This window comes from Hydrogenovibrio crunogenus (genome assembly GCF_004786015.1).
Taxonomy (GTDB): domain Bacteria; phylum Pseudomonadota; class Gammaproteobacteria; order Thiomicrospirales; family Thiomicrospiraceae; genus Hydrogenovibrio; species Hydrogenovibrio crunogenus.
In genome coordinates this window covers 922,745-980,415 of the sequence record NZ_CP032096.1, presented here as the reverse complement: position 1 = coordinate 980,415, position 57,671 = coordinate 922,745, and the positions used below count along the sequence as shown (strand labels likewise).

The 57,671-nt window shown below is 42.8% G+C and carries 58 protein-coding genes and 1 tRNA gene (2 of these 59 running past the window's edge); 7 read left to right on the top strand and 52 right to left on the bottom strand.

What is annotated here, in order from left to right; genetic code table 11:
- Both carB and carA read right to left on the bottom strand, forming a co-directional pair.
- A protein-coding gene (gene carB, locus GHNINEIG_RS04660; RefSeq protein ID WP_135795566.1) for a carbamoyl-phosphate synthase large subunit crosses the window boundary here: on the bottom strand, positions 1-2,767 show its 5' portion. 446 nt of this gene lie to the left of the window's left edge; the window shows 2,767 of its 3,213 coding nt (coding positions 1-2,767); its start codon is at positions 2,765-2,767; its stop codon lies off the left edge, out of view.
- A 17-nt stretch (positions 2,768-2,784) separates the two neighbouring features.
- The gene (carA, locus tag GHNINEIG_RS04655; RefSeq protein WP_135795565.1) at positions 2,785-3,921 is read right to left on the bottom strand and encodes a glutamine-hydrolyzing carbamoyl-phosphate synthase small subunit; all 1,137 of its coding nucleotides are present in this window, start codon (positions 3,919-3,921) and stop codon (positions 2,785-2,787) included.
- A 377-nt stretch (positions 3,922-4,298) separates the two neighbouring features.
- Between carA and GHNINEIG_RS04650 the strand changes: the two genes are divergently transcribed.
- Positions 4,299-4,523, top strand: coding sequence for a DUF2798 domain-containing protein (locus GHNINEIG_RS04650; RefSeq protein ID WP_135795564.1), 225 nt, complete (start codon positions 4,299-4,301; stop codon positions 4,521-4,523).
- A 95-nt stretch (positions 4,524-4,618) separates the two neighbouring features.
- Here the strand turns inward: GHNINEIG_RS04650 and arfB are convergent, their stop codons facing one another.
- The 8 genes from arfB to hrcA all read right to left on the bottom strand — a co-directional run bounded on the left by arfB (position 4,619) and on the right by hrcA (position 11,975).
- Positions 4,619-5,044, bottom strand: coding sequence for an alternative ribosome rescue aminoacyl-tRNA hydrolase ArfB (gene arfB / locus GHNINEIG_RS04645; RefSeq protein ID WP_223260938.1), 426 nt, complete (start codon positions 5,042-5,044; stop codon positions 4,619-4,621).
- 27 nt (positions 5,045-5,071) lie between these two features.
- Positions 5,072-5,587 carry a DsrE family protein gene (locus GHNINEIG_RS04640; protein WP_135795563.1) on the bottom strand — a complete coding sequence of 172 codons (516 nt, stop codon included), beginning with the start codon at positions 5,585-5,587 and terminating at the stop codon, positions 5,072-5,074.
- Positions 5,588-5,693: 106 nt separating this feature from the next.
- Positions 5,694-5,849 (bottom strand): DUF2986 domain-containing protein, encoded by a 156-nt coding sequence (locus GHNINEIG_RS04635; RefSeq protein WP_135795562.1) that lies wholly within the window; start codon positions 5,847-5,849, stop codon positions 5,694-5,696.
- A 137-nt stretch (positions 5,850-5,986) separates the two neighbouring features.
- Positions 5,987-6,787 (bottom strand): 4-hydroxy-tetrahydrodipicolinate reductase, encoded by an 801-nt coding sequence (gene dapB / locus GHNINEIG_RS04630; protein ID WP_135795561.1) that lies wholly within the window; start codon positions 6,785-6,787, stop codon positions 5,987-5,989.
- Positions 6,788-6,800: 13 nt separating this feature from the next.
- Positions 6,801-7,964, bottom strand: a complete 1,164-nt coding sequence (gene dnaJ / locus GHNINEIG_RS04625) for a molecular chaperone DnaJ (protein ID WP_135795560.1) — start codon at positions 7,962-7,964, stop codon at positions 6,801-6,803.
- 235 nt (positions 7,965-8,199) lie between these two features.
- Positions 8,200-10,116, bottom strand: coding sequence for a molecular chaperone DnaK (gene dnaK, locus GHNINEIG_RS04620; RefSeq protein WP_135795559.1), 1,917 nt, complete (start codon positions 10,114-10,116; stop codon positions 8,200-8,202).
- Between the two features lie 140 nt (positions 10,117-10,256).
- The gene (gene grpE / locus GHNINEIG_RS04615; RefSeq protein ID WP_135795558.1) at positions 10,257-10,817 is read right to left on the bottom strand and encodes a nucleotide exchange factor GrpE; all 561 of its coding nucleotides are present in this window, start codon (positions 10,815-10,817) and stop codon (positions 10,257-10,259) included.
- 129 nt (positions 10,818-10,946) lie between these two features.
- The gene (gene hrcA, locus GHNINEIG_RS04610) at positions 10,947-11,975 is read right to left on the bottom strand and encodes a heat-inducible transcriptional repressor HrcA (protein WP_135795557.1); all 1,029 of its coding nucleotides are present in this window, start codon (positions 11,973-11,975) and stop codon (positions 10,947-10,949) included.
- A gap of 187 nt (positions 11,976-12,162) precedes the next feature.
- Between hrcA and GHNINEIG_RS04605 the strand changes: the two genes are divergently transcribed.
- On the top strand, positions 12,163-13,038 hold the full coding sequence (locus tag GHNINEIG_RS04605; RefSeq protein WP_135795556.1) for an NAD(+) kinase: 876 nt from the start codon (positions 12,163-12,165) through the stop codon (positions 13,036-13,038).
- A 42-nt stretch (positions 13,039-13,080) separates the two neighbouring features.
- Positions 13,081-14,748, top strand: coding sequence for a DNA repair protein RecN (gene recN / locus GHNINEIG_RS04600; protein ID WP_135795555.1), 1,668 nt, complete (start codon positions 13,081-13,083; stop codon positions 14,746-14,748).
- A gap of 14 nt (positions 14,749-14,762) precedes the next feature.
- Here the strand turns inward: recN and GHNINEIG_RS04595 are convergent, their stop codons facing one another.
- From GHNINEIG_RS04595 to GHNINEIG_RS04585, 3 genes are all read right to left on the bottom strand, one after another.
- On the bottom strand, positions 14,763-16,472 hold the full coding sequence (locus GHNINEIG_RS04595; RefSeq protein ID WP_135795554.1) for a hypothetical protein: 1,710 nt from the start codon (positions 16,470-16,472) through the stop codon (positions 14,763-14,765).
- 121 nt (positions 16,473-16,593) lie between these two features.
- A complete protein-coding gene (locus tag GHNINEIG_RS04590; protein ID WP_135795553.1) occupies positions 16,594-18,486 on the bottom strand; it encodes an alkaline phosphatase PhoX in 1,893 nt (630 codons plus the stop codon).
- A gap of 182 nt (positions 18,487-18,668) precedes the next feature.
- Entirely contained in the window at positions 18,669-19,265 is a 597-nt protein-coding gene (locus GHNINEIG_RS04585; RefSeq protein WP_135795552.1) for a tRNA-uridine aminocarboxypropyltransferase, read from the bottom strand.
- A 42-nt stretch (positions 19,266-19,307) separates the two neighbouring features.
- On the opposite strand from GHNINEIG_RS04585, the gene GHNINEIG_RS04580 reads away from it, so the two are divergent.
- Complete coding sequence (locus tag GHNINEIG_RS04580; protein ID WP_135795551.1) at positions 19,308-19,778, top strand: GNAT family N-acetyltransferase; 471 nt, start codon at positions 19,308-19,310, stop codon at positions 19,776-19,778.
- Here the strand turns inward: GHNINEIG_RS04580 and GHNINEIG_RS04575 are convergent.
- From GHNINEIG_RS04575 to GHNINEIG_RS04565, 3 genes are all read right to left on the bottom strand, one after another.
- Positions 19,759-20,757: a diguanylate cyclase domain-containing protein gene (locus tag GHNINEIG_RS04575; protein ID WP_135795550.1), complete on the bottom strand. Its 999-nt coding sequence runs from the start codon at positions 20,755-20,757 to the stop codon at positions 19,759-19,761. The two genes, GHNINEIG_RS04580 and GHNINEIG_RS04575, sit on opposite strands and share 20 nt — an antisense overlap.
- Entirely contained in the window at positions 20,757-21,950 is a 1,194-nt protein-coding gene (locus tag GHNINEIG_RS04570; RefSeq protein WP_135795549.1) for an EAL and HDOD domain-containing protein, read from the bottom strand. Before GHNINEIG_RS04570 ends, GHNINEIG_RS04575 begins: the two co-directional genes overlap by 1 nt.
- A gap of 133 nt (positions 21,951-22,083) precedes the next feature.
- Positions 22,084-23,436: a Y-family DNA polymerase gene (locus GHNINEIG_RS04565; RefSeq protein WP_135795548.1), complete on the bottom strand. Its 1,353-nt coding sequence runs from the start codon at positions 23,434-23,436 to the stop codon at positions 22,084-22,086.
- A gap of 98 nt (positions 23,437-23,534) precedes the next feature.
- Here GHNINEIG_RS04565 and GHNINEIG_RS04560 point away from each other — a divergent pair, with 98 nt between their 5' ends.
- Entirely contained in the window at positions 23,535-24,155 is a 621-nt protein-coding gene (locus tag GHNINEIG_RS04560) for a LexA family protein (protein ID WP_135795547.1), read from the top strand.
- Positions 24,156-24,204: 49 nt separating this feature from the next.
- On the opposite strand, the gene GHNINEIG_RS04555 is transcribed toward GHNINEIG_RS04560, so the two are convergent.
- Positions 24,205-24,444 (bottom strand): (2Fe-2S)-binding protein, encoded by a 240-nt coding sequence (locus GHNINEIG_RS04555; protein WP_135795546.1) that lies wholly within the window; start codon positions 24,442-24,444, stop codon positions 24,205-24,207.
- A 25-nt stretch (positions 24,445-24,469) separates the two neighbouring features.
- A complete protein-coding gene (locus GHNINEIG_RS04550; RefSeq protein ID WP_135795545.1) occupies positions 24,470-25,312 on the bottom strand; it encodes an MYG1 family protein in 843 nt (280 codons plus the stop codon).
- Between the two features lie 175 nt (positions 25,313-25,487).
- Between GHNINEIG_RS04550 and GHNINEIG_RS04545 the strand changes: the two genes are divergently transcribed.
- A complete protein-coding gene (locus GHNINEIG_RS04545; RefSeq protein WP_135795544.1) occupies positions 25,488-26,408 on the top strand; it encodes a histone deacetylase family protein in 921 nt (306 codons plus the stop codon).
- Between the two features lie 164 nt (positions 26,409-26,572).
- Here the strand turns inward: GHNINEIG_RS04545 and GHNINEIG_RS04540 are convergent, their stop codons facing one another.
- The 18 genes from GHNINEIG_RS04540 to GHNINEIG_RS04455 all read right to left on the bottom strand — a co-directional run bounded on the left by GHNINEIG_RS04540 (position 26,573) and on the right by GHNINEIG_RS04455 (position 42,241).
- On the bottom strand, positions 26,573-29,041 hold the full coding sequence (locus GHNINEIG_RS04540) for a DUF2309 domain-containing protein (RefSeq protein WP_135795543.1): 2,469 nt from the start codon (positions 29,039-29,041) through the stop codon (positions 26,573-26,575).
- On the bottom strand, positions 29,038-30,594 hold the full coding sequence (locus GHNINEIG_RS04535) for an NADH-quinone oxidoreductase subunit L (RefSeq protein WP_135795542.1): 1,557 nt from the start codon (positions 30,592-30,594) through the stop codon (positions 29,038-29,040). The genes GHNINEIG_RS04540 and GHNINEIG_RS04535 overlap by 4 nt, the downstream gene beginning before the upstream one ends.
- Positions 30,595-31,004: 410 nt before the next feature.
- Positions 31,005-31,961 carry a LysR family transcriptional regulator gene (locus GHNINEIG_RS04530; RefSeq protein WP_135795541.1) on the bottom strand — a complete coding sequence of 319 codons (957 nt, stop codon included), beginning with the start codon at positions 31,959-31,961 and terminating at the stop codon, positions 31,005-31,007.
- Positions 31,962-32,035: 74 nt separating this feature from the next.
- Positions 32,036-32,653 carry a BMC domain-containing protein gene (locus GHNINEIG_RS04525; RefSeq protein WP_135795540.1) on the bottom strand — a complete coding sequence of 206 codons (618 nt, stop codon included), beginning with the start codon at positions 32,651-32,653 and terminating at the stop codon, positions 32,036-32,038.
- Positions 32,650-33,261 (bottom strand): RdgB/HAM1 family non-canonical purine NTP pyrophosphatase, encoded by a 612-nt coding sequence (gene rdgB, locus GHNINEIG_RS04520; protein ID WP_135795539.1) that lies wholly within the window; start codon positions 33,259-33,261, stop codon positions 32,650-32,652. The genes GHNINEIG_RS04525 and rdgB overlap by 4 nt, the downstream gene beginning before the upstream one ends.
- An 8-nt stretch (positions 33,262-33,269) precedes the next feature.
- Positions 33,270-33,656, bottom strand: a complete 387-nt coding sequence (locus tag GHNINEIG_RS04515; protein WP_135795538.1) for a hypothetical protein — start codon at positions 33,654-33,656, stop codon at positions 33,270-33,272.
- A gap of 373 nt (positions 33,657-34,029) precedes the next feature.
- Positions 34,030-34,392, bottom strand: a complete 363-nt coding sequence (locus GHNINEIG_RS04510; RefSeq protein ID WP_135795537.1) for a hypothetical protein — start codon at positions 34,390-34,392, stop codon at positions 34,030-34,032.
- Complete coding sequence (locus GHNINEIG_RS04505) at positions 34,389-34,664, bottom strand: 4a-hydroxytetrahydrobiopterin dehydratase (RefSeq protein WP_135795536.1); 276 nt, start codon at positions 34,662-34,664, stop codon at positions 34,389-34,391. The genes GHNINEIG_RS04510 and GHNINEIG_RS04505 overlap by 4 nt, the downstream gene beginning before the upstream one ends.
- Positions 34,661-35,209, bottom strand: a complete 549-nt coding sequence (locus GHNINEIG_RS04500) for a ferritin-like domain-containing protein (RefSeq protein WP_135795535.1) — start codon at positions 35,207-35,209, stop codon at positions 34,661-34,663. The genes GHNINEIG_RS04505 and GHNINEIG_RS04500 overlap by 4 nt, the downstream gene beginning before the upstream one ends.
- A 59-nt stretch (positions 35,210-35,268) precedes the next feature.
- On the bottom strand, positions 35,269-35,577 hold the full coding sequence (locus GHNINEIG_RS04495; protein WP_135795534.1) for a BMC domain-containing protein: 309 nt from the start codon (positions 35,575-35,577) through the stop codon (positions 35,269-35,271).
- Positions 35,578-35,603: 26 nt separating this feature from the next.
- Positions 35,604-35,897: a BMC domain-containing protein gene (locus GHNINEIG_RS04490; RefSeq protein WP_011370268.1), complete on the bottom strand. Its 294-nt coding sequence runs from the start codon at positions 35,895-35,897 to the stop codon at positions 35,604-35,606.
- Positions 35,898-35,923: 26 nt separating this feature from the next.
- On the bottom strand, positions 35,924-36,214 hold the full coding sequence (locus GHNINEIG_RS04485; RefSeq protein WP_011370267.1) for a BMC domain-containing protein: 291 nt from the start codon (positions 36,212-36,214) through the stop codon (positions 35,924-35,926).
- A 38-nt stretch (positions 36,215-36,252) separates the two neighbouring features.
- Positions 36,253-36,507, bottom strand: a complete 255-nt coding sequence (locus GHNINEIG_RS04480; protein WP_135795533.1) for a carboxysome peptide B — start codon at positions 36,505-36,507, stop codon at positions 36,253-36,255.
- Entirely contained in the window at positions 36,488-36,760 is a 273-nt protein-coding gene (locus GHNINEIG_RS04475; RefSeq protein ID WP_135795532.1) for a carboxysome peptide A, read from the bottom strand. Before GHNINEIG_RS04475 ends, GHNINEIG_RS04480 begins: the two co-directional genes overlap by 20 nt.
- A gap of 14 nt (positions 36,761-36,774) precedes the next feature.
- Positions 36,775-38,361 carry a carboxysome shell carbonic anhydrase gene (locus GHNINEIG_RS04470; RefSeq protein ID WP_135795531.1) on the bottom strand — a complete coding sequence of 529 codons (1,587 nt, stop codon included), beginning with the start codon at positions 38,359-38,361 and terminating at the stop codon, positions 36,775-36,777.
- 27 nt (positions 38,362-38,388) lie between these two features.
- The gene (gene csoS2, locus GHNINEIG_RS04465; protein WP_135795530.1) at positions 38,389-40,377 is read right to left on the bottom strand and encodes a carboxysome assembly protein CsoS2; all 1,989 of its coding nucleotides are present in this window, start codon (positions 40,375-40,377) and stop codon (positions 38,389-38,391) included.
- A gap of 58 nt (positions 40,378-40,435) precedes the next feature.
- Complete coding sequence (locus tag GHNINEIG_RS04460; protein ID WP_135795529.1) at positions 40,436-40,780, bottom strand: ribulose bisphosphate carboxylase small subunit; 345 nt, start codon at positions 40,778-40,780, stop codon at positions 40,436-40,438.
- A gap of 45 nt (positions 40,781-40,825) precedes the next feature.
- Positions 40,826-42,241, bottom strand: a complete 1,416-nt coding sequence (locus GHNINEIG_RS04455; RefSeq protein WP_135795528.1) for a form I ribulose bisphosphate carboxylase large subunit — start codon at positions 42,239-42,241, stop codon at positions 40,826-40,828.
- Between the two features lie 452 nt (positions 42,242-42,693).
- Here GHNINEIG_RS04455 and GHNINEIG_RS04450 point away from each other — a divergent pair, with 452 nt between their 5' ends.
- Entirely contained in the window at positions 42,694-42,996 is a 303-nt protein-coding gene (locus GHNINEIG_RS04450) for a DUF3175 domain-containing protein (RefSeq protein WP_135795527.1), read from the top strand.
- A gap of 153 nt (positions 42,997-43,149) precedes the next feature.
- Here the strand turns inward: GHNINEIG_RS04450 and GHNINEIG_RS04445 are convergent.
- The 16 genes from GHNINEIG_RS04445 to GHNINEIG_RS04370 form a co-directional block, all read right to left on the bottom strand.
- Positions 43,150-43,226: transfer RNA gene (locus tag GHNINEIG_RS04445), tRNA-Met, on the bottom strand.
- A gap of 82 nt (positions 43,227-43,308) precedes the next feature.
- On the bottom strand, positions 43,309-43,644 hold the full coding sequence (locus GHNINEIG_RS04440; RefSeq protein ID WP_135795526.1) for a DUF2818 family protein: 336 nt from the start codon (positions 43,642-43,644) through the stop codon (positions 43,309-43,311).
- 67 nt (positions 43,645-43,711) lie between these two features.
- Positions 43,712-45,148: an NADH-quinone oxidoreductase subunit NuoN gene (gene nuoN, locus GHNINEIG_RS04435; RefSeq protein ID WP_135795525.1), complete on the bottom strand. Its 1,437-nt coding sequence runs from the start codon at positions 45,146-45,148 to the stop codon at positions 43,712-43,714.
- A 23-nt stretch (positions 45,149-45,171) separates the two neighbouring features.
- Positions 45,172-46,686 carry an NADH-quinone oxidoreductase subunit M gene (locus GHNINEIG_RS04430; protein WP_135795524.1) on the bottom strand — a complete coding sequence of 505 codons (1,515 nt, stop codon included), beginning with the start codon at positions 46,684-46,686 and terminating at the stop codon, positions 45,172-45,174.
- 33 nt (positions 46,687-46,719) lie between these two features.
- The gene (gene nuoL, locus GHNINEIG_RS04425; RefSeq protein WP_135795523.1) at positions 46,720-48,696 is read right to left on the bottom strand and encodes an NADH-quinone oxidoreductase subunit L; all 1,977 of its coding nucleotides are present in this window, start codon (positions 48,694-48,696) and stop codon (positions 46,720-46,722) included.
- 8 nt (positions 48,697-48,704) lie between these two features.
- Positions 48,705-49,010, bottom strand: a complete 306-nt coding sequence (gene nuoK, locus GHNINEIG_RS04420; protein WP_135795522.1) for an NADH-quinone oxidoreductase subunit NuoK — start codon at positions 49,008-49,010, stop codon at positions 48,705-48,707.
- Positions 49,010-49,648, bottom strand: a complete 639-nt coding sequence (locus GHNINEIG_RS04415) for an NADH-quinone oxidoreductase subunit J (protein ID WP_135795521.1) — start codon at positions 49,646-49,648, stop codon at positions 49,010-49,012. Before GHNINEIG_RS04415 ends, nuoK begins: the two co-directional genes overlap by 1 nt.
- Positions 49,649-49,681: 33 nt before the next feature.
- Complete coding sequence (gene nuoI / locus GHNINEIG_RS04410) at positions 49,682-50,173, bottom strand: NADH-quinone oxidoreductase subunit NuoI (RefSeq protein ID WP_135795520.1); 492 nt, start codon at positions 50,171-50,173, stop codon at positions 49,682-49,684.
- Positions 50,174-50,183: 10 nt separating this feature from the next.
- A complete protein-coding gene (gene nuoH, locus GHNINEIG_RS04405; RefSeq protein WP_135795519.1) occupies positions 50,184-51,248 on the bottom strand; it encodes an NADH-quinone oxidoreductase subunit NuoH in 1,065 nt (354 codons plus the stop codon).
- Between the two features lie 19 nt (positions 51,249-51,267).
- Positions 51,268-53,370 (bottom strand): NADH-quinone oxidoreductase subunit NuoG, encoded by a 2,103-nt coding sequence (nuoG, locus tag GHNINEIG_RS04400; protein ID WP_135795518.1) that lies wholly within the window; start codon positions 53,368-53,370, stop codon positions 51,268-51,270.
- 53 nt (positions 53,371-53,423) lie between these two features.
- The gene (gene nuoF, locus GHNINEIG_RS04395; RefSeq protein WP_135795517.1) at positions 53,424-54,704 is read right to left on the bottom strand and encodes an NADH-quinone oxidoreductase subunit NuoF; all 1,281 of its coding nucleotides are present in this window, start codon (positions 54,702-54,704) and stop codon (positions 53,424-53,426) included.
- Positions 54,705-54,708: 4 nt separating this feature from the next.
- Positions 54,709-55,203 (bottom strand): NADH-quinone oxidoreductase subunit NuoE, encoded by a 495-nt coding sequence (nuoE, locus tag GHNINEIG_RS04390; RefSeq protein WP_135795516.1) that lies wholly within the window; start codon positions 55,201-55,203, stop codon positions 54,709-54,711.
- Complete coding sequence (locus tag GHNINEIG_RS04385; protein WP_135795515.1) at positions 55,200-56,453, bottom strand: NADH-quinone oxidoreductase subunit D; 1,254 nt, start codon at positions 56,451-56,453, stop codon at positions 55,200-55,202. Before GHNINEIG_RS04385 ends, nuoE begins: the two co-directional genes overlap by 4 nt.
- Positions 56,454-56,466: 13 nt before the next feature.
- Positions 56,467-57,138 (bottom strand): NADH-quinone oxidoreductase subunit C, encoded by a 672-nt coding sequence (locus tag GHNINEIG_RS04380; RefSeq protein WP_135795514.1) that lies wholly within the window; start codon positions 57,136-57,138, stop codon positions 56,467-56,469.
- 24 nt (positions 57,139-57,162) lie between these two features.
- Positions 57,163-57,639 carry a NuoB/complex I 20 kDa subunit family protein gene (locus GHNINEIG_RS04375; protein WP_011370241.1) on the bottom strand — a complete coding sequence of 159 codons (477 nt, stop codon included), beginning with the start codon at positions 57,637-57,639 and terminating at the stop codon, positions 57,163-57,165.
- Positions 57,630-57,671, bottom strand: the 3' end of a protein-coding gene (locus GHNINEIG_RS04370; protein ID WP_135795513.1) for an NADH-quinone oxidoreductase subunit A. 315 nt of this gene lie beyond the right edge of the window; 42 of the gene's 357 nt are visible here — the last part of the coding sequence; the start codon falls outside the window, past its right edge; it ends in the stop codon at positions 57,630-57,632. The genes GHNINEIG_RS04375 and GHNINEIG_RS04370 overlap by 10 nt, the downstream gene beginning before the upstream one ends.

Here is a 57,671-nt window from a genome sequence, read left to right as displayed (position 1 = left end):
CAACCCCCATCACTTCACCCGTCGACTTCATTTCTGGCCCTAAAATAGGATCAACTCCCAAGAACTTAATGAAAGGGAACACGGCTTCTTTAACAGAGAAGTAAGTTGGACGCACTTCCTTGGTAAAGTTCTGCGCGGTTAACTTTTGACCAACCATACAGCGGGCTGCAATCTTTGCAAGCGGACTGCCAATCGCTTTTGACACGAAAGGAACCGTTCTTGATGCTCGAGGATTCACTTCCAACACATAAATGTCTTCTCCCTTCACAGCAAATTGCGTATTCATCAAGCCGACCACATTCAAACCAAGCGCCATCTTTTCAACCTGGTTTCGAATTTCATCTTGGATATGCATAGGAATACTGTATGGCGGCAAGGAACAAGCCGAATCACCAGAGTGAATCCCTGCTTGCTCAATGTGTTCCATCACGCCGCCAATAACGACTTGTTCACCATCACAAACAGCATCGACGTCCAATTCAATCGCATCATCCAAGAAACGATCCAGTAATACAGGTGAGTCATTTGACACCTTAACCGCTTCCGTCATGTAACGCGTCAGGTCCGTATCGTTATAAACGATCTCCATCGCTCGACCACCTAGTACATAAGAAGGTCGAACCACCAATGGATAACCAATTTCATTTGCCAATGCCAACGCTTGATCTTCACTGCGTGCAGTTCTGTTTGGTGGTTGTTTTAATTCCAAACCATGTAGCAGTTGCTGGAAACGTTCTCTATCTTCTGCCAAGTCAATCGATTCAGGCGATGTACCGATAATCGGAACACCTGCTGCCTCTAGATCTTCTGCCAATTTCAAAGGCGTTTGTCCACCATATTGAACAATCACCCCTTTAGGCTTCTCTACTTCAACAATCTCAAGCACATCTTCCAAAGTCAATGGCTCAAAGTATAAGCGGTCTGAGGTGTCATAATCGGTTGAAACCGTTTCTGGGTTACAGTTCACCATAATGGTTTCGTAACCATCTTCACGCATCGCCATCGCTGCATGAACGCAACAATAATCAAACTCGATCCCTTGTCCGATACGGTTAGGACCTCCGCCCAATACCATAATCTTTTCACGATCAGAAGGGTTCGCTTCGCACTCTTCTTCATAAGTAGAGTACATATACGCTGTTGAGGTTTCAAACTCAGCCGCACAGGTATCAACCCGTTTATAAACGGGTCGAATATTTAACGTATGGCGGAACTTACGGATAAAAGCTGCGTCCGTATCAAGCAAATCAGCTAAACGATTATCAGAGAACCCTTTACGCTTCAAATTACGAAGCATCGTCTCATCCAACGCATCCAACCCACGTTGCTTGATATCGTCTTCCATGTCAATTAACTGCTTGATCTGTGACAGGAACCAAGGGTCAATTTTTGAAATATCAAAAACCGTCTCTAAGCTCCAGCCTGCACGGAACGCATCCGCAACATACCATAAACGATCTGGTCCTGGAGCACGTAGTTCTTGACGGAGGATGTCTTTCACTTCTTTTTCATCCATCGTCGCCAGTGGCATGATTTCATCAAAACCATTTTTACCGGTTTCCAAACCACGCATGGCTTTGTGAATCGACTCTTGGAAATTGCGACCCATTGCCATCACTTCACCGACTGATTTCATTTGCGTTGACAAGCGCTTATCAGCCAGTGGGAATTTTTCAAATGTGAAACGAGGAATCTTCGTGACCACATAGTCAATAGATGGTTCAAATGAAGCAGGCGTCGCACCATCAGTAATATCATTACTCAATTCATCCAGCGTATACCCTACCGCCAACTTGGCTGCCACTTTTGCAATCGGGAAACCGGTTGCTTTCGAAGCCAAAGCGGATGAACGGGAAACTCGTGGATTCATTTCGATGATAATCATTCGACCCGTTTCAGGGTTAATCGAGAACTGAACGTTGGACCCACCTGTTTCAACACCAATCTCACGCAAAACGGCTAATGAAGCATTTCGCATAATTTGATATTCTTTATCGGTTAATGTCTGGGCCGGAGCAACCGTAATAGAATCACCCGTATGAACCCCCATAGGATCCAAGTTTTCAATTGAACAGATAATGATCGCGTTATCGTTTTTATCGCGCACCACTTCCATTTCGTACTCTTTCCAGCCCAAAATGGATTCTTCAATCAATAATTCTTTCGTTGGAGACAAGTCCAAACCAAATTTACAGATTTGCTCAAACTCGGTTTTGTTATAAGCGATTCCACCGCCGGAGCCACCCAATGTAAAAGACGGGCGTATAATGGTTGGAAAACCGACTCTTTGCTGAATTTCCCATGCTTCTTCAAGATTATGCGCCACATCAGAAATAGGCATGTCTAACCCGATTCGAGTCATGGCTTGACGGAAACGGTCACGGTTTTCGGCTTTATCGATGGCATCGGCATTCGCACCAATCAGCTCAACACCAAATTCTTTTAACACACCATGATTGTCTAAATCTAAAGCACAATTTAGCGCTGTCTGCCCACCCATCGTGGGTAGAATTGCATCAGGGCGTTCTTTTGCAATAATGTTTCGAACTGTTTTCCACTCAATCGGCTCAATATAAGTGGCATCAGCCATCTCAGGGTCGGTCATAATCGTTGCTGGATTCGAGTTCACCAGAATAACGCGATACCCCTCTTCTTTCAAAGCTTTACAAGCCTGAACACCAGAGTAATCAAACTCACATGCCTGTCCAATAATGATAGGACCGGCACCAATAATCAGAATACTTTCTAAATCAGTTCTTTTTGGCATCTTTATCTTCCTATCACTTATGCTTGTTTATATTTTTTAATGTTTTCAATAAATTGGTCAAATAGAGGTGCCACATCGTGTGGACCCGGACTGGCTTCAGGGTGTCCCTGGAAACTAAAGGCCGCTTTATCCTTATGCTGTATACCCTGCGAAGAACCGTCAAATAAAGAACTGTGCGTGGCTTCCAAAGTGTCAGGCAAAGAGTCCGCATCCACTGCAAAACCATGGTTTTGCGCTGTAATCATGACTTTTTTCGTTTTCAAATCCTGAACAGGATGGTTACCACCATGATGGCCAAATTTCATTTTGACTGTTTTCGCCCCCGAAGCAAGCGCCAATAACTGGTGCCCTAAACAAATTCCAAAGACAGGAATATCGGTTGTTAATACTTCTTGAATGGCTTGAATCGCATAATCACAAGGCTCTGGATCTCCCGGACCATTAGATAAGAAAATTCCATCTGGCTTCATCGCCAATACTTCAGACGCTGGAGTTTTAGCTGGAACCACTGTCAGCTTACAGCCTCGGTCAGCTAACATACGAAGAATGTTACGCTTGATACCATAATCAAACGCAACCACATGGTATTCCGATTTAGACGCGCAATCAGTATGACCCTTTTCCAATGACCAGGTACCTTCCGTCCAAACATAAGTCTCAGATGTTGTGACTTCTTTCGCTAGATCCATTCCTTTCAGACCTGCAAATGTTTTCGCCTTAGCGATGGCGGCATCGGCATCAATATTTTCGCCGGCCACAATCACACCTGACTGAGCACCTTTATCACGAAGAATTCGTGTTAGCTTACGTGTATCAATATCTGAAATGGCGACAACGCCTTGCTCTTTTAAATATTCTGGCAATGACTTTTGCGCACGGAAGTTACTCATTAACGGAGGACAATCTCGAACGATCAACCCTTGCGCCATAATCGAAGGGGACTCTTCATCTTCTTCGTTTACCCCAACATTCCCAATATGAGGGTAAGTCAAAGTTACAAGTTGTTTGTAATAAGAAGGATCTGTCAGAATTTCTTGGTACCCGGTTAAAGAAGTATTAAAAACCACTTCTCCTACGGTTTCACCTTCTGCTCCCAGAGAAATACCCCAAAAAAGGGTCCCGTCTTCTAAAGCTAATAAAGCTGTTTGTGTCATTGATTTTTCCGCCCAACAGAAATGCAAAACTTTTAGGGAGGCACATATAAAAAAACGGAGCCAATTCCCTCTCAGGAACTCACTCCGTTTTTTTAGAAATTAGTGATTTTCACTAGCATTCCAGTACCGACCCCAATAAGCTAAAGTCATAAAAATAATATGACGTGAATTGTACTTTATTCAAGGATTTCTGTCTATATATAAAAGTCAATCATATATGAATTACTCGAAATAACATCATAAGTGTTTGCCCTCAAAATAATGACCGTTGATTTGGCATTTTCAACACACTTACCTATAAGACTTAAACAAAGGCTTCGCTTGTCTTAATAGATTTCAATCTATTACAATACTTTCTTTTTTAACTGGATAACATCATGCTGTCACAACAATATCATCGCCTCGTTTCTGCATTTATTATGTCTATCATGATGGTCTTCATTATGACTGGCGTTATTACAGCCGTTAATACCGGCATTGAAGGGGATTTTTTGTATCGCTGGTGGGAAGCAATGATTGTCGCTTGGCCAATCGCATTCATTGTCATTTTGCTTATCAGTAAACACGTACAAAAAACGGCGGCTAAAATTTGCTGCAAATAAACCTTCAGAAGCGCAATCAATTACAAACGTCTACATATAATAGTCGCCTAACCACCCAAAACAGCCAGGCCTGGCTGTTTCTTTAAAGAAAGAAACTAATCAAGCTGTACTTTTTGTCTTAAGGCCTTGATCCGCCCTTTTTTAGCTTTACTTTCCAAACGACGGCGCTGAGAGCCTTTGGTTGGTTTGGTCGCCACTCGCTTTTTTTTCACCACTGCGACCGATTTAATCAGCATTCTCAAACGTTCCAATGCACTTTCTCGATTAGCTTCTTGCGTACGAAACTGCTGGGCTTTAATGACCACAATACCTTGCTTTGTGATACGAGAATCACGCAATGTGAGTAGACGTTGTTTATAAAAATCGGGTAAGGACGAAGCCGCGATATCGAACCGCAAATGAATCGCGGAAGCGACTTTATTGACATTTTGCCCGCCAGCCCCCTGCGAGCGAATAGCAGTCAGTTCAATCTCACTATCTGGAATAGAAACCGTATTGGAAATAACTAACAAATCGAGCAACGTCCTCTTATGATACGTTAAATTTGGCTAGATAAACTTGATGTAAGCATAGCCTTGCTGTTGCAAATCAATCATTCGAGTATAAGCATCAAACACAATTTTGACTCCCGGCAATACATCATTTTCGGCCCAGCCATGCCCTTTCATTGTTACATGGCATAATTCAACGCTCACACCGTGATCCATCAATTCTTGCACAACCTTTTTGTTTGCATTCACATCAAAAGGATTACCGGTAAACTCTTGATACGGTTTGTCTTTTAACAGCCAATATCCTGCCGCACCATGCACCACAACGCTGATGTGAAGCTGTTTTTCTGAAACACCTTGTTTTTGGTAAGCTTCCAGTAACCCTCGGAGATAATACAACCCTTTCCCTATACCCGCTTCAATATTATTTTGGTTAATATCGTAAACAACTTTGATATCTTGTTTATCTTTAACCGTCACAATATTTGAATCTGCCGCAAAAGAAACGCTTGAGAACAGTAGCGCACTGAGTAACACAATCATTCTTTGAGTGTATCGAAGTGAAATCAACATAGACCTTCTCCTTGATAAAACAGATGCCAAACGCCATCTTCACAAAGTATATTACTTTTTTTCAGCTCTCTAAAAATGAATAAACCTTTAATTTAAAAAGAAAAACTTACTTTTCAGAGGGGTTTAAATGATCAGCTTCAAGTGCCATCGCCTCTCTCTCAGCTTTTGGAATATAACGCTCTTTCTTTTTAGGGCTTTTTTTGGCACTGGCATTCTTTAATCGCTTGGCGATTTTCTGAGAAATTTTTTTCTTGCGATTCATGACTGCTTACTCTTATGCAATGAAGTGGGAATGATGTCATTTTACTCTATCAATATTTTTTTATGCTTAATTTGACCCAAATAAAAAAGGCGCTCATTAATATGAACGCCTTTTTTGAAAGTTAACTGAAAAAACGATTAACGCAGATTCAATACATCCTGCATATCAAACAACCCTGTTTGTTTATCAGCCAACCAATTACAAGAACGAGCCGCCCCTTTTGCGAAGGTCATTCGACTAGAAGCTTTATGGGTGATTTCCACACGCTCACCTTCTGTCGCAAATAAAACAGTATGATCTCCCACAATGTCTCCGGCTCGTACGGTGGCGAACCCAATTGTACTCGGATCTCGCTCACCGGTAATGCCTTCTCGACCATACACAGCACATTCTTTTAAGTTTCGACCCAGGGTATCAGCTACCACTTCACCCATTCTCAAAGCAGTGCCTGAAGGCGCATCCACTTTATGGCGATGATGTCCTTCTATCACCTCAATGTCATACCCTTCATTTAAAACTTCTGCTGCTTGCTTAAGAAGTTTTAATGCCAGATTCACTCCAACACTAAAATTAGCTGCAAACACAATCGCAATACGCTGCGCCGCTTCTTTGATGACTTTTAAACCGGCCTCATCAAATCCGGTCGTTCCAATCACAATTTTTTTATCATGCGCTAAACAGACCTTAATATTATGAAGCGTGGTATCTGGCGTTGTAAAATCAATAAGTACATCAAAATCATCAGCGACCAACTCAATTTGGTCAACAATCTTCACACCTAATGTTCCCACACCAGCCAGTTCACCTGCATCAGCTCCCACAAGAGAGGAGCCAGGACGTTCAATCGCAGCGGATAATTTTAATCCATCTGTTTGATTGACCGCATCAATCAAATTTTTTCCCATTCGACCCGACGCACCAATAACGGCTACTCTCATACCACTCTCCTAATTAGTTCCAAGGCCCATCTTTTTTATCTTTGCTATCATCTTCGTCATCACCTTTAAAGAAGGCTTTAACCGAGTCGAAAAAGCTATGCGTTTTAGGACTATGCTGTTTATGATGCTTACCTTGCAAACTTTCGTCAAATGCTTTTAGCAGCTCTTTCTGCTCAGCCGTCAATTTCACTGGGGTTTCAATATGCACTTCAACAATCATATCGCCCACATGTGCTGAACGTACCGATTTCACGCCCTTACCAGCCAATTTAAAACGTTGACCTGATTGCGTTCCTGCAGGAATTTTCAGATTCGCTTTGCCACTCAATGTCGGAACATCCATCGTGCCCCCCAGAGTTGCCGTTGCAAACGAAAGCGGCATATCGCAGAACAGCGTATTACCATCACGCTGAAAGATCTCATGCTCTTTCACACGAATACGAACGTACAAATCTCCGTGTGGAGCGCCTGGCTCTCCTGCTTCCCCTTCTCCTTGCAAGCGAATACGGTCGCCATTATCGACACCCGCCGGAATCTTAACAGAAAGGGTTTTGCTGCTGTGCTTATATCCCTCTCCTCGACAGGCTTTACAAGGTGTTTTAATCAGTTTCCCCGTACCATGACAGTTTGGACAGGTACGAGAAACCGCAAAGAATCCTTGTTGAACGCGAACTTGCCCAATACCTTGACAAGTAGGACAAGTTTGAACGTCAGATCCAGGTTCTGCACCACTGCCATCACAACTTTCACACAACTCTTTGGTTGGAATACGAACATCGACCGTCGTGCCGGCCACCGCATCTTCTAACGAAACTTCAAGTTCATACTGTAAATCATTTCCTGGTTGCGGCCCACGATGACCGCCTCCAAAACCACCACCGAAGATATCACCAAAGATATCACCGAAATCCGCGAAACCTCCGCCACCGAAGCCACCTTGTCCAGCGCTGCCATCCACGCCGGCATGACCAAATTGATCATAAGCCTGACGTTTCTGTGCATCGGATAATACTTCATAAGCTTCAGAGGCTTCTTTGAACTTATCTTCCGCTTCTTTATTGTCTGGGTTGCGATCTGGGTGATAGCGCATCGCCAATTTACGATAGGCTTTTTTGATTTCCCCTTCTGACGCAGTGGCAGAAACTTCTAGAATTTCGTAATAATCTCTTTTGCTCATAACGGTTTATTTCTTTTGATCTTTTTTAAAATTAGTATTCAAAACAATATGATCACGAAAGGTTATGCGTCATAAAAAAGCCAGGCCTGGTCATTTTTTAAACGTTAACAAGGTCACAATACTCTTTTGAATCGTAATTCATTCATTGATGGAACATATAAAAACGGGCAATCCCGAAGAATTGCCCGAATTATACCGATTTTGACAATCAATACACTTTTAACCCGTAAAAGAATTATTTTTTGTCGTCGTTTACTTCTTCAAACTCGGCATCGACGATGTCATCGTCGGCATTGTTTGCAGAACCTTGCTGTTCAGCACCCGCATCAGCACCTGGTTGAGCGTACGCTTTTTCAGCCAGTTTTTGACTTGCTGTCGCCAGCGCTTGAGTTTTCTCATCGATAACCGCCTTGTCATCGCCTTTAATGGCTTCTTCCAGGTCCGCAATCGCTTTTTCAATGGCTTCTTTTTCAGAAGCTTCAACCCCGTCACCTTGCTCATCTAAAAGCTTTTTGGTGCCGTGAACCATCGCATCCGCTTGGTTACGCGCTTCAACCAACTCTTTCAGTTTCGCATCTTCAGCAGCATGCGCTTCAGCATCTTTAACCATTGCTTCGATCTCATCTTCAGATAGACCTGATGAAGCTTGGATCGTGATGTGTTGCTCTTTGTTCGTCGCTTTATCTTTCGCAGAAACATTTAAGATACCGTTCGCATCAATATCGAATGTTACTTCGATTTGTGGCGTACCACGTGGTGCAGGTGGAATTTCATCTAGGTTGAACTGACCTAAGGACTTGTTCCCTGATGACATTTCACGCTCACCTTGAAGCACGTGAATGGTTACTGCTGACTGATTATCTTCCGCTGTCGAGAACGTTTGTGACTTACGTGTCGGAATAGTCGTGTTTTTCTCGATCAACTTCGTCATCACGCCACCCATTGTCTCAATCCCTAGAGATAAAGGCGTTACGTCTAATAGAAGAACGTCGTTCACATCACCTGATAAGACACCCCCTTGAATTGCGGCACCCATTGCCACGGCTTCATCCGGGTTAACGTCTTTACGAGGTTCTTTACCGAAAAATTCTTTAACCGCTGCCTGAACCATTGGAACACGCGTTGAACCACCAACCAAAATAACATCATCAATTTCAGAAGCTGATAAACCAGCATCTTTAAGTGCTGTCTTACAAGGATCGATAGAACGTTGAACCAACCCTTCAATTAGCGACTCGAACTTCGCACGGGTGATTTTCATGTTCAAATGCTTAGGTCCCGTTGCATCAGCCGTTACATATGGCAAGTTAATGTCTGTTTGCTCACGTGAAGAAAGTTCAATTTTTGCTTTCTCAGCCGCTTCACGAACACGTTGAAGTGCCAATTTATCCAGCTTCAAGTCAACATTTTGATCTTTCTTAAATTCGGTTGCGATGTAATCTACGATTACGTTATCGAAGTCTTCACCCCCTAAGAAAGTGTCCCCATTGGTTGATAAAACTTCAACTTGCTTTTCACCATCTAAGTCAGCCACTTCGATGATTGAGATATCGAATGTCCCCCCACCTAAATCGTAAACCGCGATTTTGCTATCCGCTTTGACTTTATCCATACCATAAGCCAATGCCGCTGCCGTTGGCTCGTTGATGATACGTTTAACTTCTAGACCCGCGATTTTACCTGCATCTTTCGTTGCTTGACGCTGAGAGTCATTAAAATAAGCCGGAACCGTGATAACCGCTTCTGTCACTTCATGACCTAAATAATCTTCTGCAGTTTTCTTCATTTTCATCAAGGTACGAGCAGATACTTCCTGTGGAGAAAGTTTTTTATCACCTACCTGCACCCATGCATCGCCATTGTCTGCTGAAATGATTTTGTAAGACACCATGTCCTTATCTTTTTCAACGACTGCATCATCAGCACGACGACCGATCAGACGCTTGATAGCAAACAAAGTGTTTTCCGGGTTCGTCACTGCTTGACGTTTTGCAGAATCCCCTACTAATACTTCACCATCATCAGCATAAGCAACAATAGAAGGTGTTGTACGAGCCCCTTCTGCGTTAGGAATTACTTTTGTTTCTTTTCCTTCCATGACTGCGACACATGAGTTTGTTGTCCCTAAGTCAATCCCGATAATTTTTCCCATAATTTTCTCCAAATTTCATCGCCAGACTAGGCGAGATATTTTTAACTTTAATTAAAACTTTTAACGTTACGTTGTATATAAGGCGGTTGATTTATTATTCAAGGCTTTCTTACAACTTTTTTCGTATTTTTTAAGATTTTTTATTCAGCGACCACAACGCGTGCCGGACGAACCAGACGGTCATTTAACACATAGCCTTTTTGGAAAACTTCAATGACCATTTGTGAATCATGATCCGGTGATGGAATCATCGTCATGGCTTCATGCAATTGTGGGTCAAACTTCTCACCTGCTGGGTTGACACGTTCAACATTGAACTTTTGCATCACATCCAGGAATTGCTTAAAGGTCATATCCAACCCTTCACGGATACTGTCAACCGTTACATCTTCTTTTGAAGATGCGTCCAATCCCATTTCCATAGAATCCAAAACCGGTAGCAACTCATTGACAAATTTTTCCAGAGCGAACTTATGGGCGCTTTCAACATCCATGCGTGTGCGGCGTTTTAAATTTTCCATATCCGCCAACGTTCTCAGCGCCAATTCTTTTTGAGATTCCGCCTCTTTTTTTGCTTCTTCCAGCATGGCTTCTAGGTCATGTTCAACCGCATCCTCTGCTTGATGCGTTTCTTCTGATACTTCCCCTTCAGCCGTTGCATTGTGTTGTTCTTCATTAAGTTCTGTCTTGTTATCAGACATAAAAAATCTCCAGAATATGATAATTTTAAATCACGAGGTTTATAAGGACGCATTTTGGGGATTCAACCCAAAAAGTCAGTTTTTTTATAAAAAAATTTACAATCAAAAAAAACCGCCAGGCCTGGCGGTTTATTTTTTCAGCAAGGAGCTTAAGATTCGAGCAGTCATATCGACTTTAGGTACGATTTTGTCATACGGCATTCGGCTGGGGCCCACCACGCCCAGCACCCCCATCACTTCACCTTCTCGCTCATAAGGCGTGGTAATCACACTGCAGTTTTGATAGGTTTCATTACCACATTCACTGCCAATGAAAACCTGAACGCCATTGGCCTGCATACTCTTATTGAGCAACCCCAACATATCAGAGTGCTCTTCAAAAGAATGGAACAGTGCTTTCAGTTTTTCTGCATCCGCCAATTCATCGTAATTGAGTAAGTTGGTTTTGCCTGAGACGAAATAAGGCGCACTCTTCTGCATCTTTTGTTCAATGACCTGATCCGTCGCTTCAACAATCGACAGCATCAAAGCGTCCATTGTTCTACGTAACTCATCCAAGCGTTCTACCAGCATTTTTTTCACCTCTGACAAATGGCGTCCGGCGAAATGCTCATTCAAATAATTAGCCGCTTGAATGAGTTGAGACGAAGAAACATCTTCTTCAAACTCAATAATTCGATTTTGCACATCCTGATCATTTAAAACCAAAACGACCAATACACGCTTGTTATTCAGTTTAACGAAATCAATATGACGTAACGTTTCTTGCTCTTGATTCGGCAACATCACCAAACTTGCCATCCCCGTTAATCCAGAAAGGATATTGGATGCCGAGCCCAGCAATTCTTCTTGCGTTTGTGCTTGAGTAAATCCGCGCTGAATTTCTTGTGTTAAAGAGGAGTTTAAAGGCTGTACCGTCAAGATAGAATCGACAAATACGCGAAAACCATGATCTGTCGGTACTCGCCCTGCAGAAGTATGAGGGGAATGAATCAAGCCCATTTTTTCCAAATCCGACATGACATTACGAACCGTGGCAGAACTGACTGAAACATCCGGCAATTTAGCGAGCACGGATGACCCGACAGGCTTTCCATCATTTAGGTATAATGCCATCAAGTGCTTAAAAAGTAATTGCGAACGATCATTTAAATTCATAATCAGACTTATATTAGGTTACTGCGTTATTGTTTGTTATACGCCCAATAATCAGAATTAAATGGTTTTCTCAGTTGACTATTTGGCACGAAGTTATCAGTATTATGGGAACAATTTTTTAATTTTCAAGCAGACTTAAGCAAATCCTGTTTAAAACACGATAGGCAAAGCATCAAGGAATCGGTCCATGTTTAATAAAATCGGTATTTTTGGTAAATACAGCGGCATTCAATCATGGGATTTGATTGATAAACTGATTTTATATTTTCAAAAGAAGCAGAAAAAGGTCATATTAGATCAACGGTCTTGTGCCGACTTCCCTATCGAGCGTTATGGCATAGAGCGCTTAGAACGAGATGCACTCATGAAAGAAATTGATTTTGCCGTTGTCGTGGGCGGTGATGGCACTTTTCTGGACGTCGCTCGGTGTATCGTCGATTACAACATCCCTATTCTCGGCGTCAATTTAGGGCGCTTAGGATTCTTAGCAGATGTTTCCCCTGATACGATGATGGTCACGCTGGACGAAGTGCTTGCCGATGATTACACCTGTGAAGAAAGAACACTGCTGCATGTGCTCATTAAAAAAGATGGCGAAACCTTATTTGATGAAGTCGCGTTCAACGATGTCGTTTTACACAAAAATGACTCGCCACGTATGATTGAATTCGAAACCTTTGTCGACAATCGTTTTTTGAACAGTCAACGTTCTGATGGGTTGATTATCGCCACGCCAACCGGATCAACCGCTTATTCGTTGTCTGCAGGCGGTCCCATCGTTGACCCGGGTCTTAACGCTATGACACTGGTATCGATTAACCCCCATACGATGAGCAACCGTCCAGTCGTGGTTTCGGGTGACAGCGAAATTTTAATTCGTCCGCATGATAACTGTAGTGGCACAGCATCGATTATTTGTGATGGTCAAGTGACCTTTCAAATTGAAGCCAAACACGAAACCTATGTGACACGCCACCCTAACTTCATTAAAATGGTGCATCCTAAAAACCATGATCATTATGAATTACTGCGTGCGAAACTGAATTGGGGTCAAAAACTTTAATGAAAAAAGCGCGTCTTCCGGCCAACGAATTTTGAGAACTGTATGCTACAAGAATTGTCGATTCAAAATCTTGCTCTTATCGAAAAACTTCAACTCAACTTTGACACAGGGTTCACCACCTTAACCGGGGAAACCGGTGCCGGAAAATCGATTTTACTCGATGCCTTAGGGCTGGCGCTAGGCGAAAGAGCCGACAGCAGTTTGGTGCGCCATGGCACCTTAAAAGCGGACATTACCGCCGATTTTGATATTACCAATCTGCCACAAGTTCAGGCCTGGTTGGCAGAGAATGAATTGGATGAAGACAATGAATGTTTGTTGCGTCGTACACTGACGTCAGAAGGACGTTCAAAAGCCTACATTAATGGTTTACCCGCCTCGGTTTCACAGTTAAAGATGCTGAGCAGTCTCTTGATTGATATTCATGGTCAGCACGAGCACCAATCGCTGATGCATACCAGTAAGCAATTGGAGCTTTTAGATGCTTACGCTCAACATGACGCCTTACTGAATGAGACGGAGAAAGCCTACCAGGCCTGGCAAAAACTCAATCAAGAATACCAAACGTTGCTCAATGACCAAACAGACCGCCAAAGCAAAATTGAACTGCTGAGCTTTCAGCAACAAGAATTCGACAAAGTTCAGCCGCAAGCAGATGAATTTGAAGCGTTGTCGGAAGAACAAAACAGTTTGTCGCACGCCAATGAAATCAAGCAATCGGTCTTTACCGCCTATGACATCCTAGAAGGCGATGGCGGTGTCACTGAAAAACTCAGCCATGCCATTTCTGAACTCGAAAAAGTCAGCGAATTTTCACCACAATTGTCCGATGTCTTGCAACAGCTGAATAGCATTCAGATTGAATGTCAGGAAGTCGCCGATGACATCCAATCACAAAACCACCAGGTCGAATTAGACCCTGAACGGTTACAAGTGGTCGACGAACGTTTATCGGAGCTGTTTGGTTTGGCCAAAAAATATCAGCTTGATCCGGAAAACCTGATTAACAAACATCAAGAAATCCAAGCCAGTTTGGCCGGTTTAATGCAATCTGGCGAATCACTTGAACAGCTGAAACAAAATATTGACCAGGCCTGGTCAGAGTTTAATCAAGCCGCTGAAGCTCTAACCGCTTCTCGTCAAAAAGCCGCCTCACAACTCAGTCAAACCGTGACCGAAACCATGCAAACACTCGGTATGGAAAACGGCCAGTTTGCCATTGATGTTCTAGCATCCGACAAAGCGACTCGCCTAGGATTAGACAGTACCCAGTTTAAAGTGACTGCCAATAAAGGCCAACCACTACAACCGCTTGCCAAAGTTGCGTCGGGTGGGGAACTTTCACGAATCAGTCTGGCTATACAGGTCGCGAGTGCGGAGGTGGCGAGCTTGCCGTCGATGATTTTTGATGAAGTCGACGTTGGCATTGGCGGCGGCATCGCTGAAGTGGTCGGTCAAAAAATGCAACAATTGGGACGACACCGCCAAATCTTCTCGATCACCCATCTCGCGCAAGTAGCGGCCTATGGTGATCAGCAGCTGAACATCAGCAAACAAACCCAAAATGACCAAACCACCACTCAGGTGATCGCACTCCAAACAGAAGAGCGCGTGCAAGAATTAGCGCGCATGCTCGGAGGAATGAAAATCACTGAACAAACCTTGAAACATGCGGAAGAGATGCTACAGACGGCACAATCTAACCGTTAGTCCCCTTTTCAACCTCAATGCGGTTTGATAATTGGAGCCTCCACCCCAGTTGTTTCTCCATCCGGAATGATATCCCAAACAGTGTCATTTAAAGGGAGCACATGTGGCTCTCGTCCATAAATATAACTTTGCTCTTCCACTATCACTTTATAAGCCTTGTTCAGCGTTAATGCTCTTTCTGTGGAAGGCTCTAACAAATGCGCTATATCATGATGAAGCGTTTCTACCTCAGCCGGTTTTAAGATGCCTTTCGAGTCGAAGAATTTATTTTTGACCTCTTCATTGTTTCGAAATTCATTCCCAGAATGATTTTCAAGAAGATATTGGGTATATTCCCAACGACCATCTTTCCATTGCGGCTCTTTCAGACCCGAAAGCCCTTTTTGAGACCAGTGAAACCAACCCGCCTGAAAATTAGAGCTCCCTAACTTTCGAGAAAAGGCAAAACTGCTGTCCGCTGTCACGCTCAACCCGGAGTGGCATCCTATACAACTCATGCTTTCTTCATACGTTTGTGGACGCAAATGCCCCGATTGATCTTCAATAAAGCCTTGGTAAACCCACCCTAAGCCGTTGATAACACCGGTTTCAGAATTGCCTGTAATGGTTCTTAGGCGGTCTGGAAATTGGTCACCTTCAATTACCTCTCCCATTGCCGCACTGTTCAGTTGAGAATAATTATTCCAGCTTTGCTTATAACTGTAACGAAGTTCTTTAACCCTTGGTGCTAATTCAATTTTTTGATCGGAATTCACATTTAGATACCGTACCGTATGGAGAAACTCCGTGCCTTCAGGATACAAACCTGCGGCAAGGTGAATGCGGCCTTTTTTCTGAAGCTGTTTTGCTTTTCCAACATAAGACATATTTTGACCTTTGGTGGGCGCCCACCGATAAACCACTTCGGTAGCCATATCCAAAACGCCATTTCGGTTTAAATCCACTTGATAGACGGATTCATCGGTTGCTGGAATGGCGATATTTTTTCGCGTAATCATGGCTTCAACAATGGCTAAATTCAAACGATAGACAATGCGTGAATAAAGACCTGCTTCTGTTTGACGCATGCTTTCAGGTAATCGAATCAAGACATCATCAGCGCTGCCATTGGTTGGCCAAAACGTTCCTAAAAATGGACTGTAAGCAAACGCTCTCCACCCACTGTCATGCCCTTGTGGTGTCACATCAAACCCTTCCGAATCAAAATTAAAAAAACAATCCGGTACATAACCATCCCACCGTTTATTTTGATTCACATCCCAATCAGAAGGCACCTGCTTACCTAAAGAAGCCAAGCGAATATTTCCCTCTTCATCAAAATAATTCGAGGATCGAACATATTTCAAAATATCCTCATCCGAGATTGCTTTAACAACGGCTGAACGATCCTTAAAAAGGTTAGTCCAACGATTGGTACGACTATAAGTTCTGAAGTCATAAGCCATTTGAAAAGCAGAGTCATCAATATAGTTAGGTTCCTGCCCAACCGTGTGACAGCTAAAACAAGGATTATGAACCTGTCCTCTCTTATTTCGTGTTTTGGTATAACACTGAGCCGGAATATAAGCGGCTTTATTATTGTGTATTTGATTGGATAATAAGTCGATGGCGACATGCTCACCTGAGTTCGAATTCAAACTGGTTTGGCTTTCCTTTTGTGTACTATCACACCCAGCCATTAGAGCCAACATCATGCCACTTAACAATCTTATTAAAATATTCATTACTTCTTTTCCTGAATAAAAAGCAGCACACCAAATTTCAGTTTGGTCTGATGCTTTACTTTAAAAAATAGGGATACAAAGACATTTGTACCCCTAAATATAATGTTTAACCTACGGCAATTTATTTAATCGTCGTAAAGTCGAAAGGCCCCATCACACCGGCTTGAGATTCTTTTTCTGCTGCCGTGGCACCCGCTTGTCCATCCATAGGATGCTGAGTGACTGCAGTCAAATAGCCGAATCCATTGATATTTTTATGCCAGAAAGGAGATGTTGTTTCGGCATCTAATGGAGTTGTTAAGATACGCGATAAAGACTTATCTTTGATGTTATAAGCCCAGATCATGTTGTTTTCATGTTTGCTGGTATCTTCACCAATTACCAAAATATCTGTGCCTTCCAAGAAAGTCACATTATCAGGATTGGAGATGTTATTGACATCACAACTATTCGCAGATAACGCCGTTCCAGAATAATCCGTTGCAATACCTGCTACTTCGCCAACCATATCGTAAGCAACATAATCAGAACCGATCGTGCTGTCTTTAGTCACGTTTAGTTCATACACGCCACCACACTTGTTATATGGAAGCTTAATATCATTATTTCCACCTAAATCATAAGTGGTATTGGCTGCACCATTCTTTGCATTGTCTTCCATTCCGCGAGCCACTTCTGAGATAGCGACATAAAGCTTGTTATCACGCGCATTGAACGTAATTCCTTCTTTCTTACGGAACTCAGACGTAGCACCTTTATAAGCGGCCATACGACGCGATTCCAAACGAGCCGCCAAGGCTTCATCTGTTGCATCAATCGCAGCATCACCGTTAACATCTTTAAGCTTTAAACACTCATTGCCAGCTGATGTATTGATGTTGATAAAGCCAGCTGTGGCACAAGAACCATCCGCTTGAGGTGCCTCTGTAGAAAAAATATCAGAGAACTTTGGCGCATCATTGGTCTGAACATTACCATCAGGGTTCAAAATCGCTTTAACCGCCGCATCGGTTGAATGACCCAAACTAACCCAGGTTATCGTTGCTCGCCCTAAACCATCAGCAGTAACTTGGTTCCACTTAGCTGCATATAAAGTACCGGCAGAAAGGTCTTCAGCCGCATCTGCAACAAACATAAACAAACTACCGTTTGTACCATCATCCGATAGATAAACCGTTTTCTTATCCGGCATAACGTAAGCTAGCTCATGCGCAAAACGCCCCATGGAATAATGCTTAGCATAATCTGCTGTTCCAGAAGCAGTGATTTTTACTTCAGGTGTCCAACCGTAGTAATATGGACTCATTTTAGTGGCATCATTGCCCCAGAACTTAGCCACCTCATCATAATAAGTATTCGACGTTAGACCTGTTACCGGATCCGCATTGGCTTCAACCGAACGCGCATCAGGTTCATACTCTTCTGACCCCAAGTGAGACTGCCAAGGCGTTGTTTGACCAGCACAATGTACATACCCACCAAAATCATCTTTTTGACTGATAAACTGAAGCGATCCGTCTTTTACAGACAGAGCCCCAGTCTTACTGTCTTGCTTTAGCTCATTCATATACATGGAGCCGATTTGACACTCATATTGAGAGACCATATACAGCTTATCGTTTTTTTGTAGAATCGAAATATGGTCTAACCCTGAGCCAACGCCCGAATTCGTCCCATTACAGATATACGCGGAACCATCTGCAAACGTAATCCCTTGATCCAAATAATCCTTAACCGCTCCCCAAGTTTCACCGGAAGAATCCAGTTCACCCGTTGCAAATAATTTGGTATACCCAATGGTTTGTTTCTGGCCGTTCACAACCACTTCAGACGTTGTTTGAAGCGAAGTTTTGGTAGCCGTATCACTAGGAACCGGAATCGAAGCAAAGCTAACATCATTATTACTTGATGTCAGATTAACGCCATCTTCGCCCTGTAAATCATTACAGCCAGTCAAAATAGCTGATGATGCTATAACCGTTGAAATCGCAAGTGTTAGTTGATTGAATTTCATTTCTTTAGCCCTTAAATTTAAAAAATTTATACCTTGAATCGGTGGCTAAATTTTAGGAAAGAAAATGATAGATATAATGTCAGTTTTGTGTAACTTTAACGACAAGAAAGTAACGGTTTTATAACAATTTTATGTAATGTAAAAAACAAAAAATGACAGAAAAGAAACTAGATTTAAAAAGGTCAATTTGGTTGGAATTGCTTTTGCTGAGCGACCAATGCAGCCATGATTTGATCTAAGTTTTTAGTATACGGAAACGACGAATCAAGCTCGATCAAAAGCTGCTTAACGGCTTCCAGCGTCGAAAAACTGGTCACATTTTTTTGTTTTCGAATTGAATAAACCGAAGGGGCCGTTGGGTAAATCTGCACTCGGGGCAAGGCTGCCAGCTCTGGATTCAAGAAAAGCATCTTTCGAGTTTTACGCCAGGTACCATCCAATACCAGAATACGAACCGATTCTAAACATTCGGTGTCTGCCATGTCCGCTGCACTGAGCACCTCTGGCGCATCGACACCGTCTTCAGGCGGATAAAGTAAAAAGGTTTTTTTAGTTTCGGTTAAATACGGTGACAACTGCTCATTGGAAAACTTTTCGCCGACCAAAAATTGAGAGCCTTTCAAACACCGGTGTGTTAAAAAAGCGGTCCCCTTTACCTGGTTCTGCTCTAGCGGGTGCTGTAAAAAAATTACTTCGACTAGCGGTTCAAAGGGGGCTATAGCATCACACAAACAAAGTGACTTCAGGCGTAAACAATCCGGGCATTTTTCTCTGGGCATTCTTAAAGTACCTGTTATTCATAAGCGCGCTATAATAGCAATATGACACAAGATTCACGAAGCATTTCTATCTCGCCACTCAATTCCCTTCATATTCAGCAGGCGAAAGACTCCACCTTTCGGCTTGGCAACCACTTTCTTAAAAAACACAAGCAAATGCAAGCGGGAAGAGAAACCCGACTTTATATCGCGCAACTCAATGACACAAAAATCGTCGGTGCTTTTTGGATGGAGATTCAACCAACCTATTGTTGGATTAGAAACGTATTCGTTGAATCATGTCATCGTCATCTTGGTATTGGAACGAAATTGCTTCGCTATGCCATTAAAGAAAATAAAAATATGTCTTACTATTGCTTTAATACTCCGTCTTTACACCCTTTTTACCAATCAATTGGGTTTGACGAAGTATTGGCCGATGAACTGCCCAACTCGTTAAAAACACGTTTATTACGTTATCAAGCTAATGGTAAAAATTTAATCGCCATGCGATTTACAACATCGTTATCTTAAAGCTATTTTTCGTATGGTTTTTAATCGACAATAAATTTCTATCCGCTGCTTTAAATAACTCAGAATAGTCTGAAGACGTGATTGCCCCTCCCATGCTCACACTGACATCCAGCGATTCCAGACGTTCATCATGGGTAATGGATTCTTGAATACGTTTGGCGACCCGTTCCACATCAATCAAGCTGATGCCGTATAACAACAACATAAACTCATCCCCGCCCCAACGAGCGACTTTATCACTCGGGCGAACACAGGAAGTCAAATGATTGGCAATGGTTTTAAGCACTTCATCACCGGCGCTATGCCCTAAGGTGTCATTCACTTTTTTAAAGTTATCCAGATCGACAACAAGCGCTCCGACAGCTAATCCATCCATCCCTTGAGCATTAATTCGTTCTAATTCATAGTCGACTAAACGGCGATTTCCTACCTTTGTTAAAGGGTCTAGTCGATTCTCATACTCTTTGTCATCCACTTGTTTTTTCAGAATTTTTCGATTGTTTTCCAAGGTCATCTCATGAATACCGGTAATGAATACCAGTGCTAATGATGCAAAATAAAAGCGACTCGACAGGATTAAATCCGTCATACCCCACTTTTCAAGCAGCCATATCATCAGCACCAATAAACACGCGAAAAAAATGCCAGACAATGCGCCTAGAATTTGAATGGTCGCCACTAAAATCGGGAATACCCAAAAGTATCCCGTATGATTATGGCCGCCATGAACCATCAAAAAAATAACAAATGCAGCATTGACCAGTAGCATAAAGGCCTTGCTCCACCATGTTAACCCTCGTTTAATAATATAAATACCAAACAAAAAAATGGCCAGTGTGAAGATACTTAACACTGAAAACAAAGGCCATTCTTGATTGAAGAAGGCAATGACTGCAAACACGGCAACGGTTAAAAAATAAACCGGGATTAAAAAAACAAACCGATAATCTGTTTTCACAAAGAATTGTTGAATACTCATTACATCACCCCTTGAGTATCATGGCTTTCTTTTAAAGCTTGAACATACAGGTATCGATATGTCTCTTCCAAATCATCAGAATCAGATCGTTCAAATGACTTGATCATTTTCAATAATCGCCCGTAATCGCCCTCTTCCTTTAAGATACCTTGAATAATGGCGTCATTTAAAGCCAAACCTTTGAGTAATTCTTCCATCGGTTTTTTAAGGATCACATCTAATAAAGAGAACATTCCTGTTAAATAGTAAGACTCTGGATTGACCAGTTTTTCATGCTGAGCACATAACCGTAAGAAAATAGCACGTGTTCTCGCAATATTAAAAACTTCGGGTACGACATCATCCATCAAACTCAATGAAATCATACTCGCCCATGATTGAACGCGCTTTAACCCAAATAAAACCAAAACCTGCCTCAAGGTTTCAAACTCCGGCATTTTAGCCGTGCGATGCTGTACCGCCAGCTTTACCAGCTTATGCATCAAACCGACATCTTTTGAAACAATGTCTTCCAGTTTGTCTAATGAAATACTCGGTTCGGAAAGGTTTCGTAGCAACTCGAACAAATGCAATTTAGAGACCGACAGTTGTTGGCCTGTCACAATCTCCGGCCTGGCAAAATAATACCCTTGAAAATAATCACAGCCTGCGTCTAAACAAATTTTATGAACTTCTTTCGTTTCCACTCTTTCGACTAAAATTTTGGTACGCGCACTGGCGACACCACGAATCTTTTGAACCAACAATGGAATCTTTTTTGGGGTTACATTTTCAATATCCAGCTTGATGATATCCGCCAAACGAATGAAAGGAATAAATTCTTTTTTAAAGATAAAGTCATCCAGCGCGATGGGAAATCCTTTTTGCTTTAAACGCCGAATGCCTGCTAAAGTGGCATCTGTCACCGGCACGGTTTCCAACACTTCACAGACAATACGGTTGGAAGAAAAACAAGGATCGACTTCAGGTTCAAAAAACGATTCTGGAAAATTGATAAAAGCTTTGGCGCTACCAACCAAGTCACTTAATTCTAACCCCATCATGGAGTTGTGAATGACGGTTGCCGTTGCATAATGGTCATCATCAAATACCGCTTCATTAGGATGAAATCCATTTCTAAAAAGAAGTTCATACCCATAGACTTGATTTGACCGATCAAAAATTGGCTGTCGACCAATAAAAAGTTTTTCCATTTATCAAACCTGATTCTTGGCCTTGAATAAAAAAAGACCTAATATGTTCTGAGATGGTAAATTGTACTTATTTCTGATTTTATAACAAAAAATTAATCATTGGAAAAAAACCTTAAAAAATTCATTGTAATCATCAACGTACTGTTAATAACTCATCCCAACGTGTGGTATAACGTTTTGACATTTTAGAGCGCTTCATCTGCCAGGTCTGGCCGTTTTTATGCCCTTCTGCGGCCAATTGAACCGTTCCTTTTCCCATATGTTGATTTAAGGAATCCATGACCTGCATTAAACGATCTGATTTTGGGTTCGCCGAATATTGCGGATTGGGGGCAAAGCAGTCAATCTGAACCGCACCTTTTTCCGTTACCCCTGATAAAACCACACCTGCTTTCTGATAGGCGTAGCCTGACCGCCAGATTGATCTTAAAGCACGTTTCGCTAATTTGATTAACAAGACAGAACTGTCCGAAGGGTAAATTAAAGGTAAGGTTTGTGCATTCTGATAGTAACGTTGCCTGCCTTGAAAAGGGCTGGTTCTAATCGATACGGTCACAAACTGACACACTTTGTTTTGGGCACGCATTTTTTCTGCCGCACGCACAATATAACTTGCCACCGCTTGTTCCATTTCAGCATATTCCGTCACAGGGTTTCCAAAAGAGCGAGAAGAAATGATTTGTCGATCCGATGTTTTTAAAGCCCCTAAAGACAAACACGACTCTCCTCTCAACTCTCTTACGATACGCTCCAACGTAATGGAATAGCGTTTTCGGATGAACTTAAGATCACTGATCTTTAAATCATATGCGGAGAGAATGCCCTGCATTTCCAGTTTGGTGGACAATCCTTTGCCGATGCCCCACACATCTCGAATCGCAACTTTTTTAAGTAAAGCATTCAAACTGCCTTCCGATAACACCGTCAAATCCAACACGTCCTGATGATCTGGTTGTTTTTTGGCCAAATGGTTCGCCAGCTTTGCCAAGGTTCGAGACGATCCAAATCCGACCGCCACCGGCAACCCTAAACACTGCATCACCGTACGCTTCATCTCTTCGCCATACGTCGTGAAATCGGATAAAGACATGCCTGATAAATCCAAAAAACTTTCATCAATCGAGTAGATTTCTTGCTGGACAGCAAAGCCGGATAAAATCGAATGCATTCGACTGCTCATGTCGGCATACAATTCATAGTTGGAGCTAAACACCACCGCATTGATCTGGTCTAAATACCGCTTCACCTTAAAGTAAGGTTGAAACATAATACTTTCCGGCCGTGCGGCTTTATACCCGCCTGGACCCAAATGCGTTTTCTGCTGTTTCAAAAAGGCATCAATCGCTTTCGCCTTAGCGTTCGCCGCCACCACACAGCCATCATTATTCGACAAGACCACTGCGGGTCGGTTCTTTAATGCGGGTTCAAACGCTATTTGACAAGATACATAAAAACTGTTGCCATCCACCAGTGCAAAAACCGTCATAATTTTTCATGCCCCTAAACGTTTTTTTGAATTTTGTTACAAAAATTATAGTCTATCTTTTATAATTCCTGTAACAGAATTCAAATAAAAGCAGGCAAATGGCAGAAAAAAACACGACAGCAGGTGGTGCAAGAAAAGGCGCAGGCCGCAAAAAAGGCTCCGGAAAATTCGGCGAAGGTACCAAGGTGATTCGGGTGCCGGAATCAAAAGTCACAGTTGTAAAACACTGGCTTTCAGAACAGGCGGAAGCCGAGCAACAACAAAAAACCTTACAAGAAGCGCAGGCCTTGGCGGGCGATAAATTACAGATTCAACTTCCGGAATTTAATGAAGAGGTGTTGCTTCCCCTGCACAGTCATAAAGTGGTGGCTGGTTTTCCCAGTCCGGCGGATGATTACGTGGAAACGCGGCTGGATTTAAACGACAAACTCATTCAAAACAAACAAGCCACGTTTCTATTGACCGTACAGGGTGACTCGATGAAAAAAGCGGGCATTCAAGATGGCGATATTTTAGTAGTGGATCGAAGTTTGACCCCACAAGATGGCAAAATCGTTATCGCCGCTTTGGATGGCGAACTGACCGTGAAAACGCTCTCCATCAAATCCACCGGCACGTGGCTCGTGCCCGAAAATGATAACTATCCCCCTATCCCTGTCAGAGAAGAATCCGACATTGTTATTTGGGGTGTAGTGACCGCCACGATTAAACAATTCTAATCAGTTGCTTTGAGCATATTTCATAAAAAAACAGCCAGGCCTGGCTGTTTTAAGCATCTGAAGCAACGGACTCCGACACTAAGCATTCTAACAAACGATTGACCTGTCGTTTACAACAACCATTGCCATCGGAAGCATAGGTTTTACGCTGCACCTCTTCAAGTGTCAACGCGCCTTCGGCAATCGCATTAATAATCACCCTCTTTGGCACTTCATTACACACGCATAAGTTTTCGTCCAAATCTTTTTTGAGAATATCAGGCAATTTATCCAGCGGATTCGTAATCATATTTTTTTAAGATTTTTCTTGAACATCAATGACTTTTCGCCATGGCCAAAGCACTTTCAAAGCTTCTGCATACCGACATAAACCCCGATTTATGACAGAATACGGCATCCTCCAACCCGGTTACCGCTTTCAACTCTTCTTCTCTCAAACCGCGAAAACGTTCCGGCAAATGGTTGTCTTTGCCATTGCAAAACACGCCATATCCTTCACTGCCTTTCGGGTAAACCACCCGGGTAATCTCCGGATGAGAACGAATAAAATCTTTAAACGGTAAGTTTTCCGCCAACACCAAAATGCCTTCATCCACATTTTTGGCACAGGCTTCCAATTCCACAATCACTTCCGCTTCTTTAATCGCCGCCTGAATAAAGTTATTCAAAATACCACTGGTGAATGCAATTGCGTCTTTAAAAGCCGTTTCCTGCTGTTCCACATCATCTGTCGATGACGCATTCATCATACCAATCAACATCGACACAGAGGGACGTGGGTCTTCCGTAAACATGCCATTGTCGACAGCATCGATATCACGGATGATTTTTTTATCCACCCACTCTAATGCAAACTGAATTTCATATTCCCCTTCCAACCCTTTCGCAGCAAGAATTTGCGCACCGAAATGCTCCCATACCAACCCTGCAGTGGCATAAGGTGTCCCATCTTCACGAGCGCGCGTAAAGCTGTTTTGATGATGATCAAAACGCAATCTTTCCGGAACATACTCACCGCCCACATCCAACACCATCTCGGCTTGGTCAATCACTTCCTGATCACGAGATCGTACAATGTCGACTTCTTCAATCATCTGGATCATGGCAATGGCAAACACTTCATCGGCATGAAAACGGCCGGAATGGGTAACGAGCATAAAGGTTCCTTATTGGAGTTAATAACGAGTTTCTAGAAAAAATCAATGTGCATTATGTTAGCGCATTTTACGGCGAGATGGGCACTAAAGCGCCGAACAGAAGCAGATTGTTTTCATTATTGTTAAGATAAGAAACATCTCCACTCAATACATTCTTCAACGAGAGCACTGGCCGATGTTTTTATATTTAAGTTCTTCTCTCTGCCAACACCACAGCAATGGCTGGGGGCATCCAGAAAATGCACAACGTATCATTCGTATAGAACAGGCTTTAACCGAAGCCCTACTGTTATCCAACACGCTTCACAAAGACATTATGCCCGCCACCGAAGAAGATGTGTTTCGCGTTCATTCCTCGTCTTTTTGGGAAACCTTAAAAAAACACCTTCCCGAAAACGGCTTTGTCAAAATCGATGAGGATACCTCTCTCAACCCCGGCAGCTTAGAGTCTGCATTGACGGCAAGCGGCGCGATGTTAACCGCAATTGATGCCATCATGAACCAGGAAGCGGGTCAAGCTTTCTGTAATGTTCGTCCTCCAGGGCATCACGCAGAAAGAAATCGCCCTATGGGGTTTTGTCTTATCAACCACATTGCCATCGGTGCCGCTTATGCTTTGGAAAAATATGCCTTAGAACGCATCGTCATTGTCGACTTTGACGTCCATCATGGCAATGGCACAGAAGACTATGTTCGACACGAAGCACGTGTGGGATATGTCTCCAGTTTTGAAGACGGTATCTTTCCCTTTACCGATCCGATTTCAGATCTCAATAATATGAGCAAACTCCCGTTACCCGCTCAAAGTGATGGTCAAGCCTTTATGGACGCATGGCAACAAAAAGGGTTTGAATTCATTCGGCACTTCAAACCGCAGTTGATTTTAATTTCGGCTGGATTTGACGCTCACAAGGCGGATCCTCTTGCAAACTTGAACCTGACAGAACAAGATTTCTACCATTGGACACAACAACTCATGACACTTGCCAATGAAGTCTGTGATGGGAAAGTCATTTCAATTTTGGAAGGTGGCTATGAGTTAAAAGCCCTGTCGGATTCAGCCACGGCCCATGTCAAAGCCTTACGAGCCTTATAAAATAGCCAGGCCTGGTCAAATTGAAAGTGCTTAAAACATCAAAACCAGATACCTAAGTATCTGGTTTCAAGAAAGAGAATGGCTGACCCATCCAAAACATATCTGACGATAATGAAAAACAGACTTCATCTCTCATTACCAGTCAAATTGCGTTCAGACAGAACTTAAGATGCCAGCCACTGATTATTAAAGTAACGGTGAATTTGGCCATCTCGCCCCCAACTAAAGCAGTACAACCATTCATTATCAATTAAATGGCGAACCACTTCGTTCTCAGCGACCACTTGTGCAATAGCCTCGTGTGGCGCATCAATGTACACACTCAAACGTAAAGGTTCGTGCATCCATTTTTCACCATTATGCAAAGACTGCATCGGTAGACCGATTCGTAAATCCCCTCCGTTTCCTTCAAACACACCAATGCAGCCATCCACTACATTATGGAGTACTTTATTTCCGCTTCCATAAACGTGATTATCACAAACAGATGCATAATATTGTAGATTAATCCAATTGGTTACCACCATAGGAGCCGTCATAATCAAGGTTAACAAACTGTTATCGGCATCTTCCTGCCAATCGTAGTCATGCAAGAAAGCGCGCCCTTGAAAATCTAACCCTCTTGTTCTGGCACGCGGTGCGACAACGAAAGCTGCATTATTCGACAAGCCCCACTCGGGTCTCACCTGAGACCAATCTTTGGCGCGTCGTTGAATTGTCTGGTGCAAGTTTTGCCCTTCAAGATGGTTCAACCCCAATCGTGTCGAACGCTCTTGACGGGCAAGTTCAGTAGCTCTAGCCAACCATTTTTGAATGGTTTCATCCACATGGTTCAAACCAAAACAAGTGAATTCGTCGGTGGTCGTATTATGCATTGCTGCCACAAAACGGGTTTGCTCCGGGATTTTAATGTCTTTTTCAAGCAAGCCTTGTCGCACCTCTTCATCATTGAGCAAGAACGCCAATACCCGTACATTGATTTCCCCGGTTTGACCACCACATGCGCCACAATCTAATCCGGCGGCATGCGGGTTATTACAACTGGTACTACCATGCCCTACCAGCATCACCGTTTCAGCAAGATCATGATCCAGCCCCATCGCATGTAAAATACCCGCAGCCAACTCTACTTTTTGCGCCAACGTTAAAGGAGAATCGTCTTGCGTCAACTCAAATGCATCTGTTGCCGGTAAAGCATTGATCGGGTTCGTATGATTTTCTGGAAACAGACTGTTACGCAATAATTTAAACGCATACATTAACCCTGTCGCCTCAACCATACTAAATGTTGCTGGAGGCGCATTCCCCCACTCGATCCAACGTGCTTTTCGGTTTAATGCTTGCTTGGTGGTTCTTTTAGACACACTCGTCATTACTGGCGTTACTTTAATGCCAGACTTTAATAGCCCGGGCAACTGTGGACGAGACACGTCCGTTCCAGCAGGCTGATACTCAATTGGCAAGCCAAAAAAACCAGCAAAGCCCAGTGTTTCTACTCGAGAGTCCTGTGCTTCTAAAGCGCGTCGAATGACTTCCGATCGAACATCAATACAAAAAGCCGCCTGGAGCAAAGTAGAAGACGATTGCGTTTCCGCTTTCAAGTCCGTTTTACTGGCGTGCTTAAGCTGTTGTTGCAATTCCGATTGATATGCGATTTCGGCTGCTCTTTGCCAAATCCAAGACTTGGCCTGAGCCGCTTCATGGGTGGCGATCAACTCCGGTAAAATACTCATTTGGTGATGCCACATCACTTTTAATTCATTGAAAACAGAACGATCACTGTCTTTTTGATGCTGCCACAACACCCATTCCCATGCGACGCGAATCGCTAGGAAATCCATCATCAAATCATTGTCAGCATTGTTTAAACGATCTTGCCAACGTAAATACGCAACCCAAGAAGCCCAGCCATTGGCATCTAATAACAACGCATGTGCGTAATCAGCAATTTGACTATCTGGCACTCTTAAACCCACTAATGCTTCGGCAAGCAGACCTTCGCTACTTTCCGGTAAGTCCATAAAGTGCTCAGTCAGTCCATCTTCACCCATAAGGATTTCAATTCCCTTATCTTGACGGGTTGTCGCCAACCACTCATGATAAAGTCCTTGGTAGGTCTTGGAAAAAGTGCCCTGACTCTCTTTCAAACGGAAAAAATCTGCACAGAATTGGCTGATTTGATGGGTGATTTCATCCCGCCAAGCCATTTTATATTTACGGTCTCGTCCACTGTCGACAAAATCACTGACGTTATGCCAATGTGTATGTTCGTCTTCTTCTAGCAGATACCGTTCAAGGTTGTCTACGGTATACTCTTTTCCCATTTCATCGATGGCCTGCTGCACATGCTGAGGTTGCAACGTTTCCATCCAAACTTCCTGGAAATAAGATTTCGGCATCACACATTGAGCTTGGCTCAATGCACTGAGTTTAGCGGAAATTTTAGAAATATGCTGATCTCGCATTTCCCACCAAGGATTTACCGCGATTAATTCATCTAGCGGCCAAGTCGGCGCAATACGTCCACAAGCATCCTTCAGAGCTTCTTTTTGCCTGTCTGACAGCTGGGGAATCAACGGCTTCGCTTGGTCTAACTCATTGTTATCAGAAGCTTTTGCGTTGTGCAACATCATTGAAATAACTCCTCTTTAGGAACTTGTAACTTTTTAGGTTTAAAACGAACCGGTAACTTTGTCGGATAAATTCTCAAATTTAAACGAGTTACCCATTCGTCCAGATAAAATCCGGCATAAAAAGCACGTCTGACTTTTCTCATCCAAATGTGCTCACTGTGGTATCGCAACAATAGATACCCCACCATAAACATAATCAATAAGAAACCAATCCATAAATCGCCAATCCAACCCACGCTGGTTTCCATTGAAGGCACAATGAAACTGGCGCCATTTTTTTGCAAGCTATACACCACTAACAAAACGACACCTAGTCCCACCATTCCAATCGCAGAAGACGAAGTTAAACGCCCGCGTCTTTCGGCAATCAAAAGCGTTAATGCAATAGCAAACAATAACCAAGGACTGTATGGGCCAGACAAATCAGCCACCCAAATCAAGCTCACAACCATGGCTACAGACACAATACCTGCAAACCACCACTCTTTAACGGATGGGGCAATCGGTCTCGACAGTCGACGTTTCATACTTGACTCAACTTCCGACCCTGCATTCAGGAAGGCGTATGCTTTGTAACAAGAGTGTGCGACTAGGTGCAACAACGCCAACTCAAACAACCCTAAGGCACATTCAACCAGCATCAGTCCCATTTGTGACATAGTTGACCAGGCCAAACGCACCTTGACTGATGTACGGGTCATCATGACTAAAGCGGCCAAAACGGTGGTTATGCCTCCCACAACTAATAAAATCCATTGCGCCATGTCTGACAACACGATTAAAGGTGCGAAGATAATCAGTAAATAGCCGCCTAAATTAATAATTCCAGCATGTAATAACGCGGAAACGGGCGTGGGCGCTTCTACCACTTGAATCAACCAGCCATGTAATGGCAGTTGAGCGCATTTTACTAACGCAGCTAAAGCCAATAGCATTGCCGCAAATTGATCAGGCGTCGTTAATGAAGCCGATAAACTGACATTTTGGTAAATGTCACTGATAAACCAAGTACCATGTTCGTAATACAAAATTAAGATGGCGCCCAGCAGGCATGCTTCAGCAACACGCGCAAAAATAAATTTTTTATGCGATGCCAAAACGGCTCTTTGGCGATTCGGGAAAAATACCAGCAAACGGTGTAAACTCAAGCTTATTGCAATCCATGCAACCATCAACAGCAACATATGATTACTGATAATCACAGTTACAACACTGCCTAAAGTCACCATCAACCAACGAAGATAACGCTTTTCTTCATCAATATTCCCGGCCATATAAGCACTGGAATAACGAATGTTCACAAATGCAATAAAGCACACCAGCCCCAACATGACCAAACTCATTTTGGATACACCAACCCACTGCCCAGAAATCGACAGATTGACCCATTCAAAATAAACGGCAATTCCTAAAAACACGCTTAAAAATAATCCAAGCAAGCTGATAGCTGATGCCAAACGCCAGTTCGCTCGTCTTTCATTAGTGAGCGCACCAATAAAAAACAGTACTGGGATTAACAGCATCATTGAAGCCCCTACCCATTGCATATTCATAAACAGACTCCTTAAAAAATCTTTTAACGTCAAATGCTCAATTTCGTTTTCTATAATCCAAACATTTCAATGTGTTTTAAATATTAGGAGATTGCTATGCTAATGAAAAATTGGGAATTCAAATAAGACCTATAGACTAAAGAGAATGGTTGCCAGAAATTGGCTTTAAAAGCTTATAAAATGGGCGTTGCAGGACTGTTCTTTCCTGACTTAAATACTGAAATATCAGACAAAAAAAATTAATTTTTACTGTTAAAAAATCACAATGAATCAGAGACGATTTAACGCAAAAATCATAGTTGAATAATATCAACTAAAATAGACAGCAGGTTGGTAGAAAAAAGAAACAAATGGGAGACGCTTAAAGAAGGATTAATCCCCTTTAAATCAAAATTTAAGCAGTTTAAAAACTAAAGGTGAATATATTTATTACCAGATTCCACTAAGAAATCTAAAAATTCTTTGGCGATGACAGACAGTTCTTTGCCCGATAAATAAACAATGTTCCAGTGTTTTTCAATCGGAAATCCTTCCACATTCAATTCCACTATCGGGCCCATATCTTTCGCAAGACTTTCCAAATAAAGAGCATGCTTAGAAACGCAGGCAACACCAAGATCACCCACCACGCACTGCTTAATGGCTTCATTGCTTTTGAGGGTTAAGCGTCCATTGACCTTTAAACCTTTATCAGAAAAAGCTTTTTCAACCGCCATACGAATACCGGAACCCTCTTCGCGTAAAATAAAAGGTTCTTTAGACAAACGCTTAAGCGTCACTTTTTTCCCTGCGAGCTCATGCTCTCTATTCGCGATAATGACTAATGGATTAGGCGCGAACTGAATCACTTCCAAGTCCAAATCGCTGGGAGGGATCTGACCCAAAATATAAATATCATCCAAATTTCGACTGATGCGCTTGAGCAAGGTATTACGATTGGCAATGGTTAATTCAAGCTCGATATCCGGGTATTTTTTACAGAAATGCCCCAGTGCCACCGGCATGAAATACTTGGCTGTGGTCATAACCGCAATACGTAATCGCCCGCGCTTCATGCCACTGTAGTCATCTAATTTCATCTCTAGATTTGAGAAATTATTAATGACATCTCGGCAACTACATGCGACTTCTTCACCAATTTGAGTCAGATAAATTTTTCGCCCGACTTGTTCGTAAAGTGCCACACCTATCGCTTCACCCAAGCTCTTTACCTGAGAAGAAACAGTTGGTTGGGTCAAATGAAGTTCTTCAGCGGCCTTGGTGAAACTTAAATTACGAGCCACAGATTCAAACACCTGAATTTGACGCAACGAAGCATGGCGTATTAAAAAGTTTTTAGGCTTATTGTTATCTGCATATTGGCTCATGATAAAAATCTCATATTGCTTGTAAGTATTCTATACATACAACTTTACAAATTAAAACAATCATTTGTTTTATATTATGATCGACACGTTAATCTTTGTAATGCATCGTTTGCCGCTCTGGCAGCTTCCGTAATATCAGCCTCTTTTCCACACATCAATAAACGACCATAAGCCCCAACTGCACGCGCTTCAACCAGGGTAACATCAGCCGCTTTCTCTGCTTCATTTGCAGCGTAAATAATATAACCTGCCGGTTCCGTTTCCATAATAAACATGCTCTGGCCAGGCAAAATCATCGACCCTTTTCGATTGTCTCGGTTAATCAGAGTCGCATGGTCAGCCGTTACGCCTCGAATGATTTCATTCCACATCACCACACATTGTTGACGATCATATTCTCGCGTTTGAAGATGGTCTAAGATGCGTTGACCTGCTTCCAAAACATCACTCTGATCTCTATGGTGAATAACCATAGAACCATATGCACGCTCGACAATCTGTTGTCCAAGTCGGACATTTGATGCTTTTAAGGCAATGTCGGACAAACGATGAACGGCCATCCCAGGTGCAACCTCAATCCATAATGAAGAGTCACCCGGAACAGGCAAAAAGCCCATCGAAGCAGTCGCCATATAAGAGGCCAACTGCGGTTGAAGCGAATCCAAAAACACATACGTGCGTAACTCAATCATCGTCCACCCCTTTCTGCTAACTGTTGAACTACCGATTTTACGGCTTGAGCGCGATGACTAATCTGGTTCTTTAATTCAAATGGAATTTCCGATACCGATTTCAATAACTTCGGTATCCAAAACACATCATCATAACCGATACCAGTTCCCGTTCTTGGTCTCATTAAAATTTCACCATACCAATGGCCGATACCAATCAAAGGCATCGGATCCTGCGCGTGTTCAACATACACCACTGCACACGAGTAACGGGCTTGACGCTGAGGGTAAGGGAGCTGGGTCATATCATTTAACAACTTTTTTAAATTCTCTTCCTCAGACGGTTTCTGGTCACCGCCTGCATATCTGGCCGAAAAAAGACCAGGCCTGCCTCCAAGGGCATTCACTTCCAATCCAGAGTCATCCGCCAATGCAGGCAATCCTGTTTTTTCACTGGCAAAACGTGCTTTTTTCAAAGCGTTTTCTACAAAGCTCAACTCATCTTCAACCACTTCCTCATTAAAGAAGTCCGCTTGGCTTTGAGTCAATAATCCAGCTCTATTCATAATAGGGGCAATTTCAGCCACTTTATGAGGGTTGTTGGTTGCCAAAATAATCGGAGACATCATATTTAATCTCAATTCGATTGCGTCATCACTTCTACATCGGACGTTAGTACCGTTAAAGGATGACCTTTTTCAATATACAAGTTCATTTCATCTAACAATAAACTTAACGTTTCATTTTCAACTTCAGCCATCAACATGGTTTGACTGTTTTCTGATAAAGAGGCGTTATTGGTATTCGTTTTGGCATCAAAAAGGGTATAACTTTCAATCCCTAAAATTTTGATTACTTCCAATAACTCTTTTTCAAGTACTTCAGGAAAAATAATTTGAACCCACTTATTCGCATTGACATCAATTACAGCAGAATTTGCAATATCGCTGGTTTCTCTTGAAGATGAGACCGCACGCCCCATATTCCAATTTTCAACTTCATTCTCATCTTCGTACCATTTCATGCAAAGTCTCCATTTAATGATTTCACTTTTCAATAAAGGTCATATAAGAAATAAGAACGATAAAAATTGGCTTTATTCTTTCCGATGTCGATTAAAACAATCAAAACGGTGTTCTTTTCCTGGTTGAATCTCTCTGTTATCTAACTACATCTATGATATTGAACTCAATCCATTTTGAGAAATTGAAATATTCTTTTGTATCCATAGATTAGAATCAATGTATTTTAAATAGTACAGTATTTAAATAGCACAAAAAGCCCTTACCCAATCCATCAGGCAAAAATAAGCGTTAAAAAAAGAGGTGGGCAGAACCGGCACTGCCCCAAATTTCGGCTAAGACTCCGGTTTGGATGCCTAATAAAAGGCTATATTTCTAATCAGGCCAAACTCTTCTGCTAGAGAAAACTTTAATCTGATCAGCAATATGCTGTGATTCCGCTGCTGTGTTCGCTTTACTTGCGTTAGCAGTGGATTTTGTAGGTGTTTTTTTAGCAGGTGTCGCTTTATTAGACACAGCGCTAGAAGAAGATGGCTTTGCAGCACCGGTCTTCTTGTTTGCTGGCTTTTGTGCCTGAGCCCCACCTGTTTGAGATTTCGCGACAGAAGCTGTGCTAGCCACTTTTTGAGTACTAGAGCTTGGTTTAACTGTTTCCGCTTGAGGATTACTCGAAACGTTTGCAGTTTTTTTCTGTGCTGTCGTCGGAGCAGTTTTATTTGCATCTTTTGAAGCTGTCATGACTCTGTTCCTTGTAAATAAGCGGTAACACGATGAAAACCTTCATCAATTCCTTTTGCAAGGGCATAATCAATTTCGGTTAACTCTTCACTGTTTGAATAAATAATGACTGAAGCATGCCCTCTACCAAAACTGATATTAGGATGATGATCCAGTAAATCTGCCTGCTCGGCCAACTCATCTAAAAAAGCTCTTAACTTTTCAAAATCGTTGAATTCAAAACGTGCCTCTAAGCTGGCTGGCTTTTTTTTCAACTTCCATCGCTCATTCATAGAAAACTCCTATCAGGTTGATACGTGTTTGCCATCATTTGGAAGTAGTCTTGTAACCAAGCCTGTACTCTCATTAATTGAGATTGTTCTTCCTCTAATAAGCGGCTGAACAAAGCATGGTCTTCCTGAGCGCCCATATTGGCACAATATTGAGTGGCTTCTGTGTAAAGTTGAATCAGTGCGATTTCACGCTCTTCACAACTTTTCAAGGCTTCTGCAATATTATTGGCACTACCAGCGGGTCTTAACACACTACCTGCTGGCAAAGCACCTTGTGCTACCATACGATCGGTAATCAAATTTGCATGTTGGAATTCTTCATTCGCTAATGTAACAAAGCCTTCTGCATACGAAATTTCTTGTCGGAACTTTGCCAACGAAGCTTGTGCGAGATAATGCTGACCTGCTGTGAATTCCAGGCTAAGGGCACGTCCTAAATATCCTAAGATCTGACTGTTTGCTACAGACGTTTGAGCTTGAGGTATTCTTGGGTGTGCACCCGCACCTGGCATGACACTTCCTGGCATTCTTGATGAATAACGCATGTCCCTCTCCTGGTACCTTAAATTGGAGGTTAAAAAATTATAACCTCCCTAAAAATAGCTTAGCTTCGGTCAGCTGAACTGTTACCTAATGTTAAAACAGGTTCAACTTCTTTGTGTGGGCGAGCAATGATGTGTGCTGCAACTAGACCGTCACCAACACGTTCGCAAGCGTCTGCACCAGCACGAACCGCTGCGTTTACCGCACCTGTTTCACCGCGAACCAAAACAGTAACGTATCCGCCACCAACAAATTCACGGCTAACTAAGCGAACTTCTGCTGCTTTAGTCATTGCATCCGCAGCTTCAATTGCTGGAACCAAACCGCGTGTTTCGATCATACCTAAAGCAATTCCGTATTCTGTACTCATGATTTTTTCTCCTTATAGAAAAAGTCTTATTTCTTTTCCATTGTTAAAACAGGCTCAACTTCTTTGTGAGGGCGAGCAATGATGTGTGCTGCAACAAGACCGTCACCTACACGTTCACAAGCATCAGCACCAGCACGAACCGCTGCGTTTACCGCACCTGTTTCACCGCGAACCAAAACTGTGACATAACCGCCACCAACAAACTCACGGCTTACCAAGCGAACTTCTGCTGCTTTAGTCATAGCATCTGCTGCTTCAATTGCAGGTACCAAACCACGAGTTTCAATCATTCCTAATGCAATTCCATATTCCGTACTCATCACATTTCTCCTTTAAAGAAAATTAATTATTTCTGTTCCATTGTTAAAACTGGTTCCACTTCTTTGTGTGGGCGAGCAATGATGTGCGCTGCGACTAGTCCGTCACCTACACGTTCACAAGCATCAGCACCAGCACGAACCGCTGCGTTTACCGCACCTGTCTCACCACGAACCAATACAGTGACATAACCACCACCAACAAATTCACGGCTTACCAAGCGAACTTCAGCTGCTTTAGTCATAGCATCTGCTGCTTCAATTGCTGGCACCAAACCACGGGTCTCAATCATGCCTAGGGCAATACCGTAATCACTCATAACTTTCTCCTTCGAGTTGCTCACTTTAAATTTAAAACTTACTTCTGTTTTGGCTGCCAGTCATCAATGATGCCGCCAACCGTTAAATCTGTTAATAATCTTTTGTCTCCTGCTGCATCTCGTGCTGCAGAATTCGCGATGGTAAAAACCCAGTCACCATCTTTTGTGCCTACCGGATCCATCGCTACAAATAGTTCACCCGTTTCTGAAGTCAGCGCTTTTAAAGGAAGGTGTCCCAAATCCTCTAAGCGACTGGTCAGAACCAACTGTTTTTTAACTTGTAGTATCTGCATCTTGTGGTACTTCCCATTTATCGATAATGCCCACTATTGTGAGATCGCTAGGGTAACCTTTAACGCCGGTTGCATCACGTGCCGCCGAACTACCACAACAAATGACCCAATCACCTGGTTTACAACCTACCGGATCTACCGCAACTTGAGGCGTGCCTCCATCCTTTTCTCGCACAACTAATAGAGGTTTATGCTCCATCATCGAAATACGATTTGTTGAAACGAGGGTTTTATCAACTTTATAAATTTTCAAGCTTCACCTCCCTTCTATGCGGTTCTTTGCTTGGCCGATAAATCCGCCAGGCCTGGTAATTTTTCAGCTGGTTTACAGCTGGTAAAATCTCTTAATGTCGGTAACGTTTGCAATAAGCCCGGTGCCGACAATTCTTGATAGCGATTGTGCAATGCCTTCTCAATACGTAAAGCCTTTGCCTCAGCTCTATCTTTAGAGCCTGGTACGCGACCGTCATAATCACAGCGGATAATGATTGGAATCGGTAATCCTTTTTTGACATTCAAGCCTTTAAAAATCTTGATTCCGACATCCACGTCATTTACACCTTCCTCAACCGTATCAAGAAAACTGTAATAACTCAGGTTACGTAATTGCACTTCTTCAAAGCCGTTACCAATACCGATAAATCTCTCAGCATGGCCTATGTCGCTGTAACAACCATTCTCATATTGATTCACATAAGCAATCTGAGAAAAATTATTTCCAATCAACCAGCTCAACAATTTAACCAACTCTGGTTGTGGTGCGGTTGATCCAAGAGCTTGGTTACAAGCAAGGATGGCATTTTCCAACGTTTGCTTGGCCTCCGTATCAGATAAACTTGCTGTGATCTGATATAGCTGCTCCGTTTCAACATAACGATCCAAACAGACTTCACCACTCGCATTCGGGATATGCACCTTCATGCTGTCATCATCTGTGTTCAACCCTAGTAATAGAGTTTGAACCGTTGACCCGCAACCAAAACGGTTTTCAATCGCTTGTTTAAAATCTTTTAGTTTTTGTAAAGCCGCTTGCGCCGCTTTATGGTCATCACTCCCATGAGCTGCACACCCTTGATGTGTCGGGTCTGCCTTAGAAAAGTGATACACCGCAATCTTTAAGTAACGTGTAGGTTCATCAGCCAAATTTGGCTCACCTTCACGAAATCTCGTGTGTTCTATAAACACCCAGTTTCTAACACTTTCGCTGACATCAAACATGACGCCTGCATGTGCCTTACGTCTTGCTAAGGCATAAGGTAAGCGGAGTACGTAACTTAAAATGTGTGCCAAACGTCCATCTGCACAAGGAGCAATTCCTACTGCATGGAAGCCAGCTTCTTTAAAAATACGCTCTGCTTCATGTTTTCTTTGACCCAACAAAGGATCATTCACAAAGAAGTCTTCTGACATTCTCATAAATTGGGCAAAGAGGGTTTTTCCGTACAAAAACTGAAAGCCTTTCTGAGATTGCAATTGCACTCCAGATTGCCAATCTTGTTCTGTTAAGGATACACCCAACTTTGCAAATAACTGTTGGTTGGCCCAACTGACAAAACTTGGTTGGCTTTGCTGAGCTAAAATGTCTTTCAAAACCGGTTCGATATCATCAAAACGGGATTTGATATCCACTTCATACTCGCGCAGCCATTGGTTTTGTCTTTCATTAACCAAAGCATGGATGCCAGTCATCATTGCCGAAGAGGTTTTCACCTCTGCGTTTCCACCGTTATAACCAAAGCTCTCAGTTTCAGTAGATCCATGAGCAGTAGGATTTTCCTTCTGCCACTGAGGGTTTGGTGCTATCGGTCTCCAAAACAATGACTTTTGACGATGACTTTTTTTCAAACGATTCATCAAAACACCCAATATTCAGTTACTTAATTACGCTCTTGCGCCGCCTGACAAGGTCACTTTCGCGCCCGTATCAGTATTTCCAGAAGACCCCGTAATCGGGCTCATCGGAACTTCATTGTTAACAGGTCTAAATTGACTTGCTCCCATTGGCGACTGTCCTGCTACACCTCGAATCGAAGAATTACGTTGTGCTGCCCAAGGTCCATCCGTACCCGTTACTTTGGAACCTCTGTCCCATCCGTCACCGGTAATTCGTGAACCTTCATCAACCATCGGTTCTACTTCATTCGTTGAAAAAGCAGGTTGCGCTTGTCCAATCATTGCCGGAAAGTCCGACTCTCCAGGTGCTGCTGCATTAGTTGAATCACATACCATCGCAGTTTGATCACCGCCTTGGTAATGAGATCCTGTAACCAATTCACAAGCCCCTTTCTGTGCGCCTGTCAGCCCTTGCGGACCAGGTTGAACCCCAGAAATTGAAGGGTTTGCACCTCGACGCTGACGAACTTTCATCTCGTTTTGCTGCTCAACTGAACAGAACTGAGATTGCTCTGTACCAGTGTAAGAAGTTCCTGTTACAGTTTGGCAGTCGCCTGCTTCTGCACCAGTCATTCCATAATAAGCACCACTTCGATCACCAGTTACTTTCTGACCACCACTTGTACCAGAAGCCGTTACCTTAGTAGGCGTTTCAGTCATAGGCATATCACATGCTTTAACTTCTTCAGCGCCTTGGTACCCAGTTCCTGTGACAGATTGGCAGTTCCCTTTATCACCCCCTGTTACCGATTCCAGACGACCCACTTGGCTACCCGTCGTGGTGTTTCCTTTGGCGGTTTGCGAAGGCATCACTTTTTGAGGTGCTTTCGCAGGGTTTTTAGGGCTAATCGTAGTCGATTGAGACTTACGGCTATCGCCACCAGTTACCTTTTGTTCACTTTTCTGCGTTGCCTGAGACATTACCGAAAAACCGGTTGCCTTAGACTTGGCAGGTACATCACCGCAATACATTTTGCTTTGATCTGCAGGAAGATATTCAGTACCGGTAATAGATGAACAAGTGCCCGTCTCATTACCCGTCATTTTATCGCCACGACCGACCTTGGTAGTACCGCTTACAACCTGACCACGAGTGGTCTGTGTTTGCGTTACCTTGGCTGGCTGAGGTGTTGGTTGTACATCACAGTTCTTACTGAACTCTTCTGAACCTAAATATTCAGTCCCGCTGACCAATTGGCATGCACCTGATTCAGCACCTGTCATTTTCTTTTCGCCTTGACCAACTTGTGTACCAGAAACGCTTTGACCGTGAAGGGTCTCAGACTCACCTACTTTCGATGGTGCATCCTTTTGGTTTCTTGGCTTACGCATTGGTCTGGAACCACCTGTCGCACAGGTTTTTCCATGCGCGCATCTTTCTGCACGAACTTGCTGAGCAATTTCTCGTGTAGAAGCGTCAGGGTTAGCCAACTTAGCTTTAGCGCCAGATTGGCTGCTACCACTTGACTTAAATGCATCTTGACCAGCTTTCCCTTTTGCTTGAGCCTTGCGATACGCCTTCGATTGAAGTCGACCACTTGGCTGCTGCGAAGCAACTTGAGGCTTCACCCCTGTTCTGCGATCAGATCGCTTAGCAGGTTTTTCCGCCTTCGCCTGACGAGGCTCGATAATCGGCTCTTCAGGTTTTCGCTTTGCTTTTGCCTTAGGGTGAGGCATTGTGCTTGATGCACCAGCCGAACTTTTACCGTTCTTCTGTTGCTGTCTCTTTAATTTAGCCGCTTCACGACCCGCTGCTGAGGCTGCCGGCTTGGCAGTCGGAGCAGCAGATACTTGACGACGAGAACGAGACGGCTGAGAAGGAGCAGGCGCAGCAGCAACCACAGGTTCAGCAACCGGAGCAGCTGGCTTACGAGGTGCTGCCGGAGCAGCTGAAGCCGTGTGACCTTTTCCTTTTACCTGTGCTTTACGGCGCGCAATGGCTGCGGCTCGACCGCTTTGAGCATTACTTGTACTCATGCTAAAGCCTCCTTTAACTCGTTAATCACTCGTTAATCCTTAGGATTCACGCTTGGGTTTACATACCACGTGGGCGATAAACCACAAAGTTGTGACCTTGGCACTGAGTATAGTTGTCATACCCAACCAAACGGATTAAGTGATTTGGGTAAGCTTGACGACATGCATCAATCTCAGCCAAAACTTCATTTGGATCACGTGTACCAAACATTGGCAACTTCCACATACCCCAGTAGTGATCTGATGCTTTTGCTGGATCTTCGTGCTCAAGTGCCGGCGACCAACCTTGGTTGATGATGTAAACGATTTGATCGTAAATTTCATCAGCCGTCAGCTCTGGAAGAAACGAGAAAGTTTCTAATGTGTACTGTGTACGGTAATCATCTATTTGTGAAATTGACATATTTAACTCCTTGTTTTATAGGGAATAAGTTAACTAAGACGAAACTTAGCCTACATCCAGCTTGTCAACTGTATCGAACTCAAACTTGATTTCTTTCCAAGTATCTAGAGCCACTGCCAATTCTTTACTGTTACGTGCGGCATCTCTTAAGATGTCTCCACCTTCTCTTTCCAGATCACGACCTTCGTTACGTGCTTTAACACATGCTTCAAGCGCTACACGGTTAGCCGCTGCACCTGCTGCGTTACCACCTGGGTGACCTTGCGTACCACCACCGAACTGAAGAACTGAGTCATCACCAAAGATGTTAACCAACGCAGGCATATGCCATACATGGATACCACCAGAAGCAACCGCCATAACACCTGGCATTGATCCCCAATCTTGGTCAAAGAAAACACCACGTGAACGGTCTTCAGGAACAAATGCTTCACGCAATTGATCAACGAAACCTAGTGTAGACGCGCGGTCACCTTCCAATTTACCAACAACTGTACCTGTATGTAGGTGATCACCACCTGACAAACGTAGACACTTCGCTAATACACGGAAGTGGATACCGTGATTTGGGTTACGGTCGATTACAGCATGCATTGCACGGTGAATGTGTAACAACATACCGTTATCACGACACCAGTTTGCAAGTGTTGTATTCGCAGTGAAACCAGCTGTTAAGAAGTCATGCATGATGATTGGCTGACCAAGTTCTTTAGCGAACTCAGCACGTTTCATCATTTCTTCAACACTGCCCGCAGTTACGTTCAAGTAGTGACCTTTACGCTCACCAGTTTCTGCTGTCGCTTTATCAACGGCATCAGCAACAAACTCAAAACGGTTCTGCCAGCGTTGGAATGGTTGAGAGTTAATGTTCTCATCATCCTTGGTCAAATCTAGACCACCACGAAGACACTCATAAACAGCACGACCATAGTTCTTAGCTGAAAGACCTAGTTTAGGCTTGATAGTACAACCCAACATAGGACGACCATACTTGTTCAACTTGTCACGCTCTACCTGGATACCTGCTGGAGGTCCACCACATGTTTTAATAAATGCGATTGGGAAACGAAGATCTTCCAAACGCAATGAACGAACGGCCTTAAAACCAAATACGTTACCAACCAAAGATGTTAGTACGTTTACCACAGACCCTTCTTCAAACAGGTCTAGAGGGTACGCGATAAACGCGTAGAAAGCGTTCTTATCACCTGGTACGTCTTCGATTCTGTAACAACGACCTTTGTAGAATTCCATATCGGTCAACAAATCTGTCCAAACTGTTGTCCATGTACCGGTTGAACTTTCTGCTGCTACCGCTGCTGCTGCTTCTTCACGAGGAACCCCATCCTGAGGTACGACTTTGAAACAAGCCAATAGATCGGTATCTAACGGAGTATAATCCGGTGTCCAATAAGTCAGCTGGTAATCTTGTACACCAGCATCAAACGTTTTACTTGCCATAAAAATGCTCTCCTTAATTTGGGAGTTGAATTGAATTCGAGTGCAATCTTAAAAATAAACAGACCTATTGACTAATTGAAAGAAACGATAGAAATCATTGAACATTCTCTATGAATGTAAAAAATGAATGATATAAAAACAGGTAAACCCCTCTAAAACAAAGGGAAGTAGACACTAGAAACAAATCTATAGATAAGTGATAAATTTCGAAAAAAAATAAATCTTTTTTTGTTTTTTTATACATTTTTTAAAATATAGATAAATATGAATAACTCTAAGTGCTTTTTAAACTAAATTAAAATGGGTTTTTTCTTAGACTATTTTCAGGTAAAAAAATTAAAACTAGACACGAATCATTAATCAGATTTTTTGAGTACAAAATAAAAAAATACACTTTGATGTAGAATTAAAATAAAAGAATCAAAGAGTTAATTATCACACAGGAATGTGTAATGCCTGACAAAAGAGATAAGAAGAGACAACTTCTAACAAACAAATGGTCACAGCCAGTTACAGAAAACAGTCACGCACTTGTTTTAGAACCCGGTGTGTTTACACTGAAAGATCCAAAAACCATCGCGCTTTCCTTACAACACTCTGCAGAGACAAGTACCCACCGAAAAACAACACCATTTCGTTCTGCCATGTCCATGCTGAACTTCTATATCAATCGCGCAGGAAAAAACTTATCAGATGCTCAACGTCAAATACTAGAACAAGCAAAAGACGAACTAAGAAAACTCTACAGAAAATAAGTTAATCAGACAAGATAACTAAAATGTCTCTAAAAAGAGCCAGGCCTGGGCAAATTTAATGGTGAATATGGCCACCACAGCCATAAATTTTAGGCAATAAAAAAGCCAGACTTCATTCACCCGTAAGTGTTTGAAAAATCTGGCTTTAGAATGTGGTAGCGGGGGCTGGATTTGAACCAACGACCTTCGGGTTATGAGCCCGACGAGCTACCAAGCTGCTCCACCCCGCATCAATGTAATTATCAAAGCGCTTTGCGTTTCGATGTGGCGTATTATAGTGTGTTACACAGATATTGCAAGGGCGATTTGGGATTAATTTGAATTAGTTTGTTTTTTAGTCTTATCAAGGAACATTTTGAGGTTATATCGGTAGATAAACCCTGGAAATGCGAAGATGGCAAACATAAACAACGTCACCGCATAAAACTCCCAGCCCTGCTCTTTGACATGGCCCATGGCGTTGTTTTCCAGTAGATAGGCAAATAAGCCTGTTACGAGGAAGTATAAAAACCATTCGGCAAAATTAAGCCAGATGGATTTTCTTGGAACGGGAATAACAACAAATATGCGGTTTGATAACACCCAAGGAATATTTGCTAAAACGATTGCAGTGACAAGAAGCACCCAAACTGCGACATCTAAAGACATGTAATCCACCTTTTATAAAATAAAAGCCCGTGAAAACGGGCTTTTTAATGTTTAATGATTTTGTAGCCTATAAACTATTGTAACAGAGCGTTATTAAAGAGGAAGGCATTAAACCTAAAACCAGTAACGCAATGGAAACAAAACTCACTGCCCAGTTCAGCTGATTGCTGACTGGTTCAATTTTTGTACTGTCTTCTGGTTCATCAAAATACATGACCTTGACCACTCTCAAGTAGTAGAAAGCACTGATGACTGCCATCACAACCGCAAGGACCGCTAACCATGTAAAGCCAGCTTGGACAACTTCTTCAATCACGACCACTTTGGCATAGAACCCAACAAATGGTGGAATCCCGGCCATTGAGAACATAATGAATAACATCATTAAGGCTAACCAAGGGTTACGTTTGTTCATGCCTTTGAAGTCTGCAATTAAGTCGAATTCGTTATTGGTACGCGCCAAGGCGACAATCATACCAAACCCGGCTAATGCAGTGATGACATAGACAATCGTGTAGAACATTGCTGCTGAATACCCATCAGGGTTAGCGGCAATAATCCCAAGTAAGATAAACCCAATGTGCCCGATCCCTGAATAAGCGAGTAGACGTTTTAAGTTTTCTTGTACCAATGTGATGACAGCCCCGACAATTAACGACAGAACCGAGATCATAACAATTAAGCTTTGCCACTCTTTTACCAGGCCTGGCAGTCCTTCGACCAAAATACGATATAGCATGGCAAATGCCGCAATTTTCGCTGCGGTACCGATATACAAAGTCACCGCTGTTGGCGCCCCGTGATAAACATCTGGTACCCACATATGGAATGGCACAGCACCAAGCTTAAACGCAAGCCCGATAACAATGAACACCACACCAAAGGATAGGACCACATTATCAACATTCCCACTGGCGATGATTTGAGCCATTTCATTAAACTGAATACTGCCTGTTGCACCATAAATCATTGAGAAACCATACAGCAACATACCAGTTGCCAAGGCGCCTAGGACAAAATACTTCATTGCCGCTTCAAGCGCATGCTGGTTGTCTTTACGCATCGCGACCATGGCGTATAGTGCCAAGGACATGATTTCCAACCCAAGATACATGGTAATCAAGTTATAGGCCGATACCATAACGAACATCCCCAATACCCCGAAAAGGCCGAGAGTGAAGTATTCGCCACGATAGAATTTATTTTGCAATAGATATTCTTTAGAGAATAAGAAAATCCCCATTGAAACCACGACAATCACCAGCTTTAGAATGTCTCCAAATGCATCTCTGACAAAGCTACCATCAAATGTAAGCACTTGGCTGGTTGAGAAGCTGGTCAAAACTAAATATCCAACTACCAATAAGATTAACTGGGTCGCATAATAGGTTGCAAATTCGCTACGCTTAGACCAGATAGTGTCTGCAATGAGCAGCAAAGACGTCAATGTTAGTAAGACGATCTCTGGGATTGCAGGAATAAAACTGGGAATAACAAAGTTCATACGATTAACTCACCTATTGTTTCTTATAGTTTTGAAGTGGTCGCTTGGATCAGCAGATTAGCAACCGAAGAGTGCATGACTTCGATCAATGGTGCTGGGTAAATCCCCAATAAAACCACGGCGAAAGCCAAGGTTGCCATAATGGCAAACTCTCGTTTGTTTAAATCTTTCAAGGAACCGACATTGTCATTAGCCACTGCGCCAAAGAAGACACGCTTGACCATCCATAGGGTATAAGCCGCACCGATAATCAAAGTAGAGGCCGCAATAATTCCGTACCAAACATTGGCTTTAAAGGATGCCAGGATAACCATGAATTCCCCAACGAAACCAGATGTCCCTGGTAGACCTGCATTCGCCATTGCGAATAGGACCGCAAAGAAACCAAACCATGGCATGGTATTAACCACCCCACCATATGCCGAAATTTCACGCGTATGCATTCGATCGTAAAGCACACCAATCATCAAGAACATGGCACCTGAGATAAAGCCATGCGAGATCATTTGAATCATCGCCCCTTCCATCCCGATCATGGAACCTTGAATTGAACCTGTGTTTTGTACGATGTCATACACTAAGAACATCCCGATGGTGACGAAGCCCATGTGAGAGATAGATGAATAAGCGACCAGTTTCTTCATGTCTTTTTGAACCATAGCCACCAAACCAATATAGAAGATGGCAATCAATGAAAGCGCAATCACAAGCCAATCTAATTCCATCGACGCATCTGGCGTGATCGGTAAACTGAAACGAACGAAGCCGTAACCCCCCATCTTCAACATGATTGCTGCCAGTACAACGGACCCGGCAGTGGGTGCTTGAACGTGTGCGTCAGGCAGCCAAGTATGAACTGGGAACATTGGCACTTTAACCGCAAAGGCAATTAAGAATGCTAAGAAGATTAAGATCTGTGCCGTGCTGCCTAAATGCATCGCATGGAAATCAAGAATCGAGAAGCTGCCTGACTGAAAGTACATATACAGAAAAGCAACCAACATGAATACCGAACCGAAGAAGGTATACAAGAAAAACTTAATTGTGGCATACACTCGATCCTGCCCACCCCATTTACCGATTACGATAAACATTGGGATCAACAAGGCTTCCCAAAACACATAGAACAAAATACCATCCAGCGCGACGAAAACACCAATCATAAGCCCTTGCATAATCATGAAGGCACCCATGTATTGTTCAACGCGCTCTTTGATAACGTCCCACGCAGATGCAATCACCAAGATCTGTGTGAAGGTGGTCAGTAAAACCAAAGGCATAGATAGCCCATCTACCCCAAGGTAATACTGGATGTTGAATTGTGAAATCCAAGAAACCTGCTCGACAAACTGCATCGCCGAAGTAGAGGTGTCAAATTGCGTCCAAAGAGGAATAGAGACTAAAAAGGTAACGACAGAAACCGACAGCGCAAACCATTTTGTAAAATTGTCTCTATCTCGCCCTAAGAATAGAATTAATAGACCACCAATGATAGGTAACCATATTAGGGTACTTAAAATAGGAAAACCGAAAAGCATGTAATTAATTCCCTTCTCTTTTTATTATTGTCATTACCACAGTACCCAAACTAGCATCGCTAGCAGGCCAAAGATCATTACAAATGCATAGTGGTATAAGAAACCAGTCTGACTCAGTCTCAGTGCGGAAGCTGCATTTGCAATGGATGTAAATCCGTTGGTTACGATTCCAGTATCGATCATCTTCACATCAATCGATTTCCAGAAGTAATTCCCTAACTTACGAGCGCCTTTTTCAAACACGATTTCATTAAATCGGTCAAAGCCATAAGCGTTATCTAAGACATAGAATGCTCGTGGACAAGCTTGTTTGATTTTGCCAGGTAATTCTGGGCGCTTAATATACAGCAACCATGCTAAGAAAACACCTGAGAAGGCCAAAATAACCGGCGCTGTTGTCAAAGAGTGAAGAATCATATCGACCACACCATGGTATTGCTCAGTATAAATGGTTTTAAGAACGTCATTTTCTGGCAACACGGTGATAGAACTACCGAAGTAACTGCCTGAGAAAATACCATCCATCATCGGTAAGCCCATGATGACAGCAGGAATTGCTAATAGGATCAAAGGTACCGTGACCACTAATGGTGATTCTGAAATCTTATGGTTTTTCACATAATCCGATTCTTGACCGTGGAATACCAGGAAGAACATTCTGAAACTATAGAAAGCGGTGACAAACACACCAATCAGTAACAGAATTTGTGCATAGCCCGCTCCAAACACATCCGTTTGCCCTACGGCCATTAAAACACTGTCTTTCGAGAAGAATCCTGAGAAACCAGGGAAACCGATTAATGCCAAGGTTCCAACCAACAAGGCGATATAGGTTACAGGCATATGCTTACGCAAACCACCCATTTGACGAATATCTTGGATATGGTGCATAGCGATAATCACCGACCCGGCCGCTAAGAACAACAAAGCTTTAAAGAACGCATGCGTTAATACATGGAACATCCCTGCGGCATAAGCTGACGCCCCAAGTGCCGCAACCATATACCCAAGCTGAGACAAAGTTGAATAAGCCACAACACGTTTAATATCGTTCTGAACAATCCCCAATGCTCCCATCATGAAAGCAGTTGTCGCCCCGATGATTAAGATAGCGCTTAAAGCCACTTCCGACAGCTCATAAGCTGGAGATAAACGTGCCACCATAAAGATACCCGCAGTAACCATTGTTGCCGCATGGATTAAAGCAGAAATGGGGGTCGGACCTTCCATTGACTCTGGTAGCCAAACGTGTAATGGCATTTGCGCTGATTTCCCCATTGCACCTACGAATAACAACAAACATAGAGCGGTGATCATTGACCATTCAACCCCAGGGAAGAAACTGATAGTGGTTTCTTTATGTGCTTCCAGACCTGCAAAGAAGTCATTGTAGTCCAGAGTATTAAAGTACATCACTACTACAGCAATCCCGAGAATAAAGCCGAAGTCCCCTACACGGTTCACCAAGAATGCCTTTAAGTTAGCTTGGATGGCAGATTCACGTTTCATGTAGAAACCGATCAATAAGTACGATACCAACCCAACGGCTTCCCAACCGAAGAAGAGTTGCAGGAAGTTGTTCGCCATAACCAATGAAAGCATGGAAAAGGTAAACAATGAAATATAACTGAAGAATCTTTGATAATAAGGGTTAGAGTGCTCATAGTCTTCATCATGATCCATATATCCAATGGTATAGATGTGAACCATCAATGAAACAAACGTAACCACCAACATCATCGTAGCCGACAATTCGTCAATCATGTAACCGATTTCAAAACGAATACCGTCTGAAACTAACCAGGTATAAAGTGAATCGTTATAAGCGGCTTGACCGTTGAAAACGAAAAGCCAGAAAACATAGGCTGATAAAATCGTAGACACAGCGACACCGAAAATGGTGATCGTATGCGCTCCGCGTCGCCCAATTTGGCGACCAAATAACCCTGCTGCAACCGCTCCAAAAAGCGGTGATAAAAGGATAATGGTTAATAAAAATTTTAAAATCATCGTTGTTATTACCCTTTCATTGAACCTAAATCATCGACATTGATGCTCTTACGATTACGGAAGACCAACACGATAATCGCCAAACCAATTGCCGCTTCAGCTGCCGCAACGGTCAAAATAAAGAATACGAATATCTGTCCGGTGACATCGTTTAAGTAATGTGAAAACGCAACCAAGTTTGTGTTCACTGCTAATAACAGCAATTCAATCGACATTAATAAAACAATGACATTCTTCCGGTTAAGGAAGATTCCCGCCATACTGACCATAAAAAGGATAGCACCGAAAATTAAATAATCTGACAACGCAATCATCAGTCTTCCTCCTTCACTGGAATGTCTTTTTCCTTCACCACTGCATCCATTTTGACCATTTTGAAACGATCAGATGCCTGAACTCTGACTTGTTTATCGATATCCTGATACAAGACTTCTTTAGGCGGTCTGCGTCTCAAGGTCAATGTAATTGCAGCCACGATACCGACCAGCAACAAAACGGCTGCCAAGATAAAGGCATAAACATGCGTAGTATATAAAGGAACAGCGATAGACTTGGTGTTGCTATAGTCGCCACCTGCAGATTGCGGTGCGGCGAATTGCTCTAACCCGAAACGTTCTGGCCCTAGTACTAAGTACATCAAAGCAAAAATGGCAGCGGCAGCAAGCACACCCAAAGGCAAATAACGTGTAAACCCTTCTTTGAGCTGCGCTAGATTGATATCCAGCATCATCACCACGAATAAGAATAGAACCATAACGGCACCGACATAGACGAGGATTAGAACCAGGCCTAGGAACTCAGCCTGAGCAGTTAGCCAAACCCCTGCAGTCGCAATAAATGTTAAAACCAACCACAAGGCTGCTTTAACCGGGTTTTTAACACTGATAACCATCAGAGCTGAAAGAGCTGAAATACCCGCTAACAGATAAAATATAAATTGTTCAAAAGTCATTTAACACATTCTCTTTGATATTAACGGTAATAATTAACGATACTTAGCATCCGCTGCTCGGTCAGCAGCAATTTGGCTTTCGTGTTTATCACCAAAAGCCAACAGTTGCTCTTTAGTCATAATATGCGAACCACGCTCGTGAAACTCATACTCGAACACACGTGTTTCTACCACCGCATCAACCGGACACGCTTCTTCACAGAAGCCACAATAAATACACTTAAACATGTCAATATCATATTGCGTTGTTCTACGAGTACCGTCTTCACGCTCTTCTGATTCAATGGTAATCGCATTTGCAGGACAAACTGCTTCACACAGCTTACAGGCAATACAACGTTCTTCACCATTTTCATAACGACGTAAGGCATGATGGCCGCGGAAACGTGGAGATAAAGGTGTTTTTTCTTCTGGGTAACGCACCGTAATTTTCTTTTTAAATAAGTACTTACCCGTTACAGCTAACCCCTTGAATAACTCAATCAATCCAAAGGTTTTTACTTGATGTTTAATAAATGCAATCATTTTTAACCTCTTAATTGAACCAAGGACTAACTTTAAAATATTCCATAATCCCTACGACAAAGACCCATACAATCGTGACAGGAATCAATACCTTCCAACCCAAACGCATGATCTGATCATAACGATAGCGTGGGAAGGTCGCACGGAACCATAAGAATAAGAACAATAAGAAAGCAACTTTAGCGAACAGCCAAATAAATCCAGGCACCCAGCTAAAGAGTGACTCTAATCCAGGAACACCTTCAAACGGAGAATACCATCCACCTAAAAACATAATGGCGGTCATAAAGGAGATTAAAATCATCATGGCGTATTCTGCTAAGAAGAAAACTGCAAATGCCATCCCTGAGTATTCCACATGGAAACCGGCTACGATTTCTGATTCCCCTTCTGCCACATCAAATGGCGCACGGTTGGTTTCAGCTAAACCGGAAATGAAATAAACGAAGAACATCGGCAGTAACGGAATCCAGTACCAATTCCAGATCCCCCCTTGTTGTCCTTCAACAATGCCCGTTAGATTCATGGTGTCGGCCACCATCAATACGGTTACTAATGCAAAGCCCATTGCGATTTCATAAGAAATCTTCTGAGCGGATGCACGTAAAGCCCCTAGGAAAGCATATTTCGAGTTGGAAGCCCAACCGGAAATGACGATACCGTATACCCCAATGGAGGCAACCGCAAGAACATAAAGCACACCGGCATTAATATCAGCCGCCACCACACCATTGGCATCGAACGGAATAACCGCCCATGCAGCAACAGCCGGTGCCAATGCAAGAATAGGTGCAATAATGAATAAATATTTATTCGACTGGGTAGGAATGACAACTTCCTTCGTCATGGCTTTAATCGCATCAGCAATCGGTTGTAACCATCCGCCAGGTCCGACTCGGTTTGGCCCCATGCGCACTTGCATGTAACCGATGACTTTACGTTCAGCATAAGTCAACCATGCCACTGTAATCATCACCGGCAAGATAACAATCACTGCTTGTAAAACTAAAGTAATTAAAACCGCTAACCAATCAAATAGAAATGAGGAAAGCCAGGCTTGTAACGCATCAAACATATTTATTTATCCTCTATCCTTAATTTGTCACAACCTGAGCATCAGGCGTTGCTTGTAATGACGGAGAACGTCTTACTAGAGCATCCACTTGATACATGGAAATTAATTGTGTTCCGATTAAATCTGCATCAGCTGGTAGTTCGATTGTTGATGTCGAAAGATCAACTGATTGTGTTTCATCTGCAACATCAGCCATCACTTGATTAGCATGCGTGTATTCAAATCCATCTAACTCAAGCATATTGCCAAGTACTCGGAAAATTTTCCATGCAGGCTTGGCATCGCCTTGCGGCTCTACTGCCATTTTGAAAGATTGCTTTACACCACACGCGTTCACAAATGTTCCAGCCGTTTCAGCAAATGTTGAAATCGGCAACAGAATGTCTGCATATTCACGCTGAGCTTCCGTATCAAAAGCTGTTAAGTTAATCACACACTCAGCTTCTTGCATGGCCTTCAAAGCCAAGCTGCCATCTTGAAGATCTTTTTCAGGTTCAATACCTAAGTTAATGAATGCTTTCATGTTTCCAGAAACCATATCGGATACATTCAAGCCATTTTTAGGAATGAAACCAGTCATATGTGCACCGACTTCATTAGCAGTGATTGGCAATATATTCAATTGAATGGACGTCATGTCAGCAATTAGATTCGCTAGTTTTACAATCTCTGCATAATGTTTATCCATTTGAGCAATCTGCCCAACCATGATCGACGCATTCTTAGCATCCACTAAGCTTTTCGCAACCTGCGTTTGGGCTTCAGTCGCTTCAACAGATTTTAACCAGGCCTGGTCGTTTTTACCGGTCAAATCCGCTACCGCTTTCGCAATACCGGCTAATTCATTGACCAGATTCTCAGAGACCAGTTGTTGGTTCAGCTTAAAGTTAAACTCAAAATCAATCGGGTTCACCGCAGACACAACCGCACCATTTAAGTGTGCATTACGTACGCGATGATTTAATAATGGAATTTCTTTTCTTAGGTAAGAACCGACCAATAAAATATTATCCAGAGACTCAACGTCTTTTAATGAATGGTTCAGCTTAGGTGCAACAAACCCCGCTTTATCCAGACTGAAATCAGCTTGTCGTAGACGATGATCCAAGTTTTCAACTCCGACTGCACGCGCTAATTTTTGTAGCAGGTAAAGCTCTTCCAGAGTGGCATTAGGCGATGCCAACACACCCACTTTGCTAGCATCTGCATGACTGTAGTCTTTTAATTTTTTAGCCGCATATGCTAAAGCCGTTTCCCAATCAACCTGCTTCCACTGACCTTTCTCTTTGATCATTGGGTGCAATAAACGGTCATCACTGTTTAAGGCTTCATATGAGAATCGGTCTCTATCTGAAATCCAGACTTCATTGACTGATTCATTATCATCCGGCACAACACGTTTTACGATATTGTTTTTGGAGTGCAGGATAATGTTGGATCCAATACTATCATGTGGGGCAATTGTCTTATGAGATTTCAGCTCCCAAGGACGAGCAGAATAACGGAAAGGTTTAGATGTCAAAGCACCAACAGGACATAAATCAATCATATTTCCTGAAAGCTCTGAAGTGACGGACTTTTCAATATAGGTTCCAATTTCCATCCACTCACTACGACCGGTCGCACCCAGTTCCATCATGCCACCAATTTCCTGACCAAAACGGACACAACGGGTACAGTGGATGCAACGCGTCATATCAGTATGGATCAGAGAACCGATGTTTTTATCGCCCAGGATTCGTTTGGCTTCAGAATATTGTGAAACATCATCACCATATTCCATCGCAACGTCTTGTAACTCACACTCACCACCTTGGTCACAAATAGGGCAATCCAAAGGATGGTTAATCAGTAAAAATTCCATAACCGATTTCTGTGCCGCGACGGCTTTTTCAGATTTCGTATGAACTTTCATGCCGTCTGTTACCGGCGTTGCACAAGCAGGTAATGCTTTAGGTGCACCTTCAACCTCGACCAAACACATACGACAGTTTGCTGCGATTGAAAGTTTTTTGTGATAACAGAATCGTGGAATAGAGATTTGAGCATCATCAGCGACATCTATCAGCATGTCGCCTTCATGAGCTTCAACCATTTGTCCGTTAATCTCAATTTTTACCATAATTTAAACCTAAATTTTATTGGGGGCATTTTACGCACTTAACAAACAACTTATTATTGCTTGTCGTAAATGCTACAACCGTGATCAATATAATGACGGAATTCATGTTCGTAATGTTCTAACGCACTGGTTAAACCAATCGTTGCTGCATCACCTAAACCACAAATAACACGCCCCATAATTTTGCCCGAGACATCTTTCAAGGCTTCGATATCTTCAGGACGTCCTTTACCAGAACGAATTCTTTTCAAGACACGGTATAACCAACCAGTCCCTTCACGACAAGGAGTGCATTGACCACACGACTCGTCCCAGTAAAAATGACTGAGGTTTTCCATGACTTTTACAATATCTGTTTGGTCATCCATAATGATGACCGATCCCGCACCCAGGAATGAACCGGCTTTTGCAATCGAATCATAATCCATGTTCATTGCCATTGCTTTTTCCGCAGGGAGAATGGCTGTTGAGGCACCACCGGGAATAACCGCTTTTAATTCACGTCCTTTCCAGATACCACCTGCCAACTCTAATAAGTCTTTAAATGGGGTTCCCATACGGACTTCAAAGTTGCCTGGATTGTTGACATGCCCCGATACGGAGTAACATTTCGTTCCACCCGCATTCGGCACACCCAAATCACAGAACCAATCACCACCTTTTGCAAGAATCATTGGAATTGAAGCCAACGTCTCAGTGTTATTAATCGTGGTTGGCTTACCATATAGGCCATAGCTGGCAGGGAAAGGCGGCTTAAATCTTGGTTGACCTTTCTTGCCTTCTAGTGACTCAATCAATGCCGTCTCTTCACCACAAATATAAGCCCCAGCACCTAAGTGTGTGAACAGATCAAAATCATAGCCTGATCCTAAAATATTCTTACCTAATAAACCAGCTTTTCGAGCTTGATCAATTGCTCCTTGGAAGCGCTGATAAGGTTCCCAGAACTCACCTCGAATATAGTTATAACCAGCACAAGCACCAATCACATAACCGGCAATCATCATACCTTCCACTAAGGCATGTGGGTTATAACGTAGAATATCTCTGTCTTTAAACGTGCCTGGTTCCCCTTCATCGGAGTTACAGACAATATATTTCGGGCCAGGTGCGGCACGGTTCATAAAGCTCCACTTCAGCCCTGTTGGGAAGCCAGCTCCACCGCGCCCACGAATATTCGACGTTTTCACTTCGTCAATGATTTCTTGAGGTGACATTTCACCTGCTAATACTTTTTTCCAGACTTCGTAACCACCGTTGGCGATATAAGTTTCAATATCCCACGAGTTGTCCAGGTGGTTTAAACGGAAACAGTTTTCATTTTGATGAACCATTCGATTACTCCAACCCGTCTAAAATTTCGTCAACAGAAGCTTCTGTTAAGTTTTCATAATATGTCTTACCGATTTGCATCATGGGAGCACCACCACAGGCGCCTAAACATTCAACCTTCTTAATCGAAAAGCGTCCATCTTCTGTCACTTCACCCGGCTTGATGTTCAATTTCTTTTCCATATGAGCCAGAATCTCATCATTGCCTCGTAACATACAAGAGATGCTGTTACACAAACAAATCTTATGCTTTCCGACTGGTTCATGCTCATAGTTGCCATAAAAAGTTGCGACTTCATAAACGGCAATAGGCGGCATCTCAAGATAATCAGCAATCTGATCCATCAATTCTGTTGTCAAATGCCCTCCGTTTGTTTCTTGAACAATACGTAAAGCAGCCATAACAGCTGATTGCTTTTGATCATCTGGGTAACGAGCTACCCAGCGATCAATGCGTTCTTTAACAGACCCTTGAATGATGTTTTCTACAGTTGAGCTCATCGGTCAACCTCCCCAAATACGATGTCTTGTGTTCCGATAATGGCCACTACGTCAGCAATCATATGCCCCTTGGCCATTTCATCTAAAGAGGCCAAATGAGCAAAGCCTGGTGCTCTGACTTTCAGACGGTATGGTTTATTTGCACCATCCGATACCATATAAATACCAAACTCACCTTTAGGATGCTCAACCGCAGTATAAGACTCCCCTTCTGGTACAGAATACCCTTCTGTAAACAGTTTAAAATGGTGAATCAAGGCCTCCATGTTAGATTTAGCATCTTCACGTGAAGGCGGAGTGACCTTATGATCATCCGAAATAACCGGGCCTGGGTTTTCTTTTAACCATTTCACACATTGTTTGATAATTTTGTTGGATTCACGCATTTCAGCCACGCGAACCAAATAACGATCATAACAGTCACCTGTTGCACCGACTGGAATGTCAAAATCCAATTTATCGTAAACTTCATAAGGTTGTTTCTTACGTAAATCCCATGCAATGCCTGAACCACGCAACATTGGCCCTGTAAACCCTAATTGCAACGCTCTTTCTGGTGAAACGATTCCGATATCAACCGTTCTTTGTTTCCAAATACGGTTATCCGTCAACAATGTTTCATATTCATCAACATAACCAGGGAAACGCTCAGTAAAGGCTTCAATAAAATCCAGCAAGGACCCTTCTCGTGTTTCATTCAACTGGTCTAGTTTTTTACCAGAATGCCACTTTGACTCTTCATACTTAGTCATGCTCTCTGGTAAGTCACGATACACGCCACCTGGACGATAGTAGGTTGCATGCATACGTGCACCGGAAACTGCTTCATAACAATCCATCAAGTCTTCACGTTCTCTAAACGCGTATAAGAAGACAGTCATGGCTCCAATATCTAGGGCATGTGCACCTAACCACATCAAGTGGTTCAAAATTCGGGTAATTTCATCAAACATGACTCGAATATATTGGGCACGCTCTGGTACTTCAATGCCTAACATTTTTTCAATGCCCATAACATAAGCATGCTCATTGGCCATCATCGAGACATAGTCCAAACGATCCATATAACCAATTGAATGATTGTATGGCTTATATTCAGCTAATTTTTCAGTTCCACGGTGCAATAACCCGATATGCGGATCAGAGCGAACGATGGTTTCCCCATCCAGTTCCAAAACCAAACGCAACACACCATGCGCGGAAGGATGCTGCGGACCAAAATTCAGGGTATAGTTACGAATTTCTGACATAATTATTCTCTACTTATCCTTTTGGCTCTACATCATTACGAATGACGCGAGGAACATTCACTCGATTCTCAATCGTGACAGGTTCATAAACAACACGACCCTTTTCAGCGTCATAACGCATTTCAACATGCCCAGTTAAAGGGAAGTCTTTTCGTAATGGATGTCCAACAAAACCATAATCTGTCAAAATTCGACGTAAATCAGGGTGACCATTGAACAAAATACCAAATAAATCAAACGCCTCACGTTCAAACCAGTCTGCGCAGTTCCAGACAGAAACAACAGAATCAACCATTGGCATTTGAGTGTCTTCAGGAAAAACTTTCACTCGGACACGACGGTTATTCTCAACCGATAATAAGTGATACACCACAGCAAAACGGCGAGGAATATTGGTATCGGATTCATTATCTTCTTCTGCAAAATCAAAGACACCTCGGCTAAATCCAGAGTTGGCGGCTTTGCGCGTTTCCCACGTTACATCACCGTAAGCTAGATAATCCACACCACAGACATCAATGAGTTGATCAAACCCTAGCTTTTCTTTCAGTTTTGTAAGCGCCGATAAAGACTGTTCTGGAGCTAGCTCCACTGTTAATTCATCAAGCTTGATATCCGAGACAACAATTGCATCGCCCAGTGTTTCTTGAATCGTCGCTTGTAAATCTAAAACAGATTGTTTCATAAACTTTTCCCGCTCTGCTTGACGTTATCGCGCAATGGTATTTGTGCGTTTAATTTTGTTTTGTAACTGGATGATGCCATACAACAAAGCTTCCGCTGTTGGAGGACACCCTGGTACGTAGACATCTACGGGGACAATGCGATCACAGCCTCTGACTACAGAGTATGAATAATGGTAATATCCTCCACCATTCGCACATGATCCCATTGAGATAACCCATCTTGGCTCAGCCATTTGGTCGTAAACTTTTCGTAATGCAGGTGCCATCTTATTCACTAATGTGCCCGCAACGATCATGACATCCGATTGCCTAGGACTCGGTCTGAAAATAATACCAAAACGATCCAAGTCGTACCTAGAGGCACCAGCATGCATCATTTCAACTGCACAACAAGCTAAACCGAAGGTCATTGGCCACAGCGAACCCGTACGCGCCCAGTTAATTAATTTATCAGCTGAAGTAGTGACAACCCCTTCCTTTAAAACGCCTTCTATTCCCATTCCAGCGCTCCTTTTTTCCACTCATAAATAAA

What these genes read in the sequence shown, in the direction of transcription:
- GHNINEIG_RS04590 (WP_135795553.1), bottom strand. Translation starts at nt 18,486, where the DNA reads ATGAAATTCAATCAACTAACACTTGCGATTTCAACGGTTATAGCATCA.
- GHNINEIG_RS04575 (WP_135795550.1), bottom strand. Translation starts at nt 20,757, where the DNA reads ATGAGTATTCAACAATTCTTTGTGAAAACAGATTATCGGTTTGTTTTT.
- rdgB (WP_135795539.1), bottom strand. Translation starts at nt 33,261, where the DNA reads ATGATGTCTCCGATTATTTTGGCAACCAACAACCCTCATAAAGTGGCT.
- GHNINEIG_RS04510 (WP_135795537.1), bottom strand. Translation starts at nt 34,392, where the DNA reads ATGACAGCTTCAAAAGATGCAAATAAAACTGCTCCGACGACAGCACAG.
- GHNINEIG_RS04560 (WP_135795547.1), top strand. Translation starts at nt 23,535, where the DNA reads ATGGCAGAAAAAAACACGACAGCAGGTGGTGCAAGAAAAGGCGCAGGC.
- nuoK (WP_135795522.1), bottom strand. Translation starts at nt 49,010, where the DNA reads ATGATTGCGTTGTCAGATTATTTAATTTTCGGTGCTATCCTTTTTATG.
- GHNINEIG_RS04455 (WP_135795528.1), bottom strand. Translation starts at nt 42,241, where the DNA reads ATGGCAAGTAAAACGTTTGATGCTGGTGTACAAGATTACCAGCTGACT.
- GHNINEIG_RS04635 (WP_135795562.1), bottom strand. Translation starts at nt 5,849, where the DNA reads ATGAATCGCAAGAAAAAAATTTCTCAGAAAATCGCCAAGCGATTAAAG.
- nuoG (WP_135795518.1), bottom strand. Translation starts at nt 53,370, where the DNA reads ATGGTAAAAATTGAGATTAACGGACAAATGGTTGAAGCTCATGAAGGC.
- recN (WP_135795555.1), top strand. Translation starts at nt 13,081, where the DNA reads ATGCTACAAGAATTGTCGATTCAAAATCTTGCTCTTATCGAAAAACTT.
- GHNINEIG_RS04605 (WP_135795556.1), top strand. Translation starts at nt 12,163, where the DNA reads ATGTTTAATAAAATCGGTATTTTTGGTAAATACAGCGGCATTCAATCA.
- GHNINEIG_RS04460 (WP_135795529.1), bottom strand. Translation starts at nt 40,780, where the DNA reads ATGTCAATTTCACAAATAGATGATTACCGTACACAGTACACATTAGAA.
- GHNINEIG_RS04450 (WP_135795527.1), top strand. Translation starts at nt 42,694, where the DNA reads ATGCCTGACAAAAGAGATAAGAAGAGACAACTTCTAACAAACAAATGG.
- nuoE (WP_135795516.1), bottom strand. Translation starts at nt 55,203, where the DNA reads ATGAGCTCAACTGTAGAAAACATCATTCAAGGGTCTGTTAAAGAACGC.
- GHNINEIG_RS04545 (WP_135795544.1), top strand. Translation starts at nt 25,488, where the DNA reads ATGTTTTTATATTTAAGTTCTTCTCTCTGCCAACACCACAGCAATGGC.
- GHNINEIG_RS04480 (WP_135795533.1), bottom strand. Translation starts at nt 36,507, where the DNA reads ATGCAGATACTACAAGTTAAAAAACAGTTGGTTCTGACCAGTCGCTTA.
- GHNINEIG_RS04380 (WP_135795514.1), bottom strand. Translation starts at nt 57,138, where the DNA reads ATGAAACAATCTGTTTTAGATTTACAAGCGACGATTCAAGAAACACTG.
- GHNINEIG_RS04530 (WP_135795541.1), bottom strand. Translation starts at nt 31,961, where the DNA reads ATGAGCCAATATGCAGATAACAATAAGCCTAAAAACTTTTTAATACGC.
- GHNINEIG_RS04570 (WP_135795549.1), bottom strand. Translation starts at nt 21,950, where the DNA reads ATGGAAAAACTTTTTATTGGTCGACAGCCAATTTTTGATCGGTCAAAT.
- dnaK (WP_135795559.1), bottom strand. Translation starts at nt 10,116, where the DNA reads ATGGGAAAAATTATCGGGATTGACTTAGGGACAACAAACTCATGTGTC.
- dnaJ (WP_135795560.1), bottom strand. Translation starts at nt 7,964, where the DNA reads ATGAGCAAAAGAGATTATTACGAAATTCTAGAAGTTTCTGCCACTGCG.
- GHNINEIG_RS04640 (WP_135795563.1), bottom strand. Translation starts at nt 5,587, where the DNA reads ATGTTGATTTCACTTCGATACACTCAAAGAATGATTGTGTTACTCAGT.
- nuoF (WP_135795517.1), bottom strand. Translation starts at nt 54,704, where the DNA reads ATGGTTCATCAAAATGAAAACTGTTTCCGTTTAAACCACCTGGACAAC.
- grpE (WP_135795558.1), bottom strand. Translation starts at nt 10,817, where the DNA reads ATGTCTGATAACAAGACAGAACTTAATGAAGAACAACACAATGCAACG.
- csoS2 (WP_135795530.1), bottom strand. Translation starts at nt 40,377, where the DNA reads ATGAGTACAAGTAATGCTCAAAGCGGTCGAGCCGCAGCCATTGCGCGC.
- nuoI (WP_135795520.1), bottom strand. Translation starts at nt 50,173, where the DNA reads ATGATTGCATTTATTAAACATCAAGTAAAAACCTTTGGATTGATTGAG.
- dapB (WP_135795561.1), bottom strand. Translation starts at nt 6,787, where the DNA reads ATGAGAGTAGCCGTTATTGGTGCGTCGGGTCGAATGGGAAAAAATTTG.
- GHNINEIG_RS04470 (WP_135795531.1), bottom strand. Translation starts at nt 38,361, where the DNA reads ATGAATCGTTTGAAAAAAAGTCATCGTCAAAAGTCATTGTTTTGGAGA.
- GHNINEIG_RS04375 (WP_011370241.1), bottom strand. Translation starts at nt 57,639, where the DNA reads ATGGGAATAGAAGGCGTTTTAAAGGAAGGGGTTGTCACTACTTCAGCT.
- GHNINEIG_RS04540 (WP_135795543.1), bottom strand. Translation starts at nt 29,041, where the DNA reads ATGATGTTGCACAACGCAAAAGCTTCTGATAACAATGAGTTAGACCAA.
- GHNINEIG_RS04430 (WP_135795524.1), bottom strand. Translation starts at nt 46,686, where the DNA reads ATGCTTTTCGGTTTTCCTATTTTAAGTACCCTAATATGGTTACCTATC.
- nuoH (WP_135795519.1), bottom strand. Translation starts at nt 51,248, where the DNA reads ATGTTTGATGCGTTACAAGCCTGGCTTTCCTCATTTCTATTTGATTGG.
- GHNINEIG_RS04505 (WP_135795536.1), bottom strand. Translation starts at nt 34,664, where the DNA reads ATGAATGAGCGATGGAAGTTGAAAAAAAAGCCAGCCAGCTTAGAGGCA.
- GHNINEIG_RS04490 (WP_011370268.1), bottom strand. Translation starts at nt 35,897, where the DNA reads ATGAGTACGGAATATGGAATTGCATTAGGAATGATTGAAACTCGTGGT.
- carA (WP_135795565.1), bottom strand. Translation starts at nt 3,921, where the DNA reads ATGACACAAACAGCTTTATTAGCTTTAGAAGACGGGACCCTTTTTTGG.
- GHNINEIG_RS04565 (WP_135795548.1), bottom strand. Translation starts at nt 23,436, where the DNA reads ATGACGGTTTTTGCACTGGTGGATGGCAACAGTTTTTATGTATCTTGT.
- GHNINEIG_RS04555 (WP_135795546.1), bottom strand. Translation starts at nt 24,444, where the DNA reads ATGATTACGAATCCGCTGGATAAATTGCCTGATATTCTCAAAAAAGAT.
- GHNINEIG_RS04535 (WP_135795542.1), bottom strand. Translation starts at nt 30,594, where the DNA reads ATGAATATGCAATGGGTAGGGGCTTCAATGATGCTGTTAATCCCAGTA.
- GHNINEIG_RS04580 (WP_135795551.1), top strand. Translation starts at nt 19,308, where the DNA reads ATGACACAAGATTCACGAAGCATTTCTATCTCGCCACTCAATTCCCTT.
- GHNINEIG_RS04515 (WP_135795538.1), bottom strand. Translation starts at nt 33,656, where the DNA reads ATGAAATGGTACGAAGATGAGAATGAAGTTGAAAATTGGAATATGGGG.
- GHNINEIG_RS04485 (WP_011370267.1), bottom strand. Translation starts at nt 36,214, where the DNA reads ATGAGTGATTACGGTATTGCCCTAGGCATGATTGAGACCCGTGGTTTG.
- GHNINEIG_RS04585 (WP_135795552.1), bottom strand. Translation starts at nt 19,265, where the DNA reads ATGCCCAGAGAAAAATGCCCGGATTGTTTACGCCTGAAGTCACTTTGT.
- GHNINEIG_RS04650 (WP_135795564.1), top strand. Translation starts at nt 4,299, where the DNA reads ATGCTGTCACAACAATATCATCGCCTCGTTTCTGCATTTATTATGTCT.
- GHNINEIG_RS04525 (WP_135795540.1), bottom strand. Translation starts at nt 32,653, where the DNA reads ATGATTGAGTTACGCACGTATGTGTTTTTGGATTCGCTTCAACCGCAG.
- GHNINEIG_RS04415 (WP_135795521.1), bottom strand. Translation starts at nt 49,648, where the DNA reads ATGACTTTTGAACAATTTATATTTTATCTGTTAGCGGGTATTTCAGCT.
- hrcA (WP_135795557.1), bottom strand. Translation starts at nt 11,975, where the DNA reads ATGAATTTAAATGATCGTTCGCAATTACTTTTTAAGCACTTGATGGCA.
- GHNINEIG_RS04550 (WP_135795545.1), bottom strand. Translation starts at nt 25,312, where the DNA reads ATGCTCGTTACCCATTCCGGCCGTTTTCATGCCGATGAAGTGTTTGCC.
- GHNINEIG_RS04595 (WP_135795554.1), bottom strand. Translation starts at nt 16,472, where the DNA reads ATGAATATTTTAATAAGATTGTTAAGTGGCATGATGTTGGCTCTAATG.
- GHNINEIG_RS04500 (WP_135795535.1), bottom strand. Translation starts at nt 35,209, where the DNA reads ATGCGTTATTCATCAAGAATGCCAGGAAGTGTCATGCCAGGTGCGGGT.
- GHNINEIG_RS04440 (WP_135795526.1), bottom strand. Translation starts at nt 43,644, where the DNA reads ATGTCTTTAGATGTCGCAGTTTGGGTGCTTCTTGTCACTGCAATCGTT.
- nuoL (WP_135795523.1), bottom strand. Translation starts at nt 48,696, where the DNA reads ATGATTTTAAAATTTTTATTAACCATTATCCTTTTATCACCGCTTTTT.
- GHNINEIG_RS04495 (WP_135795534.1), bottom strand. Translation starts at nt 35,577, where the DNA reads ATGAGTACAGAATACGGAATTGCTTTAGGTATGATCGAAACACGCGGT.
- GHNINEIG_RS04385 (WP_135795515.1), bottom strand. Translation starts at nt 56,453, where the DNA reads ATGTCAGAAATTCGTAACTATACCCTGAATTTTGGTCCGCAGCATCCT.
- nuoN (WP_135795525.1), bottom strand. Translation starts at nt 45,148, where the DNA reads ATGAACTTTGTTATTCCCAGTTTTATTCCTGCAATCCCAGAGATCGTC.